Here is a 57,671-nt window from a genome sequence, read left to right on the forward strand (position 1 = left end):
ATACCCCCATATAGGACTTTTATATTTCATTGTCCTATATGAGGGTAGCATATCATATTCAATCCCCTTTTTATTATATAAATTGCAGTATTTACAATGCGTTTAAAGTCTACTTTTCATCGACGATCTGGAACACATAGAATTTTAAATAATACGATTCTTCTGCAGACCACAAAATCGGATGATCCGGTGCCTGTGTCCGGTATTCTACCTGTCTGACTCTCTTATGCACATTCTGCGCTGCCTGGTGGATCGTCTTCGTAAAAAGCTCATAATCCATAAAATGCGAGCAGGAACAGGTTGCCAGATATCCGCCTGGTTTTACCAGCTTCATTCCGCGCATATTGATCTCGCGATATCCCTTTGTCGCATTCTTGATCGTCTTACGGGATTTGGTAAATGCAGGTGGATCCAGGATTACCACATCATACTGCTTTCCTTCTTCTTCCAGCTTTGGAAGCAAGTCAAATACGTCTGCACAGACAAATTCAACTCTGTCTTCTAATCCATTGAGTCTTGCGTTCTCTCTTGCCTGTTCTACGCCAAGTTCTGAAGCATCTACACCTGTTACATGCTTTGCCCCTGCAATCCCTGCATTCAGCGCAAAAGAGCCAGTGTGCGTGAAGCAGTCCAGAACCTCTGCATCCTTGCAAAGTCTCTGGATTGCCAGACGATTGTATTTCTGATCCAGGAAAAATCCTGTCTTCTGTCCGTCTTTGACATCAACCATGTATCTGACACCATTTTCCACAATCTCAACTTTGGTATCAAATTCTTCACCGATAAAGCCTTTGACTCTCTCCATGCCTTCATTCTGACGAACCTTTGCATCGCTCCGTTCATACACGCCACGGATCGTAATTCCATCTTCTGAAAGAACCGCTTTCAAAATGTCCACGATCTCTTCTTTCATCCGGTCGATTCCGAGTGCAAGAGACTCTACAACCAGCACATCCGAGAATTTATCGATCACCAGCCCTGGAAGAAAATCCGCTTCCCCGAAAATCACACGGCAGCTTGATGTATCTACTGTCTTTTTCCGGTATTCCCACGCATCTCTCACTCTCATTTCCAGAAATGCATGATCGATCTCCTGATCCTGCTTTCTTGTCATCATACGGATCCGGATCTTAGAATTCATATTGATAAATCCTCTTCCCATTCCGTACCCGTCAAAATCATGGACGATCACAATGTCACCATTCTCAAATTCTCCCATGATCGAATCAATTTCATTATCGAATATCCAGGCGCCGCCTGATTTCAGCAGACGTCCCTCGCCCTTTTTCAATGTCACTATAGCCTGATGCATTTTTTCTCCTTCCACATACTCTTACGTATTCTTCTGCAAATATTATCCACGGAGTCCTGCAATGATCCGGCCTGGATAGAGCAGAAGATCCAGTCCATCCTGCATAGATCTGACACAGAGATCCGCATTTTTCAATAATTTCCCATAGACACCTTCCCGATCCATAACAGCGATGGAAAGTGCCGCCTCTTTCAGCATCCACTCATCGTTTCTGCCATTGCCGATTGCCACACAGCGCTTTGCACCGGTTGCTTTTACCAATTCCCTTTTATACTCCTTTGCATTACCTGTCGGAAATGTCTCCAGGATCACCGGAAGCCCTTCGCACTGCGCTTTCGCATTTCCATGCGTATCTGCAGTCAGTACATAAATTCGGAACTGCTCTGAAAGTGCGATAAGACGTTCCTTCACACTCGGCGGGATCACACCGTCCACAGCGATCGTCCCGTTCATATCTAAAAATATCGTATCAAGTTCTAATGTTTTATACTCCGGAATAACCAGTTTCATAGGAACTCCTTTCCTGCCATCTGGCACGTTGCTTTTTCTATTATAATACATATTTCATACAGACTCCACATATTTTGTAACAACTGTTTTATCTGATAAAGAGGAGGATTGTAAATATGAAACCAGTTGTTGGAATCTTATGCTGTGGCTTCGACGGCAAAAACCAGTTTGTAACCGATACCTATGTGCGGGCAGTCCGCATTTCCGGAGGAATCCCCCTTCTGATACCGATTCTTCCTCAGGACTTCCCGATCGATTCTTATCTTGACATATGCGATGGATTTCTACTCCCCGGAGGAGGTGATTTTACACCGTTTCTCTTCAATGAAGATCCACTTCCCGGTGTAGGACAGACCAATCTTTCTGTGGATCTTTTCCAGATTCATTTTGCAGAGGAAATCTTAAAACGGCATCTGCCGGTAATCGGCATCTGCCGGGGTATGCAGGTACTCAACGCTGCCTGTGGCGGAACGGTCTATCAGGATCTTTCCTGCCAGCCCGGAGATCCTTTTCTGCATATGCAGACCTCACAGAACCGCAGCGATATGTGGCATCAGATCTTCATCACCAAAGGCAGCCATCTTCATGAACTGACCGGAGACACTCTGTACACCAATAGTTTCCACCATCAGTCCGTTCATCTGCTCGGAAAAAATGTCCATGCCTGTGCACACACTTCTGATGGCACAGTCGAAGCAATCGAAATCGAAGGACAGCCTTTTGCACTTGGCGTACAGTGGCATCCGGAATCCATGTTTTTTACTTCTCCATGCATGCGGGAATTGTTTTCGCTTTTCGTCCGGTCGATGCTTCCCGGAACAGATTAAATTCCTTTTGCCGGGCTACAGACTCTGCTTTCTGCGGTTCCTTCAGAATATATGTATAACATGTTCACAAACGTTCATAATTCTTTCAAATTATAAACACACTTTTTTCACAAGATATGAGTATACTAATAATTGTCAAAAGGAAATAAACCTTTTCACATAATAAAATTTTTCTTTTTCATAAACGCCGATATTCGGGAAACCGGATATCGGCTCTCCTCATTTTCAGGGGTTATTTCAGATATTCCAGAAGTCCTCGCAGATCTGGGACAACATGATCTGCCATCTTTTTGACCTCTTCGTCCGCAGGTGTCAGATCCGGAACCATCGTCACATGGCAGCCCGCCTGATAAGCCGCATTTACCCCGTTCGGTGAATCTTCAACCGCCATGCACTCTTCAGGCTTCCGCCCGATCTTCTCACAGGCATAGAGATACACATCCGGCCTCGGTTTTCCCAATTTCACCATAGATGCACTGATGATCTCATCAAACAGCTCTTTAAATCCGACCATTTCCAGATAACGCACAGCCCTGTCTTCCGCTGTAGCCGTCACAACCGCTCTCTGATAACCACGTCTTTTCAGCTCCTTGATCGTCTCTTCCACATACGGCTTCTTCTCGATTCCGAAACGCGCAATGTGATCACTCATCAGTTCCTGTCTGCGCCGTCTGAGCTCATTGTATGGGAAATCCTCTCCAAAAATTTCCTTCATCTGCTCTCTTGCAAATACGGATGCACAGCTGCGGAATTTGTAGGCCGTTTCCAGGTCCAGCCGGTATCCCGCCTCCCGCATTGCCTTTTGTTTGTATACTGTCAGATATTTCTCTGTATCGATCAGGATGCCATCCATATCAAAAAGTACTGCTTTCATCTTGTCCTCCTGTAGCATATTTCATTTTGTAAAAACAATTACTTTCTATATCATACCATTCCCTTCAGGAAGAAAAAAGACGAAGATTTTACTCTCCGCCTTTTGACTGTTTGCTTATATCTATTTTGTACTTTCTGTGCTGCCGGTACTTCCTGTATTGCTTGAACCGCTTTTGCTGCTGTCAGATGAAGTACTTTTCACCTGCTTGCAGTTGTCTGCTACCCAGTCTTCTACGATATCCAGTCTTGCTGTCTTTTCCAGATTCTCCAGGTTCCCGGCATCTTCCAGTGCTTTTTTGAGTGCATCTACATCTTCGTATCCGTAAGCCTTTGCATACTCCTTATACTTCTTCTCAAGTGTCTTATCTGACACATCGATCTTTGCCTTCTCAATGATCAGATCTGCCACAAGGTTGGCCTTTACCTGATCCTTTGCAGCCTGGGTTGCCTTTGAATTAAAAGTTTCCTCATCCATATTCATATACTGTTTAAGGAAATCTGCAAAATCAAGGTTATAATAAGATGCCATATTCTTATACTGTGTCTTGATCGAACTGATCATATTCTTCAGATCCTTCTTCGGATACTTGTTCACAGTTGTGTTCTCAAGTACTGCTTTCCATGCATTTTCCTTGATTGTATTCTGCTGGTTTTCTTTGCTGTTTTTTTTCAGAGATTTTTTGATTTCCTTTTTGTACTCTTCCACCGTCTTGGAAGTCTCAGAAACACTCTGTACAAATTCATCGGTAAGCTCCGGTACATCGGTCTGGCTAATTCCCTTCAGTGTAACGGTAAACACAACTGCCTGACCTGCAAGCTCTTCATTTCCATAGTTTTCCGGGAAAGTCAGATCCAGATCAAAGGTATCACCGATATTATGTCCGACAACACCGTCCTCAAATCCGTCAATAAACTGACCGCTTCCTAATGTAAGCTGTGCATCTGTCGCTGTTCCACCATCAAATGCCACACCATCTTTTTTTCCTTCATAGTCGATCGTTACTGTATCTCCGGTTTGTGCTGCACGGTCTGTAACTTCTGTTGTAGTTGATTTAGACTGAAGCACACTGTTGATCTGTGTTTCTACATCATTATCCGATATCGCATCCGCATCTACTTTATCAATCTCCACACCTTTATATTTTGTAATCGTAACATAATCATTGGAAATCTCACCGGAGCATCCGGTAAGAAGTAATGACAATGCACAGATACCTGCTGCCAGTACTGTTAATTTCTTTTTCATTTTATTTTACACCTCTTATATCTTCATTCTCTCTGACTGTCCAAATCACCCACATCAGAGCGCTACATATGATTATAACACATAATCCGTCATTGAAAAGGGATTTCCCAAAATTCACATTTATTTCAGATTTTCCATTACTTTCAAAAAGCCGCCAAAAACTTCAAATTACTTGCACTTGTCTACAAACAATGCTACAATAAGCTATGTGTAAATATGATTTGAGGAGGAAAACCCGTGAGTAAGATAACGATCGTATTACTGGTAATTCTTGCCGTACTGCTTATCGCCCTGGTTGTTCTGTATTTCCTCGGTAAGAAAGCGCAGAAAAAGCAGGCAGAACAGGAAGAGATGATTGCAGCTGCTGCACAGCAGGTCAACATCCTGGTTATCGACAAAGGTAAGATGAAGCTTAAAGATGCCGGTTTCCCGTCAGTTGTTCTTGAGAATACACCTAAGTATCTTCGTCGTTCAAAGGTACCGGTAGTCAAGGCAAAAGTCGGACCAAAGATCATGACTCTGATGTGTGATGCAAGCATCTATGATCTTATTCCAGTCAAAAAAGAAGTAAAAGCAACCGTAAGCGGTATTTACATCACTGCAGTAAAAGGAGTCAGAGGTTCTCTTGAGACTCCACCTAAGAAAAAAGGATTCTGGGCAAGACTGCGGAACAAGTAAGATTAAAAAAGAATGTGCCATAAGGTACGTTCTTTTTTATTCCCCATAATGAAAAACAGGGTAAATGATTCTGAGCCGATCGAATCATTTACCCTTTTTGTTTTATTTTCCTGAAATTGCTTCCTCTGCCTGTGCTTTCGGTCTTATGCTCATTGCGATCCGGCAGTCTGCCGTCGCTTCATGATTCACATCAAGCCCATACTCCACAGCAATATCAATTCGCTCATCATCCACATTCACATCCAGCTTCCGTGTATGAATTCCAACATGAAGCTGCCCATACGGTGTATCATAATAAGTAACATTCATCTGATTCTTCTCAAATACCATATGTGCATTCGTAATTCCGCTCTTCATGATCTCCATCGAATCTTCACCGGTGATCTTGATCTTATTCTTAACCACCCCCGGAATCCCTTCCATTACTTCATCATAAAGAATATAATGCTTTCCGTTCTTCCAGTAATAGCTCGCCGGAGTGATCACTTCGATCGGCTCATTCTCTTCATTTTCTTCCGGATCTGCAAATGCCATATCATGCAGTCCGGAAATCGTCAATAATACATCCTGTGTCATACACGTCATCCAATCTGTCTGTTATTAGATGGCAAGCTGTTTTGCGATATCGTACTGGTACTCCGGAATTCCTTTCTGCATTGCCAGTGCTTCGTTGATATCGAAGTCAATATACTCGCCATGTTTGTATCCTACTACACGGTTTGTTTTTCCTTCAAGAAGAAGATCTACGGCAAGAGATCCCATGATAGATGCATAAACTCTGTCTTTTGCTGTCGGGCTTCCACCACGCTGCATGTGACCAAGAATCGTAGCACGGGTCTCCATACCTGTCTCTTTTTCGATTCTCTTTGCCATATTCATAGAATCACCGATACCTTCGGCATTGATGATAATGTAATGCTTTTTACCGCGTTTTCTGCTTTCTTTGATGTCTGCAATGATCTTTGCTTCATCGTAGTCATGTTCCTCAGGAAGAAGAATCTTCTCTGCTCCATTGGCAATACCGCACCACAGTGCAAGGTATCCTGCATCACGTCCCATAACTTCGATAACACTGCATCTTTCATGTGATGTAGATGTATCACGTACTTTGTCGATTGCTTCCATCGCTGTATTAACCGCTGTATCGAATCCGATTGTGTATTCTGTACATGCGATATCAAGATCGATCGTTCCCGGAAGTCCGATTGTATTTACTCCAAAATCAGATAATTTCTGTGCTCCCTTGAAGGAACCGTCTCCTCCGATAACTACCAGACCGTCAATTCCGTATTTCTTACAGATTGCTGCTGCTTTCTGCTGTCCTTCTGGTGTACGCATTTCCTCGCAACGGGCTGTCAGAAGAATCGTTCCACCTCTCTGGATCGTGTCTGATACATCTCTGGCACTTAAATCAATAATTTCCTCGTTAAGAAGTCCTGAATAACCTCTTCTGATTCCTCTTACTTTCAGTCCTTTGCCCAATGCGGTTCTTACAACTGCACGGATTGCAGCGTTCATTCCCGGTGCGTCTCCACCACTGGTCAATACGCCGATAGTTCTGATTACTTTTTCTGCCATGATATGTCTCCTCCGTCTCTTCTACTTTGTAACTTTACTATCCTTTTGCTTAATTTATCTCAATTCACACGTTATTGTATAATATTCACCCCTTCATTTCAATGGGTTTTTCTATTACTTTTACACAATCTTCTCCGAAATAATTCGTCAATCTGCTCAAAATCCCAGGTTCTACCTGGATATTTGCGTTTTTAGGCAATCTTTTTACCGCTCTCTCCGCTTTGCAGAAGATTACAACCTGATCCTCGCCCTCACTTTCCGCGAGCATCCGGAACAGATTCTGCTCATCCTGAAGGTAACTCTGTTTGTCTGCATACTGGATCCACAGTTCTTTTTTCGTCATCTCAAACGGAATTACTTCCTCACAGATCAGCTTACTTGCATTATCGTCCTCTTCCGATACGCGTCCGCGCACAAATACCTTGCTGTCCTCCTGCAGATACTGCTGGCTCTTCTCATAGCTCTGCGGGAAAATGACAACCTCTACCGTTCCAAGAAGATCCTCTACGGTAATAAATGCCATCGTCTGATTCTTCTTTGTGTATTTGATCGTCTTTGATGTGATCATACCACCGATGATCTCCCTTGACCCGTCACGCACTTTTGTCCGTCCGGTCTCTTCATCAAGCTGAAAATCCAATGTTGTTGCAGAAATACTCTTCCTCCATTTCTCTTCATATTCTTCCAATGGATGTCCGCTGATATACACGCCGAGTACTTCTTTTTCAAATGCAAGCATCGTCTCCTTCTGGTATTCCCCCACATCCGGAAGCGTGACCTCAAATTCTTTTTTCTGTTCGTCATCCACAATATCAAAGAGCGATATCTGTCCGGCAAGCGAATTTTTCTTGTTCTGCGCTACCTGATCCATGATCTGCACATAAATGATCATAAACTGCTTTCTGGTCCCTTTCAGGCTGTCAAATGCGCCGGATTTGATAAAGTTTTCTACCGCACGTTTATTGACTTCCTTACCGGAAAGCCGTTCCAGAAAATCCTTCAGATCACGAAACGTGCCATGCTCTTCTCTGTCCCGGATGATCTGCTCGATCACCGGTCTTCCGACCCCCTTGATCGCCGCAAGTCCGTAACGGATATTACCATTATCCACAGAAAAATCACCAACCCCACGATTGATATCCGGCGGCAGGATAGAAATTCCTATCTGTCGGCAAGTGTAAATGTATTCGGCAACCTTTCCCGGATTGTCGATGACAGAAGTCATAAGCGCTGCCATATATTCTACCGGATAATAATATTTCAGATACGCTGTCTGGTATGAGACAACCGCATAAGCTGCCGCATGTGATTTGTTAAACGCATACTTTGCAAAATCGATCATTTCATCATAGATCTTATTCGCAACCTTTTCATCGATTCCATTTTTGACACAGCCCGGAATGCCTTCTTCCTCATTACCATATACAAAATTCTGACGCTCTCTCTGCATCACGTCGCCCTTTTTCTTACTCATGGCACGACGTACAAGGTCGCTTCGCCCAAGTGAATATCCGGCAAGGTCACGCACGATCTGCATAACCTGTTCCTGGTATACGATGCAGCCGTAGGTCGGTGCCAGGATCGGCTCTAACTGTGGGCATTCGTAAGTAATAAGCTCCGGATGGTTCTTTCCTTTGATATACTGCGGAATGAAATCCATCGGCCCCGGACGGTAAAGGGAAATTCCGGCGATGATGTCTTCCAGGCTCTGTGGGCGAAGCTCCTTCATGAAGCTCTTCATCCCTGCACTTTCTATCTGGAAAATACCGTCTGTCTTGCCGGTTCCGATATAGTCAAGTACTGCTTTATCATTATAATTTAATTCTTCTGTTACCAGCTTCACACCGGTACTTTTTTCAACCAGTCTGATCGCATCCTGGATGACGGTCAGGGTACGAAGCCCTAGGAAATCCATTTTCAGAAGTCCCAGTTCTTCCAGCGTAGTCATGGTAAACTGTGTGACCACATTATTGTCCGCTCCAAGTGCCAGCGGAACATATTCATCCACATCCTTCTGACTGATCACGACTCCCGCGGCATGCATGGATGTATGCCGTGGCAGACCTTCCAGTCTCTTTGACATATCGATCAGCTCTTTTACCTGCGGGTCTTCATCATAGAGCTTCTTCAGCTCATGGTTCATCTTCAAGGATTTATCCAGTGTAATATTCAGTTCTTTCGGAATCATCTTTGCAATTGAATCCACAAAGGCATAGGAAAGATCCATAACCCTTCCCACATCCCGCAGCACCCCGCGCGCCTGCAGTGTACCAAAGGTTACGATCTGCACCACCCGGTCTTTGCCGTATTTACGCACAACATAGTCAATGACCTCCTGCCTTCTTTCAAAGCAGAAGTCCACGTCGATATCGGGCATGGACACACGTTCCGGATTCAGGAAACGCTCGAACAGCAGCTGATACCGGATCGGATCGATATTGGTGATCGCAAGTGTGTACGCCACAATGCTTCCCGCCGCAGATCCACGCCCAGGTCCAACCATGATTCCATTGCTTTTTGCAAAATGAATGAAATCCCATACAATAAGGAAGTAATCCACGTAACCCATGCTTTTGATAACGCCCAATTCATAATTCAGACGCTCCACAAGAGCTGGATCCGGGTCTTCTCCATATCGTCTTTTCAGTCCGTCAAAACAGAGCTTATTCAAATATTCCCATGAGGTAAATCCTTCCGGCACATCGAATTTCGGAAGCTTTGTCACACCAAATTCAATCTCTACATGGCATCTGTCTGCAATCTTCTGTGTATTTTCCAGCGCCTCCGGTGCATATGGGAAAAGTTCTGCCATCTCTTCTTTGGACTTCACGTAGTACTGTCCGCCTTCATAGCGCATCCGATCCTCGTCTGCGAGCTTTTTCCCTGTCTGAAGACAAAGCAGGATATCATGTGGCTTTTCATCTTCTGCGTAGGTATAATGCACGTCATTGGTCGCCACAAGATCGATTCCGATCTCCTGCGACAGACGCATCAGCTGCTGGTTGACGGTGCGCTGCTCCGGAATCCCATGATCCTGCAGTTCCAGAAAAAAGTTGCCTTTCCCAAAAATCTGTTCATAATGAAGCGCAGCCTTTTTTCCTTCTTCATACATCCCTCTCGCCAGATTCCTCTGTACCTCTCCGGCAAGACATGCACTGAGGGCAATGATTCCTTCGTGATAGGTCTCCAGAAGCTCATAATCTACTCTTGGCTTATAATAGTAACCTTCCGTAAATGCACGTGACACGATCTTCATCAGATTGGCGTAGCCCGTATTATTCTCGGCAAGAAGTACCAGGTGATAATATCGGTCCTCATCGCGTCCTACGGCCGTTTTATCGAATCTGGATCCCGGTGCCACGTAGACTTCGCATCCCAGCACAGGATTGATTCCTGCCGCCCTTGCCGCCCTGTAGAAGTCAATGACGCCATACATAACACCATGATCTGTGATCGCCGCGGCTGTCATCCCCAGTTCTTTGACTCTGGCAACATATTCTTTAATTTTATTTGAACCGTCCAGAAGGCTGTATTCCGTATGGACGTGCAAATGCGCAAAATTCATATTGTGTTCGCTCCTTTTCTCTGTGTTCCATTCTAGCAGAAATGCGGGGGATTTCCAACTGGTGGAGGAAAATTTTGTTGGTTGGTGGCGGCGGATTTCCAAATATATGTACTCCGGTTCCCCTCGGCAAAACATTCCGATGAACCCCCGAAAACGGGAATCGTGTTCAGCAATGGCTTCCACGATTCCTGGGTTTCATCTCCATTGCCTCGAAGGGAACCGGAGTACATATATTTGGAAATCCGCCTGTTCAACGGTATCGAATGATTTTCTGGGGGTGTTGGAATCTTCTGAAAGAGAATTGATGGAAACACAGATTATACTTAATTGTGCTGTCACAACCTTATTTATCCTCTAACGCAAAAATACCGCCGCATCAGACATATTTCCAATGCGACGATATTCATCTTTTATTATAGCCAGTAACCAGTACGCCCTTCTCTTATCTGGATGACTCTTCTAACTGCTCCATCAGTTCCTGAATCTTTTCTTCTCTTTTTTTAAGAAGTTGATTCATTTCTTCTATACGCTTTGCATCTTCATGGATGATCCTGCCTTGATCTTCAAGCTTTTTTTGCTGTCCTTTGATCTCTCTATTTTTGGCATCGATTTCTTTCTTTTGCCCTTCAAGCTCTTCCTGCATCTCATCGATCATATACCGTACTGTATTTTTATCCAATATCTCCAGCTCTTTCGAGAACATTTCCATCATCCTTTCCACATTCTGGCACATGGTATATACTTCTTCATAAAGAGCCTTAAACTCCGGTATTTTTTCGACTAGCTGCATGATTCTCTCCGGATTATCTTCACTTAGAAATAATAACCATTTTTCCAGATTATTCTCAATCTCTCCATCTTTATTTTGAATGACATCCCGGAAGATGTCAAGGCATATAAACGTGTATTTCTGAAGCAGATCTGCCTGGATTCCGGTATCGCTTTTCTGCTCCATATGATGGATATAAATCTGCTCTGAAAATTCATGATATTTCTTCTCACTTTTTTCAAATAACACGATTGTATATACGTTCTTGACATCTTTATATGTAAAACTCTTTCCTTTTTCTTCCCGTAGTCGCTTATACTGCCGTAAAAGCAAATCAGCTGAATAACACGCACTTCTCTGTCCTGAAAAGCGGTATCCCAGCTTCTGGATTTCCACATTTGCCAGACTTCCGTCCGTCAACTGTACCACCATGTCCATAATTAAAAGTGAATCCTCTGCTGCAATTCTCGCAGATTCATTTGGCAGCACATGCAGGATTTTCACTTTCTCCCCTATTGCTGCTGAAATAAACTCTTCCAGCCGCCTCGGTGCCGTCTCCGGATTCATAATCTGCTTAAAAAATGAATCATACAGTAATTTTACCCCTTTTACACCTGTACAAAAATCTAAAAATTCTTCCTTCTGTTTCTTTTCCCAGCTGTAAAAAACACTATGCATTTTTGTATTCCCATCAATCTCGTCCAGAATCGCCTGCCTGGTCTTTATCATTGGGAAATACTTCTGTAATTTCGTTCTCATATATTTCCTCCCGCTACAATTTTTATCAGGAGCATTTTCAGATATGAGTTTCCATAAGCTGCTGGTTATATGACTATAATTTGATTTTTAGATTTTCTATCGTTCTTTTTCTCCACATCTTGTTGCCTGATTATAACATGGTCCCAGTCCGTCTTCAATTAGCAAATGTTCTGAAAATAAAGAGGTCTGTTGATATCACAACCTCAAATAACAAAGGACTCAGAAATTTGAATCGCTCTCCCAAATACACACAATAAAAATATCCTGATAGCAGAACACTTCTACCATCAGGATATTTCCTATGATTCTGTCGCTTTCACGCCAACAGAAACTTTTTTTATATTTGGTTTTGAAAAATACAGTTTTGTTTCCCCAATGATCACTTTTCTAAGTGCAATAATTGCGATCAGATTTGGAATGATCATCAGCGCATTCGTGATATCTGCCAGGAGCCAGATTGGTTCCAGCGATAAAAACGGCGCCAGTGCAATCGCTGCAATGTAGATGATCTTATATGGTTTGATCCATTTTGTTGTGCCGGTCAGATAAACCAGGCAGCGTTCTCCGTAATAATTCCATCCCAAAATGGTGGTAAATGCAAAGAACATAATTCCTACTGCGATCAGATACTTTCCTATATTGTGCGGCAGACACATGTTATATGCCGCCGTAACAAGCGTACTTCCGTTCATATCCGAACTGTTCATCAGCCCACTACTGATGATAACCAGTCCTGTCATAGAACAGGTCAGAATCGTAGTAACAAACACACTTGTCATGGAAAGAAGCCCCTGTCTCACACCGGAGTTCGTCTTCGCTGCTGCTGCAACGATCGGTGAACTTCCAAGTCCTGCCTCATTTGTATAGACCCCTCTGGCAATCCCGGTTCTCATAACCGTCATAAACGTAATGACACCTGTTCCTGCAGTTCCTCCGATTACCGATTCTTTTGCAAATGCACAGGTAAAAATGGTCTTAAAAGCATCCGGTACCGCCGCCCGGTTGATCACCAGCGCCACTACCGAGCCTCCAAGAAAAGTAAGCGCCATGATCGGCACCACAATTTCAGCAACCTTTGAAATACTTTTAATTCCTCCGATCGTTACAACCGCAGTAAGTATCGTCACAATCACACCTGCTACAATGATCGGTATATGGAATGTCACATTGACAGATTCTGTGATCGCATTTACCTGCGGAAACGTTCCGCAGCCAAATAATGCTGTACATATGCCAAACACAGAAAAGATTTTTGCAAGCCAAATAAACCTCTCTCCCATACCATTTTGGATATAAAACATCGGTCCGCCAGCCATCTGGTTATTCTCGTCCGTCACTCGATATTTTACCGCTAAAAGACTTTCCGAATATTTCGTCACCATACCAAGTATGGCTGAAATCCACATCCAGAATAACGATCCCGGTCCACCAATTCGAAGCGCCGTTGCAACTCCAACAATACTTCCTGTTCCTATATCTGCTGCCATCGTTGTACATAGCGTCGCAAATGCCGATACATCTCCTTCTCCGCTCCCGGTTCCACTTTCTTTTTCGAAGATGATCCTTACCGCACGTGGAAATTTTGTGATCTGCAGCCCTCTCAATTTGATAGTAAAGTAAAGCCCTGTACCGATCAGCAGCAACAATGTCGGAGGTCCCCATACATAACTTTGGATAGTCGTCAGCATCCCCATTAAATTACTCATTTCACTTCTCCTTCGCCTCTGTTATTGTTTTCCATCCATATTTTTTTTACGATAATCTTTTCCCCACTAGATTGTTTTCTTCACCTTCTTAATCAACTTGATTTTTTAAAAAAAGCTCTCTTCGTTCGTAAAATTGTTCATTTTTCTTATTTCCGCTTCGCTTTCTTTATGCATATTATACATAACATTCTTTTCCATGACAAATCAATTCTTTTTCTTTATAATAGAATTTTTTAATATTTAATGAACATTCATTCTCTTTAAGTGATATGATACTGTATTTTTGATAGAATTTCTCAAAAAAATACCGCCGCATCAGATCTCATTTCCAATGCGACGGTATTTCCTATTTACATATTAATGGGTAGTTCCCATAGCCTCTTTTACATCTTCTGTATTATTCACTACAGCTTCAATACAGTATTCCAGAGACTTTGCGATGGTCTCAAGCGGCATGCTTGCCATTCCGTTCGCTTTATCTACAACCTGTTCGCATGCGAATGGAACATGGATAAATCCGGCACGGATGTTGGTGTATTTGGTTGCACACATATGCAGTACATTGTACATTACACAGTTGCATACGTAGGTTCCTGCTGTAAAAGATACATGGCATGGAAGTCCGTGAGCACGTACATTCTGAACCATTGCATTTACCGGAATTGTTGCAAAGTATCCGGTTGGACCGTCTGCCTGAAGTGGCTCATCAAGTGGCTGGTCACCTGCATTGTCCGGAATCCGGGCATCTGCAAGGTTGATTCCTACTTTTTCTACCGTTACGCAGGAACGTCCGCCTGCCTGACCTACGTTGATCACTATATCCGGGTTATGTTCCTTGATCGCTGCTTCAACTGCCGGTGCACTTTTCTTGAATTCTGTAGGGATCTCTACATATACGATCTCTGCTCCCGCAATTGTTGACGGAAGAAGCTTGATTGCCTCGAATGCCGGATTTACACTTTCTCCCCCAAATGGATCAAATCCTGTTAATAAAACCTTCATGTTAATTTCCTCCTTTATATCTCTTAGTATAACACAGGCTCCGGGATAATAACCTTCCCCTGCTGCATGATCTGTCTGTTGTCCGTGTAAATATCCGGTTCCATACATACCAGATCAAAATGCCCTTTGGCGTTCTGAATACCTCCAAGAGCAATATTACGCCCAAGTCCTACATGGAATGTCCCATAAGCGGATTCATCCTCAATATAACAGTTTCCAAGGCACTGCGAGCATGAATTTAATCCGATCCCGAGCTCCCCTGCAATATAGATCCGGGGATCCTGATAATCTTCCATATATTTTTTCAACCGAATTCCGGTCGGTGTCTCTTCAATCTCCGTAATCCGTCCGCCTTTAAATAAAATCCTTGTCGGTTCCTCTGCGCGACCAATATATCCGAGAGAACCGTCAAGCACCATCACCCCTTCTGTCTTTGTCTCCTCGATCGGAACATAGACCTCAATACTGGAAGAAGAATATCCCTTTCCATCCTTCAGAACTCCGTTAAAAAATCCCGGATCTCTGCCCACTTTGCAGAACATCATATCCGTTCCTGCCGGAGTTGTCACACGGACTTTTTCTGAATACTTGAGATATTTGATAAATGCCTTTGCCATCAGCCGGCTCTTCTTCGTATCCATCGTCAGAAAATCGTATTCCAGAAAAGATCTTCCGTCATTGGTTGCCAGTGGCAGGGACAGGAATTTCTTGTGTTTCTGTATCGCACGCTTTGCGGCTTTCGTTGTCACCAGCGAATACTCTGTCGCCGCGATAATTGCCGTATAAGGATCGAAAACTGCTTCATTATCATCAAAAAAGATTCCCACATGACGCCCCTTGTTCTCGACAAGCAGCGTATTCACTGACCGTGCTTTTCCGGAAGCCTCTTTTTCCATTGCTTTTGCTTCTGCAAGATATTCCTTCGATGTCACGATCAGTACTTTGTCCCACGCCCTTACTTTTACCCATTCGTGAATAATGATCCGGGCCCCCCGTTCCATATTCGGTGTCATATGTTCCTCTTCTTTCTATCGCTTAAGGATTCTAAGGCCACCATTTCTCTGAAAAGTCAGAAAACGATGACCTTAGTTTCTCATATCTTATTTACTTTAATACTATCATATAACAGATCTGGAATACAAGCATAATAAGTGCAACCAGAACCTGATTCTTGATTACGCCCCAACGGTCCTTCATATTCAGGATCGCTACCGGCAGGATATTGAAGTTTGCTGCCATTGGTGTAAGCAGAGTTCCACAGTATCCACATGTAAGTGCGATCATACCGATCACTACCGGATTGGCACCGTAAGCAAGTACGAATGGTGCTCCGATACCAACGGTCATAACTGTGATCGCAGCAAATGCATTTCCCATGATCATAGTAAAGAGTACCATACCGATCGCATATATGATGATACCAACGTTTACATTTCCCTTCGGAACGACCTTTTCAACAAGCTGTGCGATAACATCGCCGACTCCTGCTGCCGTAAATACACCACCAAGGCATCCCAGTAACTGAGGAAGCATACTGAGTGGTCCTGTGATTCCGAGGAATCTTTCCGAATCATTTAAGAATACTACCGGTTTATTCTGTTTTGAATCGTAAGCAATCAGTAAGATCATTGCAACAATAACACCAATTGTGATTGCGATCATTGAACTCATGTTACTGAATAATGCAAAGAACAGGGAGCATACAGCTACTGAGAATGCCGGGATGAAAATTTTCATACCGATCTTCTTAAACTGCTGTTCTGTATGTTCTTTTGTCGGATTATCGACTTTGCCGATTTTAACCTTCTTAAAGATCGGCGGCAGGCACATGATCAGAACAAGGGCACCGGAAACTTTTGCCGGCAACCATGTACCGAATCCACATACGACACCGAAAGAACACCAGAAAACAGCGGTTCCGACTCTTGACGGATTCTCTTTGTCCAGAAGGTTCTTGATTCCTGCATAAATTGTGATCAGTCCAATAATGATCCATACCACATTCAGTCCGATGGTATTAAATGAATCACCGATCTGTATAAATTTTAAATTACTCATCTGTCTTCCTCCCTCTATTTCTTAGTATCTGCTGATTTCCCGTAATATTTCTTCATCAGTCGGTTGTCTTTCGCGATAACAAAAATGCAAGAAACAACCAGTGCGAATAATGCTACCGGGATTTCAACTGCAGCAAGGTCGATCAGTTCTACTTCATATCCAAGACCTGCAAGTGTTGTCTGTACAAGGATTCCACCTGCTCCACCTACGAACAGTACCTGGAAGAAGAACCATGTGAAGTTCTGCATTGCAACGGAAAGTCCTTTTGCATTATCCACGTGATCTTCATTTGCTTTGCCAAATTTGTTGGTGATCGCACCTTCTGCCATCGGAAGAAGCACCGGACGGATAAATCCGGCTACACCACCGAAACTGACATTGAATGCTCCAAACAGCGCATTCAGAATACCATATGCAGCAACCAGCTTACCTGCTGTCGCACTCTTAACCTTTCTGATCAGGTTGGCCGCTGCTTCACGCAGACCGTTTCTTTCAAGAGTACCTGTAACAAGCAGGATCATGATAAAGATCGCCATACTTCTGTTCGCTACAAAGTTTGTACCGATTGTTTCCAGAAGTCCGCTCACTCCAAGTCCTCCAACAATCCCTGTCGTGATAAGGGCCAGGAAAATAATGAGGATTGAATCCAGTTTCAGCGCGAATCCGACGATTACGATTAACACGCCAAGTAATTTGATGAGTTCCATACCTAACTCCTCCTTTAGATAAATAATAAAAGTTATTTATTTTTTCCAGTCACTTTGACAATCATCGGCCGCTGTCTTATGTAACTGGTCAAAATCTGTCCATCCTGCTCCTCTAAAGAGCATTCCATCACATGTTCCGCTTCCATCAGCATCCGGATAGTCGCCTCGTCATGTGCCACATGAGCCCTTGCACACAAATTCAGGTATTCACCCTGTGCCGTCTCATCTGCAACTTCACTGGTATAAGCAACCGTTGTGATCCACGGAAAACGGATCGACGGATAACGATGGTTTGGATCTGCCGCGAACGGGATCCAGTAATTGATCATTTCTTTATAATAGTTTGCCGGGAACAATTTCGGCATCCATGCATGTGCATATTTTTCAAACTGAGCACTCCATTCACGGTTCAATTCTCTCATCTCCGGATACTCGGCAATCTTGTCTGCGATCACATCTTCCATTACCTTATTGACCGGGTAATTATCCTTGTACTCCGGATTGGTCACATACCAGAAATAACCATAAAGCAGAGATCTCGGAAGCCAGAAGCCTTTGTAAGACGGGGAGGTATAACCTGAAAACTGCTGCTCCCATTCATGACTCGGTACTCCGTGATTGTCCACGATCATATCCGGGACATACCGGTCAAAAATACGGGTTAATCCCATCGCCTCGCTGTGGATCGTATCCTGCTGGAAATGTTCATAGTAGAACTCTTTTCCAAGAGAATTAAATCTTGCCACATGGAATTTCCAGGTTGGATGCTCTTTCTGCAATTCATAATGGATTGCCGCACCATCCACATTTTCCATCGGAACGATCACCAGATTCAGTTTATCCGGTAAATCTTTGTAAACATCTTCGGTCAGCAGCTTCTTGATCAGGATAAATGCTGCATTTGTCGAAGATACTTCATTCGCATGATGTCTTGCATTGATCATCTCGCTCGGAATTCTTGATATACGCTTCGTCATGGACAGATAGCCTTCGTATTCCGGTTTGATCCATACTGCATAGAGTTCACGTCCTGTATAAGATACCGCAGTCCGGAACACTTCGATTCCAGGAACCTGCTTCAGGTCTTCGATGATCTCACGGTAAGTATCATATCCGATCAGTTCATGCTCATGCAGATCAATCTCTTCGATCCGTTTCGTCTTTGGTTTTTCTTCTCTTTCCGGCGTAAGTGCTGCATACTGTATCTCGCCCTGCTCACTTTCAAACAAAAGCTTCGTACCTGCCGCAACACTTTCGCACTCTGCCAGTACACCCTTTGACCACAATGATGCGTAAGAGTGTAATATATTAGATTGTACCCCATTTGTGCGGATATGGAAAGTAAAATTATCATTTTCCCATGAAATGGCACGGATCCATGCATCTGCTTCTTCCCGTTTTCTCTGCAAAAGAACTGTTTTTCCATCTTTTACAATGCATGCTTCTTCTTTTAACGGCTCGGTCAGTGTCACCTTAAATACCGGTCTGCCTTCTTTTTCATGGATCACCGGAAGGATCAGTCCCGGCGCATCCAGCATGACATCTGCTTTCTTCACACCATAATTTTTAAAATAGTCGCTTCCGACAAAATACATATCTTCATGCAAAGCATCCAGCGAAGAGATCAGATCCTCTCTTGATCCGGTCGCATAGTCCGGTTCACTTGCGGTCACATCCAGACGCAGTTCATGGAAGAACGGCTGCAGGTCTGCGGAGATCTTTCCGCCTGTCTTTTCCTCAATATAGCGTTTGCAGTCCGGAAGAACTTCTTTCTGGTAAACATCCCAGATCTCTTCCATATCGGTACGGACTGTCTGATAAAATACTTCCTGTCCGTCAATCTCTGCTTTTACATAACCGGTTGCCGGATGAACCTTTCCCATCTGCGGATATTCATCCATATACGGTCTTTCCGACCAGACTGCTTTGTAAGTATCCTCACAGCAGACCTTTTCGTCCTTGATCCCCTTGCAGAGATAAGTGATATCTTCTTCGCCTTCATAAGCTTTGAAAATGACTTTATCTCTTTCAATTCCAAGCTCTTTTACCAGAATATCTTCTACCGGATACAGTTCCTGCAAATAGCGGATCGGAAGATCATACCACTTGTCCGGAGTGTCTGCATTCAGATTGTGATAGGACGGGGTTGCACCGTTCTCATCCAGCCAGTCTGTCTGACCTTCCGGCAGGAACGGTTTGAAATAAATCTCAACCTGATCTGCCTGCGCTTCCTTCATCACCGAAAGCATCTCTTCAACGATCCAGGAATATCCCTGCTTGTATGCACAGATAACGGAGGTATCCTCCGGCTTGGCACCTAACATCTGGATTCTGTCTTCGATTTTTTCTTTTATCTTCTGGCGTACTTTTATATTTTCACTTACCGCACCGGTAATCTTTACCTTGCTTCCTTTCCGGATCTGCGGATAAACCTTTTCTTCCAGAAGTTTTTCAAACACTTCCACTTCCCACGGAAGCTCATACACCTTCTCGTACATCTTCTGTCCGGATTTGTAATTATATACCTTTGCATCCCCGGCTTCTTTTTTCTGTGTATCATTCCAGAGCGGAGATCCGTATACTTCATATTCTCCTGTCTGCTCTTTCTGCATCGCTTTCAAAGCTGCGAGCTGTCCATCTGCGCCGCGCAGTACAAAGTCATCCACCATATCCATCAGCAGGTCTTTCCAGCTTCTCTGACCATTGATCTGCGGAAATTCCGTACAGAGGCGGGAGGTAAATGCGATTAGTTCCTCTCCGTCACCGCGAAGAGATACTTTTACACTTTCTCCTTCTTTTTCCTGTACAAGCTCTGTCTGCTCTGCTTTTTCCAGAACGAGCCGGTTGCCTGCATAAGCTGCATCTGCCGTAATATTTCCTTTATATCCGGTTGTCTCCATACCAAAACGCCATGCCAGGTTACATGCTGCAACGAGCATCGCATCATCTGCATCCTCCGGAAGTACAATCTTCACATCCAGCACATCCGGAAGAAGATCCTGATTCTCGTCTTTCAGGAAATCGCCTTTCTGAAGCATCATCTCCAGCCCTTTTTCCTTACGGAAATCCAGATCAAAGATCGGACCTGTATGCTTTGATGCTGATTCGTACTCTTCCGGTGTCTCCCCTGTACTCTTTTTCCACAGGGCTTTCAGCTCTTCCATATTCTCCGGCACCGGAATCTCACCGTCCGCTGTGATCACCGGAAATGTAGCTGTCTCTGTCTGAAATCCCAGAAGCAGTGCTGCTTCAACCGCATAACGCTTCTGTTCTCCTGTCATGCCGGCTGCAAGTTTTAATTTTTCCATCTTACACCTCCAAAGCACTGTAGTTCGTTTTCGTACCGCGGTCTAAAAAGATACTATATTCCGAACTGCGTTCTGCTTTTTTATACTCTTCATTCTACTAAAGTATTTAAATAAAGTCAACTATATTCTCCTTATATGGACATTTTCAACAAAATGTATGCAGAAACAAAACATTAAAATGTATGCAGAAACAAAACATTGCACTCTCCACATCCCTGTGTTACAATAGCTTCAATACTTTCAAGAAGGCAGGAGCGATCAATTATGACAACGCACGGCAAACGACATGCAAAACAGGACATCATGGATGCAGCATGGAAGCTTTTCACAGAACAGGGCTATGACGAAACTACGATTTCCCAGATCATTGAGCTTTCCGGCAAATCCCGCAGCACCTTCTATCATCATTTTCGTGGAAAAGACGAGCTTCTCTTCAGCCTCGCCTATTCCTACGACAGTGACTATGATAGCTGGCTTCAGACCTGCGACCGGACGCTTCCAGCCGCCGATCTGCTGCTCGCCTTCAACCATTTTGTGCTGAACAACCTGGAGCACTCCCCATATATGGATCTCTTCCCGTCCCTCTACGGCCTTCAGGTAACTACTACCGGAACCAGACATATTTTAAACCAGGATCGTAACTATTATAAGATCCTGCGCAAGATCCTTTTCGACGGGATCAAATGTGGAGAACTAAAGTCAGACTACTCCTACGTCGAACTCTCCCAGATGATCACCTCTGCCCAGATCGGCCTCACCTACTCCTGGTGCCTCACCCAGAAAAGTTTCTCCCTGTTACAGTACGGCGAGTCTCTCCTCACACCATTTATTGAATCATTACGCGCAAACTAACCTAACCCACCCTCAATATAAATACCCTCTCCCATATACCAGGAAACTATCTCTCTATAGTTTCCTGAATTTTTATGTTTAGCAGCCGCCAGGTCTGCGCCCAAAGTCTTGAGGGCAGATTTAGAAAAAGAATAGGTGTGAAGGCACTTATTGTGCAATGGACTTCACACCTATTCTTTTTCTAAATCCGCCACACAACCTCCCCCTCGCAGACCGTCTCTCTCCACAATCGAGCAGGCTGACTCCTACTCGATTTGTATACTTTGTACACCATCTCGCTTAACAGCTCGATGATGTACATTCGCCAAATGCAGATCCTTGTGCAAGCACAAATCTGCACTTGGCTCATCGTATACACAAAAAAACAGGAACCAAATCACTTTGATTCCTGCTTCTCACTATTCCTGGTATTTATATAAATTAGCCATTGATCATGAAGTTAACCAGTTTATCGATGTCTTCTTTTTCGTATGCAATGATTTCCAGTTCCGGAATCTCTCCGTTAGAGAAAATGTTTGCCATAGAAACATACTGAGAAAGTTTAGATTTCAGGTTCAGTCTGTCGCCTTCTCCTGTTACAAGTTCTACTTTTCCTGTGCAGCTGTCTACTACTTCAAAAAACTTATCAATGTTTGTAATATTCTGTACCTTCATGATGTACACTCCTTTTCTTTTATCTCTTCCTATCTTTTACACCCTCAATATATACAATCTTTTTTTGAAAATCAAGGTTTTTTTTACAAATCAGCGTTTTAGGCATTGTGAACAATTTCACAGTCTGTTTTTTGTGCACAATCACAATGTCTATTTCAAAACAATACTGTCCTTACGGATCTCGATCTTACGCTCTTTATACAGATGTCCGACTGCACGCTTGAATGCATTCTTGCTCAGATCAAACTCCGCACGGATCACCTCCGCATCTGCTTTATCGTTAAACGGAAGGACTCCGCCCTTTTCTTCCAGACGCGCCAGTACCAGAAGCGCATCCTTATCCATCTGGATAAATGCTTTCTCACGGACACTTAAATTCAGCTTTCCATCCGGTTTAACTTCTGTCACTCTCGCATGGATCTTCATTCCCGGTCTTAGACTTTTCGGTGCTTCTCTCTTTGGCACAAGCGCAGAATATTTTCCATCCACTGCAACGAAAGCCCCGAAATTGTCACTCACTTCGTAAACGATTCCCTCTACCTGATCATCCTTCTGATAAGGGGAATCACTGGTCAGATACTCATATACCTTCATGGTCGCACAGAGTCTCTGGCTCTTATCAATATAAAGTCCTACCAGACATTCATCCCCCGGTTTCACCTTATAAGTCTGCTCCTTAAATGGCAGGAACAGATCCTTTTCCAGTCCCCAGTCCAGGAAGGCACCGAATTTGCCAACCTGCGCTACCTTCAGGATTGCACTTTCTCCCAGTGTAAGTTTCGGTTCATTTACCGTTGCGATCAGACGGTCAGAAGAATCCTTATATAAAAATACCTCAATCGGATCGCCCGGCTCGATTCCTGCCGGAACCTGCTTCTTCGGAAGAAGAACCTTTTCTCTGTCATCTCCCAGATATACTCCGAAATCAACTACCTTTACTACCGTAAGCATCTGTTTTTTTCCTAATTCCATCTCTTATTTCTCCTTAAATTCTACTACCGCATACGGATTTCCCTCCGCATCACAAAGTTCCACTATTTTTCTCTGTTCCTCTACCGCCATCTTTGGATAAATAATATCACCCATAACTGCGGATTTTTTATATTCTACCCGGATCTGTCCGGCACGCTCACATTCCGGCACCACATCAATTGCCATCTGGATATACTGGCAATTATTGACATGCTCATTTGTATCGATCTGATGACGTCTTACCGGAAAACTTTCTCCATCTTCCAATTCTTTCGGAAGCACGATCTTACGCGGCGCAAACTCTACATCCAGTGGTGCTTCCGGCCGATAAGCCTCGACCTCTTCTTTCGTCGGTCTGCATGGTCTTCCTTTTTTCATATCCATATATACCCAGACCGAATTGGCCCAGGCTGTCATCTCGCCTGCTTCATCCTCCATCTTAAAATTACGGAGTCCGAAAAGCCCGGTAAAATCCGTCGCCCAGGTCGACACCCGGATATGTTCCCCAAGCTTCGGATAACGGTTTACTACAATCTGCCATGCAGAAAGAATCCATGCCTGCCCGCTTTTTTTCAGTGATTCCACGCCATATCCGATATCCTCAGACTGAAAAGTACTACAGTCCTGAAAATAATTAACAAGCCCCGGTAATGTCAGAAGCTCAGTATGGTCTGCTTCACTGAATCGTACTCTGCTTTCAAATGTATACATCTCTTTTACCTCTGTTCTTCCACATAACTTCTGTCTAATGTAATAACACACTGATACTTCGGGTTATGATGCTGCAGTCGGTCCATCAAAGTCAGTGTCAGTTCATTCCCTTTTTCCTCAGAATACTCTCTCGGAATGACAAAATCAAAAATGAGATTGATCTGTTTTTCTCCATTCACCATGCGGAAATCATGGATACTGCATCTCGGATCCAGTGCTTCCACAGCTTTTTCTGTCTCACGTTTTGCCTGAAGTACTTCTTCATTACGAGTCTCCACCGGATCCATATGAATTGTCAGCGAGATCCCCAGTTGTTCCATTGCCTCTCTCTCAATCCGGTCAATGATCTCATGGGATACATCAATCGGGACATCATTCGGAACCTCTGCATGAATGATCGCCATACTTCTTCCCGGTCCGTAATTATGGATCACCAGATCATGGCTGCCCTCGATTCCATCGTATTTTTCCACAAAATGCTTGATCTTCTCATAATCTTCCCATGTCGCCGGAATTCCGATCAGCGGCTCAAGCGTATCCTTCGCAATCCCAAAGCCGGCCCACATAACGACCAGTGAAACACCAAGTCCGACAAAGCCATCGATATTGATCCCTGTGATCCGCCAGAATACAACTGACAGGATCGTCGCTGCCGTCGTAATCACATCTCCAAGCGCATCTGCTGCCGTCGCCATCATCACCTGGGAAGAAATCTTCTCACCAAGTTTCCGGTTAAACATCGCAAGCCACAGCTTCACACCTATGGACAACACCAGGATCAGGATCGATACCAGACTGAATTTTAACTGTTCCGGCTCCCGGATCTTCGCGATCGCATTTTTGAAAAAGGTAAATCCAACTTCGATCACCAGAAAGGATACGATCAGTGCCGCTATGTATTCCAGCCTGCCATGCCCAAAAGGATGCTCCTTGTCTGCCGGTTTTTCTGCCATCTTCACTCCGATCATTCCAATGATCGAAGAACCTGCATCCGATAAGTTGTTAAATGCATCTGCAGTAACAGACACACTGTGAAGAAGGATCCCTATCACCATCTTCGCAATCGTCAGCAGAACATTACAAAAGATGCCTACTCCGCTTGCCAGCACTCCATATGCTGTACGGACAGACACCTTTTCTACATCTTTATAATCTTTTACAAATAATTTTACAAGTATATCCGTCATTAAACTTTCCTTTGCCTTATGGCGAAACAAATTTTCCTGCCATCTTCGTTGAAGTATATTCTACACATTTACTCCGTCAATTGCAAGAAAAACCATTTGATTTTTACCGGTGTGCCTTTTACGATCATCGCATACTCTTCATCCGTCAGCACACTCCGCAGCTCTTCCTTCCCTTCCTTGGGAACAATTGCATGGACAGAATCCATAAAACAGAGATTCGGATAAAGAACACACCACCAGTTGTGCCCCTGTGCCTTGCCGATCCTGATGCGAAGTGCATCGTACCAGCCCGCCGGGAAAGTAATATCCCCGTATGTCTTATCCGGGAATTCACACCGCACAACCTCTGCCGTCACTTTGTCGTTGCAGCCTTCTGCCCGCAGGACTTCCTCCGAAACCCGGACCAGTTCCTCTTTGTGGCGGATTGCCCATGCCTTTGCCTCTGCCGCATTCTCTGCACCGGACAGATTCTCCCGCATATAATCTACAACAGCCTCTTTCACCTTCATCTTCAGTTTCTGGTCTTCTTTGCTGTCACTGTTGGCAAGCACATGAAAGCGGAACACCTCGCCGGATAACTTTTCCTGCACTGCATTCGCCTTCGCTTCCACCTGCATTACCCTTGTAAATGCCGCGCCACACAGAATCACGATCAGTACCAGCGCCACTGCTTTTATTTTTTTCATTTCCGTATGTACCTCCTGTCTTTGATAACAGGAGTATTGACAGCATACGGAAAACTATACATTTTTATCTGTGATATTCTGCCTGATCTCTCCGGATAACATCCGATACTGTAGATGCCTGATTGTCAATATGACGGCCCATGAGCTCACATGCCTCTTCAACCTCTCCGCCCGAAATCAGTGCGATCAGCTTATCATGTTCTTCCAGGAGCTGTGGATAACATTCCTTCTGCTTCAGGTATTCTACGCGGAACCGGTACATCTGTTCCCGCAGGTTGTTCAGCAGCGTGATCAGTCTCTGGTTATTGGTTGCAGCAAAAATAATATCATGGAATTTTACATCTGCTTCAGCGATCTTCGTCACATCACCACTCTTTAAGACTTTACGGAAATCTTCAGCTGCCATCTTCATTTCTTCAACCTGCTCCGGCGTGATCCGTTCACACGCAAGCTGTACGGAAAGCTCTTCCAGTGCCTTTCTGACTTCCAGCACATCCTGCATATTCTTCTCTGTGATCTGTGCTACTTCTGCTCCTTTTCGCGGAATCATCAGGACCAGACCTTCCAGCTCCAGTTTACGGATTGCTTCACGGATCGGGGTACGGCTCACTCCAAGCTTGTTGGCAAGCTGGATCTCCATCAGCCGTTCTCCCGGCTTCAGTTCTCCTCTTAAAATTGCCTTCCGGAGTGTATTGAATACAACATCTCTCAACGGCAGGTATTCATTCATATTTACTTCAAAATCCATATCCATTCTTATCTCCTCCTGACGTTATGCACATTTGCAAGATAAATCTGTTTTGCCAGATTCTGTGCTTTTACTTTGGTAAATGCTTCCTTCGCTGTCCTGCGATCCCTGAAAATCCCAAATACAGTCGGTCCGCTTCCGCTCATCATCGCCCCAAGAGCACCTGCTTCCATCATACATTCTTTGATCTGTGCAATGACCGGATATGCTTCAACCGTAACCTTCTCCAGCACATTGCCCATGGATGCTGCCACCTGCTCAAGATCCTGGTTCTTCAATCCGTCCAGGATACCATCTATATCCGGATGCTCCTTGATTTCACAGGAATCCAGCTTTTCATAAACCATCTTTGTCGATACACTGATCGGTGGCTTGGCGATCAGAATCTGACATTTCGGCATCGGAGGAAGAGGTGTCAGCTTTTCCCCGATTCCTTCTGCGAGTACCGTTCCGCGCATAATGCAGTAAGGGACATCCGCCCCAAGCTTCACGCCTCTTTCCATCAGCTCTTTTTGAGAAAGTCCCAGCCGGAACATCTGGTTCATTCCGTAAAGCACTGCCGCCGCATTGGAACTTCCGCCTGCCATTCCTGCAGCAACCGGTATATGCTTGTCCAGATGGATTCTGATCCCGTCTTTGATATCAAATTCATCAATCAGAAGCTTTGCCGCTTTCCATGCAATATTGTCCTCATCGTTCGGCAGATAAAAAAGATTTGAATCGATCTCGATACCTGGGGCCGACTTCTTTTGCAACGTCACATTATCGTACAGATACAGCGTCTGCATGACCATGCGCACATCGTGATAACCATTCTCCCGCCGCCCCAGCACATCAAGTCCAAGATTGATCTTCCCAAGTGCTTTTAACTCCAGTTTATCCATGCGTGTATCTCCTTATTGTATTTTTTCGACCTTTTTTTGTATCTTGTATACATCATTTCATTATTATAGTATACTCAAACTCTCCCGAAAAATCAATATTTTATCACCCGTTTTCAGTTCTTTTGATAATAATTCATTATTAAGCAGAATGCTTTCTTCCGTGGTCGAATATTTCTTTGCCAGACTCCACAGATCATCTCCGTCTTTTACAATATATCCCACAATTCCAGGCTGGTTCATCCGCTCTTCTTTTTCATAATCCACAAGTGCAGCCTCTGTCACCATCTGTATTTTTTCCGCTTTTCGCATGAAGCTTTTGAACGCCACGACCGCTTTGATCTCTACTTCATCATTTCCGGCAAGATCTACCGCAAGCTGCTCCACTGCATATGTGATGTCATATTTCATATCGCTGCTTCCTTCCCGGCATTCAAGCATTGCCGAGAACGGAACCATTCCCTTCCACACACCAAATGGTACTTCATCATTTGCCTTTACATACAGAAAGCTGACATGGAGAATCCCCTCTGCCAGAATTCCGCCATCCTGCACTTCCATTTTTTCCATCTGCAGGTCTGCGCTGCTGTGGCACACCTGAAGGATCTCCTCTTTCAGCTCTGGCAGACTTAATCGTTCTGCGATCTTACTTTTTGAATGATTCTGCATCAGAAGCTCCTCAACAACAGCTTCTTCTGTCTGCAAAACACATTTTTTATCAAGGGAATACGCATCCTCTAAAAGCTCCAGCTTTTCTTCCCCATAGACAAAAAGGCGTACCTGAAGTGCCGCTTCAATGCCAAGCGCACGCATCTCTCCGTCCTCATCCATCCGCACCTCTACACTGATATCATCCAGCTGATCATAGACATGATGATACATGCCCTCTTCTGCGCCGGCACACTCGATCCGCCCCTCATAAGGAACCGTCTGCTCCACCCAGTCTGTCTTGCCCTCCTGGGATTCATAGAGAACAAAGATCTGCAATTCTCCATTTATCAGCATAGCATCCTGCACAAGTCTGGTATCCACTTTCCGGGAGCTTACCTCTGTCCACAAGAGCGTTCCGATATTCTCTTTGGTCCCCGGTATCTTAATCTCCTCTTTTATCCTGTAAATGTCTCTCTTCGCGGTAAACAGCTGCAGCAGCTCCACCGGACATTTTTTCAGATAGATTCCTTCTTCCCCGTCTACATCAAGTGTCACCTGTTTTTCTGTGATCTGCTCTGTATGTACCGTCATTTCCGCAACTGCTTTTACCGCAAGCTTTCTCGAATGGATCAGTGATACCCCGCATTCCACCCGCTGAACCTGCACAATGTATTCGCCTTCTCCGTTTTCTTCCTCCATGTAGACCATTTCCTCAAACGGAAGCATTCCCTCCAAAGCTCCAAGACGCGGATCTCCCGAATCCGTCACATACAAAACTTTAAAATTCAGTTTTCCCGTCACACGAAGATAATTTTCCACTCTTCTTGTCTCTTCAACCCGCAGACTTCCCTCACCGGAAAGCACTCTTCCCACGTCGCTTTTCGCATCCGGTACATTATAATCTCCATCGATCATAAACTGATCCGTCACTGTTTTTCCCATCTGATTCATGCGTACCTGTTTTCTTATCAGTTCCATAGTCAGCCCTCCTATTCAAATATCACCGGTTTTTCGCTTTTTGCCATTTCCAGGACAACATATGGGTATTGGGAAAATCCACCCTCCCGCATACAGATATTTCCCATCTCCTCACCATCTTTTTCTGTCTCTTCACTTCCCGGTCCCAGAAGTGTTGTCTGTACACAGATCACATCTTTTTCTTCCGTACAGCCATCAACCCGGATCGCATATCCCTCCATTTCCTGCCTCCCATACCCCTGTCCGACATACAGCCGGTCTCCTTGCACATACATGATCTGAAATGGTGTTTCTTCCATCCCGGCAATGCGTTCGGTCATTTCCGCCGGAACTTTTTTCTCATCCACAATGGAATATTCCAGCATTTCTCCACCCGCTGCCTCTTTTTCCATAACCTGACAGCCACCAAGGAAAATCAGCATCCAGATCACCCCTGTCACACGGCATCTCATTCTCATAATTATTCACAAACTTTTCCATTTTTTTGTCTCTTTATTATCATATTATCTTCCTTGTATTTTCATGCCCCGAATAGTATAATCGAAGAAAAGTATGTTACTTTATACAATGAAAGCGAGGATTTTTTTGGAATGATACGATTTATCTGTATCGCAGTCTTTTTAATTCTTTACCTGATCCTGTCCATTCCGGTTTTTCTGGTGGAATGGATCATTGGTAAATTCAATCGCAGAGCCAAAGATATCAGTTCTCTGCGCATCGTTCAGTGGGGCTTTAAAGTGATTCTTAAGATGACCGGTGTCACGACAACTGTGATCGGCGAGGAAAATATTCCGGATGAACCGGTACTTTTTATCGGCAACCACCGCAGTTATTTTGATATTCTCCTTACTTACAGCCGGTGCCGGCGTCTGACCGGTTATGTTGCCAAAAAAGAAATGGAAAAGATTCCGCTTCTTTCCACATGGATGAAGAATCTGTACTGTCTCTTCCTTGACAGAGACAATATGAAAGAAGGTCTGAAGACGATCCTTCAGGCAATTGATTATGTAAAAAATGGCATTTCCATCTGCATTTTTCCGGAAGGAACCCGCAACAGTGGCGAAGAGCTTTCTATGCTTCCATTCCGTGACGGTGCACTTAAAATTGCTGAAAAGACCGGGTGTGCGATCATTCCGATCAGTATGAACAATACTGCTGACATTTTTGAAGCACATTTCCCGCGTGTAAAAAAAGTACATGTCGTCATCGAATACGGCAAACCAATCTATCCAAAAGAACTGGATAAAGAGACAAGAAAACATCTTGGAATCTATTGTCATGATCTTATCCAGGACACAATTAAGAAAAACGCCAGTCTGGTCTAAACCCAAAACAGAAAAGAGGTACGATTATGCATTCTAAAAATTTAACATTACTTACAGACTTATACGAACTGACTATGATGCAGGGTTATTACGATAAGCAGGACAATCCTACCGTAATTTTTGATGTATTTTACCGTTCCAACCCATTTTCTTCCGGTTATGCGATCGCAGCCGGACTTGAACAGGTTATTGAGTACGTGAAAAATCTGAACTTCAGCTATGATGATGTGGATTACCTTCGCAGTCTCCACATTTTTTCTGAAGATTTTCTTCAGTATCTGAGCGGCTATCACTTTACCGGAAGCATTTACGCAATTCCGGAAGGAAGCCTGATCTTCCCGAAGGAGCCGATCCTCAAAGTTGTTGCCCCGATCATGGAAGCTCAGCTTGTGGAAACCGCAATCCTGAATATTCTGAACCACCAGTGTCTGATCGCGACCAAGTCTTCCCGTATCGTATACGCTGCCGGTGATACCGGTGTTATGGAATTCGGGCTTCGCCGTGCCCAGGGACCGGATGCCGGATTATACGGCGCACGTGCTGCCGTGATCGCCGGCTGCGTGGGAACCTCCTGCGTACTTACCGGCAAGCTTTTTGACGTTCCGGTTATGGGAACCCATGCACACAGCTGGATCATGAGTTTCCCGGATGAATATACCGCATTTAAAGCCTATGCAGATCTTTATCCTGAAGGCTGTACCCTTCTTGTCGATACTTACGACACCTTAAAATCCGGTGTGCCGAATGCGATCCGTGTCTTCCAGGAGATGAAAGATGCCGGTGTCAGCCCGAGAAAGCTTGGTATCCGTCTTGACAGCGGCGACCTTGCTTACCTGTCCAAAAAAGCACGTAAAATGCTGGATGATGCCGGCTTTGAAGAAGCAACGATCTGCGCATCCAACGACCTTGATGAATATCTGATCCACGACCTCAAGATGCAGGGCGCAGCGATCGATTCATGGGGTGTCGGAACCAATCTGATCACCTCCAAAGACTGTCCTTCATTCGGTGGTGTATATAAGCTCGCTGCCATCCAGAATAAGAATGGTGAGTTCGAACCTAAAATCAAACTTTCTGAGAACACAGAAAAGATCACCAATCCGGGCAACAAGACAGTTTACCGTATTTACGAAAAAGAAACCGGCAAGATGAAGGCTGATTATATCTGCTTTGTAGACGAAGAGATCAATCCGGAGGAAGATCTTCTCCTCTTTGATCCAAGCGAGACATGGAAGAAGACAAAGATGAAAGCCGGAACCTATACCGTCCGCGAAATGATGCAGCCAATCTTCATCAACGGTGAATGTGTCTACACTTCCCCGTCTGTCAAAGAGATTGCCGCTTACTGCCGTCAGGAAAAAGATACCCTGTGGGATGAATCCAAACGACTCTTCAATCCTCACCAGATGTATATCGATCTGTCTCCAAGACTTTATGAAGTAAAGAAACAGCTTCTTGACCGCATGAGCGCTGACGACTAGGTCACAATTTGAAAAGAGGTATTACCGATGAAAAATATGACATTAAAAAATATAACCGCTGCCTGCCATGGAACCTTCCATGGCGACAGCAGTTTTCTTGAAAAAGAGATTACCGGCGTTGCAATCGACAGCCGGAAAGCAGCACCGGGATTTCTTTTTGTTCCACTCAAAGGAGCCCGCGTAGACGGCCACACCTTTATCCCGCAGGTTATGGAACAGGGCGCACTTGCTACTCTTACAGAAGAAGATCCTTCTTCCCTTACCTGTCCCTGCATTCATGTAGAATCCTGCGAAAAAGCACTTCGTGATATCGCAGCGTTTTACCGCATGCAGCTTGACATCAAGGTTGTCGGCATCACCGGAAGTGTCGGAAAAACCAGCACCAAAGAGACAATTGCCTCTGTCCTTTCCCAGAAATACAATGTTCTTAAGACAGAGGGAAACTTTAACAACGGAATCGGACTTCCGCTTACCATCTTCAATCTTACCGAAGAACATGAAGTTGCTGTCCTGGAGATGGGAATTGACCATTTCGGAGAGATGCATGAACTTGCATCCATCAGCCAGCCGGATATCTGTGTAATCACCAACATCGGTCTTGCACACATGGAAAATCTCGGAAGCCGCGACGGAATCTTAAAAGCCAAAACCGAAGTTTTTGATCATCTGCGTCCAAATGCTTCTGTCATCTTAAACGGAGATGACGACAAACTTTCTACGGTCACAGAGGTACAGGGGAAAAAACCTGTTTTCTTCGGCCTTTCAGACAGTCTGGATGCCTATGCAGATGAGATTGTAAGCCAGGGGCTTCGCGGAACTGACGCTGTGCTTCACCTTCCACTCGGAGAAATCAACGTACATATTCCGGTGCCGGGAAACCACATGGTCTACAATGCTCTCGCCGGAGCATGTGTTGGCATGAAACTCGGCCTTACTCTGGATGAAATCCGGTCAGGAATCACTTCCCTGAAGACGATTGCCGGACGTACCAATCTCATTGACACAGGATCGCTTCTGATCATCGACGATTGTTATAATGCCAATCCGGTTTCCATGAAATCTTCTCTGGATGTACTTTCCACCGCAACAGGAAGAACCGTAGCTGTAATGGGCGATATGTTTGAGCTTGGTGATAAGGAAAATGAACTTCACTATAATACCGGCGCACATGCTGCCGAGATCGGCATTGATGTGATCTGCTGTATCGGAGAACTTTCCCACCACGCATACGAGGGTGCAAAAGCCTGTGCAAAGAACAGCTCCATACTTTATTTTAAAACCAAACAGGATTTCCTGGATAAGATCCGGAACGTTGTCAAAAAAGATGACACCATTTTGGTCAAAGCTTCCCACGGTATGGAATTTCCTGAGATCATCGAAGTACTCAGACAAATGCAGTTTTAAGAGAGGTTTACCATGAAATATCAGTTACTCGTTCTTGATCTGGACGGAACACTTACCAACTCCAGGAAAGAAATCACTCCACCAACGTTAAAGGCTCTGATCGAGATCCAGGAAGCCGGGAAAAAAGTTGTTCTTGCAAGCGGTCGCCCTACATACGGCGTACTTCCTCTTGCAGAGCAGCTCCATCTGGAGCGTTACGGAAGCTATATCCTATCCTTCAACGGAGCACGGATCACTGACTGCCGCACCGGCCAGGTCATTTACAACAAAACACTTCCGCAGGACGTGATCCCGGATATCTACCGGATTGCTTCCAACTACCCGGTTGATATTCTGGCTTATGAGGATGGACGGCTTCTGTCCGGATTTACCCCGACAAAATATTCCGAATTAGAATCCCGGATCAACCATTTACCAATTGTACAAATTGATAATTTCTGTGAGAAAGTATCCACATTTCCAAACAATAAATTTCTCCTGACCGGAGAACCAGCTATGATCGCTGCTGCTAAAGAGGAAATGTCCGCTCATTTCCATGGTTATATCGATGTTTACTGTTCGGATCCATTTTTCCTCGAAATCGTTCCAAAGAATGTAGACAAAGCCGCTTCTCTTCTGAAGCTTCTTACCAGCATCGGTCTGACTGCTGATGAAATGATCTGCTGCGGTGACGGATACAACGACCTGACTATGATCGAAACCGCAGGTCTTGGAGTGGCAATGGAAAATGCACAGCCACTGGTCCGTGAAAAAGCAGATTTTATCACAAAATCAAATGATGATGACGGAATTCTCTATGTGATCGATCAGTTTATGCGCGATTGACCGTCGTAGAAATATCATTTCTCAAAATATAAAAATCCCGGAGAACTGGTTTTACTTCCAGTCTCCGGGATTTTTGTTTTCAGTATTTTTCTGTACTTAGATTTCTGCAGTTTCCGCGTCGTCAGTCTCTTCCAGTACTTCCGCATACTTGTCCAGAATGATCTTCTGGATTCTGTCTCTTGTACCGGAATTGATTGGATGCGCAATATCACGATATTCCCCATCCAGTGCTCTCTTACTCGGCATTGCAATGAAAAGTCCTTTTTCCCCTTCAATGACTTTAATATCGTGAACAACAAATTCTTCGTCCATTGTAATTGATACTACTGCCTTTAATTTTCCTTCTTTTGCTACTTTGCGCACGCGTACATCTGTAATCTGCATAACTTTCTAGCCCCTTTCTCCAGTAACGCACATACCGGTCCGCTCCTTTTCCTTTATTTGACCGGCATGCCTTCTGATCCGGACTCTTATAAGTCCCCCTCAGTTTTTATAATGCGTACCTTTCGTTCTTTTCTATTACTACTTTCACGCCATCTTCACCAACATGCCGTGTATTGGCACGGATCGTATCCCTGCTCTCTACAATACAGTTCTCAATGTAAGTATTGTCCCCAAGATACACATCATTTAAAATAATTGAGTTTTTGATCACACAATTATTTCCAACAAACACTTTTTTGAACAGAACTGAGTTCTCAACAGTTCCGTTGATAATGCTTCCGCTTGCCACAAGGCTGTTCTTAACGACCGCACCCGGATTATATTTTGCCGGAGGCAGATCTGTCACCTTGGAATAAATACTTGGAAGCTGCTTAAAGAAATAGTTCCGGACTTCCGGTTTGAGGAAATCCATGTTTGTCTTATAATAGGCATCGACTGTGGAAATATTGCTCCAGTAGTCTTTTATCTTATAACCGTATATCTTTTTCAGATTCTTGTATCTGATCAGGATATCCGTTACAAAATCATATCTGTCTTCCTCAGCTGAATGCTCGATCAGATCGATCAGCTGACGTCTGCGGATGATATAGATTCCTGTGGAAATCGTGTTGGAATTTGCCACCATCGGTTTTTCCTCAAATTCTTCGATCCGCATATTCTCATTCATCTTCAGGATGCCAAAACGGGTTGCATCCTCGCCCGGATCCAGATCCCGGCATACCACGGTGATATCTGCTTTCTTTGCAATGTGGTATTCCAGTACTTTGTTATAATCCATCTTATAAACCGCATCTCCGGATGTGATGATCACATAAGGTTCATGGCACCTCTTCAGGAAATCCAGGTTCTGATAGATCGCATCTGCCGTTCCACGATACCAGTAGCCATTGTCTGCGGTGATCGTCGGTGTAAATACATAAAGACCACCCTGCTTACGTCCGAAATCCCACCACTTGGAAGAATTCAGATGTTCATTCAGTGAACGTGCATTATACTGGGTAAGCACTGCCACTTTCTGAATGTGCGAATTGGACATATTGCTGAGTGCAAAATCAATTGCCCGGTAGCTTCCTGCGATCGGCATCGCTGCCACTGCACGCCTCTGTGTAAGCTCCCGCATCTTGTTGTTGTTACCGCCTGCTAAAATGATTCCAACTGCTCTCATGATCTGTCACCCGCCTTTATCAATACTCCGCCGCTTTCAAGAGCACCCTGTATATAATCCTCCTTCACGGTAATACCGCTGATCGCAGTATTCTTTCCAATCTGTACTCCTGCAGGAATCACAGAATTCTCACCGATCGTGACCAGTCCGGAATTGTAGATATCAGACCTGAGCTTGTTCGGTGCTTCATTGCCGATTCCAAGGGTTACATTATCTCCAACCTTAACATTCTCCGCAATGATCGCCTTATCAATTACGCAGTCATTTCCAATCGCAACATCCTGCATGATGATCGAATCCCGGATCACGCAGCCTTGTCCAACAACAACACCTGCGCCGATCACACAGTTATGTATCTCGCCGTATATCTCAGCTCCGTCGCCAATAATGCTTCTGTCGATCACAGCTTCTTTTGAAATATACTGTGGCGGTATGATTGAATTATTCGTATAAATTTTCCAGAATTCCTCATAAAGATTAAATTCAGGAATAATGTCGATCAGCTCCATATTGGCTTCCCAGTAAGAACTTAATGTACCGACATCCTTCCAGTAGCCGTTATATTCATATGCAAAAAGTCTCTGCTTCTTTTCATGACAGTACGGAATGATATGTTTACCGAAATCACATCCCGGCTGATCTTTCATCTTGATCAGTGCCTCTTTGAGCACCGGCCAGCTGAAAATATAAATTCCCATGGAAGCGAGATTGCTCCGCGGATTCGCCGGCTTCTCTTCAAACTCGGTGATCCTCTTGTCTTCGTCGGTAATTACGATTCCGAAACGACTTGCTTCTTCGATCGGAACCGGCATTGCCGCGATCGTCACATCTGCATGGTTCTCCTTGTGGAAATCCAGCATAACTTCGTAATCCATCTTGTAAATATGATCTCCTGACAAGATCAGTACATAATCCGGATTAAACGTCTCCATATACTCCAGATTCTGATAAATTGCATTCGCCGTTCCTGTATACCATTCGCTGCTTGTACTCTTCTCATACGGCGGAAGAATTGACACCCCTCCGATATTCCGGTCCAGATCCCACGGAATACCAATTCCAATATGTGTATTAAGCCTGAGTGGTTGATACTGGGTCAGGACACCGACTGTATCGATCCCTGAATTGATACAGTTACTCAGCGGGAAATCAATGATCCTGTATTTACCGCCGAATGCAACAGCCGGTTTAGCAACTTTTGCAGTCAGGACGCCAAGTCTGCTGCCCTGTCCTCCTGCCAATAGCATTGCTATCATTTCCTTTTTTATCATGTCTTCACCCCTTCTCAGTAATTCTGGTTTTTTCATTATAACATATTACATGCATATAGTGAACATATTTTACAAAAATATTTCCGTTCACCCATCTTTTTTATAGAAATATCACAAAAAGAAAAGGTTTGGTTTTTGACCTATCTATGTTATAATTATGCACGTAAGTCAAATACTATGAAACAAATTCACAGAACAGGAAGTGTCATTATGTATAAAATTGATTTTAATCAGCCTTGCCATATCCACTTCATCGGAATTGGCGGCATCAGTATGAGCGGACTCGCTGAGATCCTTCTTGAAGAAGGCTTCACAGTATCCGGATCCGATAACAAAGAATCGGCACTTACGGATCATCTGTCTCAGAATGGTGCAACCGTATTTTACGGTCAGAAAGCTTCCAATATTATAGACGGTATCGACCTTGTAGTTTATACCGCAGCAATCCACGAAGACAACGAAGAATTTGCAGAAGCAAAGCGTCAGAATCTTCCGATGTTATCCAGAGCAGAATTACTCGGTCAGCTTATGACTAACTATAAGACACCGGTTGCTATATCCGGTACACACGGTAAGACAACCACAACCTCTATGCTTTCTCATATCGCTCTTGCAGCAGACCTGGATCCGACAATCTCTGTCGGCGGTATCCTGAAAGCGATCGAAGGCAATATCCGTGTCGGCGGACCTGACCTTTTTATTACGGAAGCATGCGAATATACCAACAGTTTCCTGCACTTTTTCCCGAAAATCGGTATTATTCTGAATGTGGATGCGGATCACCTGGACTTTTTTAAAGACCTGGACGATATCCGTAATTCTTTCCACCTTTTTGCTAAGCTTCTTCCGGAAAACGGAACGCTCGTCATCAACGGAGATATTGATAAGATTGAAGAGATCACCTCCGATCTTTCCTGTCGTGTTATCACTTTTGGCAAAGAAGCTTCCCTGGATTACAGTGCAGCCAATATTACTTATAACGAACAGGGCAATGCCTCTTTCGATGTCGTAAAAGACGGACAGAATGTTGCACATCTCGCTCTTGCAGTCGGCGGTGAGCACAACGTATATAACGCACTTGCGGCAATCGCAGTTGCCGATATTCTCGGTGTTCCTGCGGAGACGATCCAGACAGGTCTTGCTTCCTTCCACGGAACAGACCGCCGTTTTGAATACAAAGGTGAAGTCGGCGGAGTGACCATCATTGATGATTACGCACACCATCCGACAGAGATCGCAGCAACTCTGAAAAGTGCTGCACATTATCCACATAAAAAACTGTGGTGTATTTTCCAGCCACATACTTATACCCGTACAAAAGCATTATTCTCAGAATTTGCTGAAGCACTCGCACATGCAGACCATGTAATCCTTGCTGACATCTATGCAGCGCGTGAGACAGATACTTTAGGCATCTCTTCTGCACAGCTTGCAGATGCAGTCAAAGAACATGGATGTGACGCAACTTATCTGCCAAGCTTTGCAGCCATCGAAGAGTTCGTCACCACCCACTGTCAGCCTGGTGATCTTCTGATCACAATGGGGGCCGGAGATGTTGTAAATATCGGAGAAGACCTGTTAAAAGCTTGATTTTCTCCAATATCTGCGAAATTTTATCTGTAATAGCAAAAATTTCCGTCAGAAAATTCTTTTTTACGATCTGGGATGATGTTATAATGAACAAAGTCAGAAAAGAAAGGAAGCGGAAATTATGAGTGCACTTATTTTGCGCAATCATTCCCATAACAATATAACGATCGTGGAGAATGATTTTATCGATCATTATATGGTATCTGCGAACGGAGAATATGTAAAAGTCTATCTTCTTCTTCTCCGCTATCAGAATATCCCGGATCAGCTTCCGGCTATCCCGCAGATGGCAGACCTTCTGGAGAATACCGAAGGCGATATCCTGCGCGCACTCAAATACTGGGAAAAAGAAGGGATTCTTTCTCTCGAATATAACGAAGCAAACGAACTTACCGGAATCTGTCTCGGCGGATCTGCTGCAAGGAAAACTCCTGCAAAAGCAGCTTTTCATACGCCTTCTGCACAGTCGGTTTCTGTTCACGAAAAATCTTCGGTCAGGCAAAATAACGGAAATGCCCCTGTTTCAGATCAGACTGCGGATCAGAATCTTCCTGCATCAAGACGTTCTCTTGCTGCAAGAAGAGAATTGAAACAGATTCTTTTTATTGCTGAACAGTATCTCGGCAAAACCTTAACCCGTACCGATGTTGATGCGATTACCTACTTTTATGATTCCCTTGGTTTTTCCGCAGACCTGATCGAGTATCTGATCGAATACTGTGTGGAGAACGGACATAAGAGCATGCATTACATTCAGAAAGTAGCACTTTCATGGGCAGATGAACATATTACAACCGTCGATCAGGCACGTAATTCCTCTGCATTTTACAACAAAACCTGCTATTCTATCCTGAATGCATTTGGCATCAAAGGGCGGGGACCTGCATCTGCCGAACTGGATTATATCCGCAAATGGCTGGAGGATGGGAATTTCGAGCTGGATCTCATTCTGGAAGCATGCAACCGCACCATCAGTGCGATCCACCAGCCAAGTTTTGAATATACTGACAAGATTCTCGAAAACTGGAAGACGGGCAACGTTCGTACACTGGCAGATGTTGAGCGTCTTGATTCTGCCTTTGAGCAGGAAAAAGACCGGAGGAAAACTCCTTCGGGGCAAAACCGTACACCTTCTGCCCAGCAGCCTTCCAAATTCCGTAATTTTGAAGAACGTTCTTACAATATGGACGAGCTTACCAAAGAATTATTACGCAGTAACTAAGAAAGGGGAACACTGTGCCGTTAACCAATTCACAATACAATGCGCTGATGCGCGTATATGAAGAAAAAAGAGCGAAGAGCCGCGACCTCGCGAATTTTCACTACGAGCGTGCCTGCCAGAAGGTTCCGGAGCTTGCATCGATTGATGCCTCTATTTCTTCTGCCAGCCTTGACCAGGCGAAAAAGCTGCTCGCAGGCGATGACACTGCCCTCGCTTCTTTGAAGGAAGAGATCCGGTCTCTTTCGGACAGACGCCGCCGACTCCTTTCCGACGCCGGATTCCCGGAAGACTATCTGGAACAGCATTTTGAATGTCCGGACTGTCAGGATACCGGCTATGTCGGCACGAAAAAGTGCCATTGCTTTTTAAAAGCGATCATTGATCTGTTCTACACCCAGTCCAACTTAAAAGGGCTTCTCGAACAGGAAAATTTTGAACATTTTAATTTTGATTATTATTCATCCAATTATAGAGACCGGCTTTCCGGTCAGAATTCCCGCGAGCTTGCAACGCGGGCTTATCAGGAATGTATGAATTTCATCCACAATTTTGATACCGAACATGGTAATCTGCTTCTTTTTGGGAATACTGGTATCGGGAAGACATTTCTCAGCCACTGTATCGCAAAAGAAGTGATGGATTCTCTGCATTCCGTCCTTTACCTGACTGCCTCTGAATTTTTCGATGCGCTCCTTGAAAAAGCGCTGAACCGGAACGATGAGAGCTGTCTTTTATATGAGCAGATCCACCTCTGTGACCTGCTGATCATTGATGACCTGGGAACCGAACGCAATACAGACTTTGTCGTTTCTCAGCTTTTTGTGTGTTTAAATGATCGGATCCTGAACAGGAAATCCACAATCATTTCTACTAATCTTACTCTGGAGGAAATCAAGACGAACTATACGGAACGTACATTTTCCCGGATAAGCAACCATTATAAGATACTTCGCCTTGCCGGTGATGATATCCGCATCCAAAAGAAACTTATGTACAGGGAGGAACACTGATGTTACATCGAAGTGAACGAATTCTGGATAATATTCCAGTTGGCTCTCTCGGCATTATTGCCGTAGACGGCTGTGAAGAGATGGGAAATAAAGTCAATGACTATCTCGTAAAATGGAGAAAGGAAGAGACTCGTTTCCAGAAAGACAATCTTGTTTTCAACGGCTACGAAAAGCCAAACTATCTGATTGACGCAAAAGTACCGCGTTTCGGATCAGGTGAAGCAAAAGGTATTATCAATGAGTCTGTACGTGGAAAAGACCTCTATCTGATGGTTGATGTCTGCAATTACAGCCTGACTTATTCACTCAGCGGCAATACCAACCATATGTCACCGGACGACCATTTCCAGAACCTGAAGCGTGTCATCGCTGCTGTAGGTGGAAAAGCACGTCGTCTCAACATCATCATGCCATTCCTTTATGAAAGCCGCCAGCACAAGAGAAGCGGTCGTGAATCACTGGACTGCGCACTGGCTCTGCAGGAACTGGTACGCATGGGTGTAGATAACATCATCACTTTTGATGCCCATGACCCACGTGTACAGAATGCTATCCCGTTAAGCGGATTTGAAACCATCCGTCCTACCTACCAGTTCGTAAAAGGACTGTTAAAGCATGTACCGGATCTTCAGATCGACGCCGACCATATGATGGCGATCAGCCCGGATGAAGGTGCAACCGGACGTGCAATCTACTTTGCCAACGTACTCGGTCTTGATATGGGTATGTTCTACAAACGTCGTGACTATACAACCATCGTAGACGGACGTAACCCGATCGTAGCCCACGAATTCCTTGGATCTTCTGTAGAAGGCAAAGACGTGATCATCCTTGATGATATGATTTCTTCAGGTGACAGTATCCTTGACGTTGCCCGCCAGCTCAAGATGCGTAAAGCAAAACGCATCTACGCTGCTGCAACCTTCGGACTTTTCACAAATGGTATGGAAAAATTTGACCAGGCTTACGAAGAAGGACTGATCAACGGAATCCTCACAACAAACCTGATCTATCAGACACCGGAGCTGCTCAGCCGCCCTTACTACATCAACTGCGACATGAGCAAATACATCGCACTGGTGATCGATACACTGAATCATGATGCTTCTATCAGCAGTATCCTTGATCCAAGTGAACGTATCCAGAATGTAGTTGAGAAATATAAAAAAGGGGAAGCGATCGACTAACTATAATACAAAAAATACTGCCTGAATATCATTTTCTGATATTCAGGCAGTATTTTTTACTTTTAAACATTAATTTGTGAATACTCGGTAATTTTCTTTCTTATCGTAATCTTTGCGGATTCCATCATCCTCATACATGGTATAACTGCTGTTCTCATATCCAATAAGCTGCAGATGTTCGGTATCAATATCTTTCACACACTCTGCCGCTTCTGCAACCGGGATACATTTACCATTTCGAATGAAGAGCGGTACTTCATTTAGTGCCACATCTACATAATGAATACCTTTTTCAAGAATCTCTTCGGAAATGCTTCCATCCGGCAGGAACTTGATAAATTTCATTTCTTCCGGCAGATAAACATAACGTCCCCTTGCGTTCTGCTCGTAAACCGGAGCGATCATGATCTCGTTTCCGAGCATCAGCTGATCCTCTACTCGGATTGCTCTCTTGTCATCCGGATAAACGAACCCTAATGGCTTAAAATACATATCATCACTCAGCGCAGCTTTCATGTACTCGCTGTACAGATACGGCACAAGACGGTATCTGGTGTTAATGACAGCACGGAAATCCTCAATTCTTTCAAATTGATAGCATTCCTGCTCTCTGGTTCCCGTCGCCGAATGATTACGCATCAGTGGTGTAAATACACCAAGCGCAAGAAAACGAAGCAGCAATTCTCTTGTTGTATCGGCGCCAAAACCTCCAAGGTCAGCGCCTGTATACAAGAAACCACACATATTCAGAGACGGCAGCATCTTCAGGTTAAGAAGGATATGCGACCACCAGGATTTATTATCTCCGGTCCAGATTCCTCCATAACGATGCATTCCGATGTAAGAGGATCTGGAAAACATCAGAAAACGTTTTTCCGGGTCAATGCGTTCAAACGCTTCTCCTGCTGCTCTTGTCATATTGTAGCCAAAAAGATTATGTACTTTGTCATGACGGATCTTTTTGCCTTCCACATTGTGATAAAATCTTTTATAGTCTTCCGGATCATTCGCAATACTGAGCATCTTGTCCTGCATTTCCCAAGGATGGATCTTGCCTTCGGTATCCTTTGCAAACTCTCCGGCAAGTTCTTTTGCCTCTGCAAGGCCTTCGGAAGAATAAAAGATCGCAGGCTCATTCATATCATTCCAGAAACCTTCTATTCCCTGTTCGATCAGAAAACGATATTTGTCTCCGAACCATTTTCTGGCTTCCGGATTCAGCATATCCGGAAAATGGGTGTCTCCCGGCCATACAGCTGCAACAAAATCACTTCCGTCTTCTCTCTTGCAGAAATAGTTGTTTTTGACACCTTCCTCGTAAATCTCATATCCCGGCTCAACCTTGACACCGGCATCAATGATCGGAATCAGACGAATACTCTGGTCATTCATTTCCTTTACAAATTCCGGAAAATCCGGGAAATTTTCTTCACTCACTGTGAAATCTTTGAATGACTGCATATAGTCAATATCCATGTAAATCATATCGATCGGGATATGATTTTCTCGATATCCCTTTGCAACAGTACGGAAATCTTCTTTCGTCGTGTAGCCCCAGCGGCTCTGTCCGAAACCAAAGGCAAACTTCGGCGGGATATAGCTGCGCCCGATCACATGGCGGAACTGTTTTACGATATCGTAAGCATTCTCTCCTTCGATCACATAAATATCCAGATCAGCATTTTCGCAAGATACCTTGAGGGTATCCTCTCTGTCATATCCAATATCAAAGGTCAGTTTTGACGGATAATCAAAAAACAATCCAAACGTCCTCTTTCCGCTCACAACAATGAAGTTGTGGGCTCCGTACAGAGAACGCTTGTCCTCTGTGTGTACCGGATCATCTGTACAATTACTGATATAACAATATCCTCTCTTGTTGATTCCACGATTGGCTTCACCCAGACCATAGACAATATCATCTTCATCCATGATATAAGTAAAAACAAATCCTTCCTCCTGACTGACCTCTCCATATGGAAGAGGACCCTCTGTCGTTTCAATTTTTTCAGTCAGTGCTTCCGTATCAAATGGATTTCCATATCTATATTTTCTAATCATTTCTTTATCACCTAGTGTTTATAATATAATACAAATGCTTCATATGGATTCAAAATAATTTTTCCTTCAAATGCTTTTCTTCCAAGGTTTGTGATCAGACACTCTGCGCCTTTAAATTCTTCCGGCACTTCTACTTCTGCATTCTTATCACTGAAGTTGCAGACGGTCAGAAGTTTTTCCTGATCCTGTTTTCTTGTGTAAGCAAAAATCTGTTCATCCTCACGGTAAAGAGGCTCAAATTCACCATAAACAATAATGTCTTTCTCTTTGCGCAAGCGGATCAGTTTCTGATAGTAATGGAAAACAGAATCCGGATCTTCAAGCTGCTGCGCTGCATTGATCTTTTTGTAGTTCGGGTTTACTTTGATCCAAGGCTCGCCCTCTGTGAATCCGGCCTGTTCGCTGTCGTCCCACTGCATCGGAGTTCTCGCATTGTCACGGCTTCTCAGCATCAGACATTTCATCATGTGTTCCGGAGTCATAAGACCTGATTCCGTAAACTCTTCAAAGTAATTAATACTTTCAATATCACGGTAATCTTCCAGTTTGTCAAAGTAGACATTTGTCATGCCAAGCTCTTCACCCTGATATACATATGGCGTTCCCTGCATCATGTGAATACAGGTCGCCAGCATTTTTGCAGAAGTTTCTCTGTATACCGGATTGTCATTTCCAAAACGGCTGACGCTTCTCGGTTGATCATGATTACCTAAAAACAAACTGTTCCATGCCTTCCCCTGAAGTTCTTCCTGCCATTTGATCATGATATTTTTGAACTCTTTGAAGTCATATTTTGCAGTCGTCCACTTTCCATAATCTCCGCATCCACTCTCCACATGCTCGAATTGGAATACCATGTTCAATTCATTTCGGTCGTCACCCGCATATTTCTGTGCTTCTTCAATTGTAACTCCTGAGGTTTCACCAACTGTCATGATATCATATTTTGAAAGAACTTCACGATTCATTTCCTGAAGAAATTCATGGATTCTCGGTCCATGTACACAATATGGTCCAAAGTCTCCATAAAGACCGTTATTCATTTCTCCGTCCGGAAATCTCTGATCTTTGGAAATCATACTGATAACATCCATGCGGAAACCGTCAATTCCTTTTTCACACCAGAATTTCATCATGTCATAAACTTCCTGACGCACTTTTTCATTTTCCCAATTGAGATCCGGCTGTTTTTTTGAAAACAGATGCAGATAATACATCTGAGTCTGCGGATCGTATTCCCATGCAGAACCTCCGAATACTCCGCCCCAGTTATTAGGTTCTTTTCCGTTTACCGGGTCTTTCCAGATATAATAATCACGATATGGATTATCTTTTGATTTGCGGCTTTCAATAAACCAGTTATGTTCATCTGAAGTATGGTTGACTACGAGATCCATCAGAATCCTGATGGATCTTTTGTGTGCTTCACACAACAATTCTTCGTAATCCTCCATAGTTCCATATTCTTCATAAATTCTGCGGTAATCAGAAATATCGTAACCATTATCGTCCTGAGGTGATTCCAGCATCGGAGAAATCCACAACACATTTACCCCAAGTTCTTTAAGGTAATCGAGTTTCTGTATGATTCCTCTGATATCTCCCACGCCATCACCGTTACTGTCTTTAAAACTCTTGGGATATATCTGATATACTACACTTTCTTTCCACCATTTTTTCTCCATGCCAAGTCTCCTCATTTATAATTGTTTAGTATTATTTAACCGCTCCGGCAACAACACCGTTCATGATCCATTTCTGACAGAACAGATATACAACCAATACCGGAATAAGAACCAACAGATAAGAAGCAAACGCCAGGTTGTAGTCTACAGAGAATTGTTTTTTAAACACATACTGTGCAAGCTGCAAGGTCTGCTGACTCTCGTCACTTAACAGCACAAGTGGCATTGTAAAGTCATTCCATGTCCACATAAAGGAAAGAATTGCAACTGTTGCTGTAGTTGGTTTTAATATTGGAAAAATAACTTTTGTAAATATCTGAATCGGATTTGCTCCGTCAATCATTGCAGCCTCATCCAATGCTTCCGGAATAGCCTTAATAGCACCTGTGTAAAGGAATGTATTCATCGGAAGACCAAAAATAATATACAAGAATGTAATTCCGTAAATATTGTCCAGGTGGAATGTATTAGCCTGTACAACCAAAGGAAGCATAATTACCTGGAAAGGTATAAACATTGCACTGATGAAATAATAGTACATAATGGAAAAGAATTTGCTTTTTTTCCTGTTTCTTGTAATTGCATATGCTGCAAATGAGTTTGTGATCAGAGTAAAGACCAGGTTAACCACTGTAATAAATGCAGTATTAAAAAACTTTCTCGGGAAATTTGTCATTTTCCAGGCATCAACAAAATTCTGAAGTCTGAGTTTCGTCGGGAGTGCCAGAATATTATTCATGTCCGAAGGGTCTTTGATCGCAATCATCAACGCCATATACAGAGGCAGGAGAATAACCAGTACGATTCCTACGATCAGAAGAATGGTCACTGGCCAATTATAATGTTCTTTTGCTTTTACTATCTGCCTTCTCATCCTAATTTCTCCTCTCTCTTCTCAAGTATACGTAACTGGAATATAGAAATTAATACTACTACAATAAAAAGCGTAACTGCATTTGCTGACTGATAGGCGAACTGACCGCCTCCAAATCCTTTTTTATAAATCAGGACGGCAATCGATGTTGTACTGGTTCCCGGTCCTCCCTCTGTCATCGCCATGATCTGATCGTAAACCATCAGATATCCTTTGGCTGAAAGCACCATATTAATGGTAAAGGACGGTGCCAGAAGAGGAAATGTAATTTTGGTAAATCTTCGGATTCCGGTTGCGCCATCAAGGGCTGCTGCCTCATATACGTCTGTATCAATAGACTGAAGCCCTGAAATGTAGATCAATGTATTGAATGCACATCCTGTCCATACCGCAACGGCGATAATTCCCCATATTGCATGATTTGTACCAAGAATATTAGAACTTAACACCGAAATTCCAAGACTCTTTCCAAGATCCGGAATCAGATTGGCAAAAATGTAATTGAAGATAAATCCAACGATCAGGCTGCCCAGCATATAAGGCAGAAAGTAAAACGCCTTGATCGTGTTTTTGAATTTAATCTTTGCATTCAGTGCACAGGCAAGTACCAGACTGATTACGTTTACAAGGATTGTTGCAATGATCGCAAATTTGAATGTAAACAAATATGCATTCCCTGTATCGGCATCTGAAAACATATGCAGATAATTACGCAGTCCGACAAAATTCCAGTTCCCATATCCTTTCCAGTCTGTAAAACTGTACAGAACACCTCGCAGAAATGGGATCGTATGGAATACAAAAAATAATACTGCGAGGATTCCTACATAAATATAATATATTTTATTAACAGCAGGTTTTTTATGAGCTGTTTTATTTTTCATGAGATCAACTCCTCGCTTAATCTACGTTGGCAATATCATATTTTTCATCGCACTGTTTCAGGAACTGTGTTATGTTCTTCTGATTGTCCATTCCGTTAGAATAATTCAGGCACAGTTCAGAAGTAAGTGCTGAAAGATCAAATCCTGAAGGATAGTAATGATCCGGGAAGTTTGCTACTTTACCATTGGCAATATCTTCTTTGACACCTGCAACTGTTTCATTATTCTGCTCTACACCTTTGATTGCTGAAAAAGCAAACTGATCGTCAATATAAGTCTGTGCATTTTCAGGCTCCATCATAAAGGAAACAAATTCTTTTGCCATCTCTTCGTTTTCACTGCCTTCGCATACACCTAAAAGTACGTCAACACCTGATGTTACATAATTCTTCGACTCATCGTCAGATGCCGGAAGTGCGAACATATTAACATTAACGTCCGGATTAGAGTTCTTGTACTGATTGATTGCCCAGTTTCCATTGATGATCATAACTGCTTCACCATTTGCGAATTTTTTATTTCCATCATCATAAGTCAGGCCCATGAAATCGTCCTGTGCATAATCAAGAAGTGTCAGATATTTTTCTGCGATCTCTTCGTGCGTTTTTGCAAATGTTGTTTTTCCTGCTTTGCGGTCGTCTGTAAAGTTATCCGGCTGAAGATCCGGTGCTATACTGTTCCACGGGCAAAGGCTGGTCCATGCATCTTTATATGTCATAAGAAGTGGCTGCTCTCCTGCGGCTTTGATCTTGTCAAGTACAGCAATAAACTCATCCCATGTTTTCGGAACTTCAAGACCAAGTTCTTCAAACTTATCCACATTGTAGATGACACCAGATGCATTGGTTGCATATGGAATACCGTATGCTTTTTCTTCTTTGTCTTTATTTACATCGTAAACCATCTGCATGTAAGAATCCTGAATGTCTGAAACATAATCCTGGTCACTTAAATCAACCAGCATTCCTGCGCTTTCTACTTCTGTGTAGTTATTGTCACCGCCCATCATTACGATATCAGGCATATCATTCTTTGCCATTCTGGTCTTTAACACAGTGCCTGCATCTGCCGGTGCTGTAATCTTGATCGTCACATCTTCATGAGATTCATTGAATTTATCTACAAGCTGCTGAACGACTTCTTTGTTCTCTGCTTTCGTAGAAAACAATTCCAGCTCTGTTTTCCCATTTTTTGAAGAAGATTTTCCATCGGATGATCCGCATCCGGTTACGGTAGCCATACCTGCCACTAAAGTACCAACCAGTAATAAACTGACAAATTTTCTTTTTTTCATCTTTTTCCCTCCACACTGTTTTTAGTATGTCGGTTGCGCAACTCGATTAATTTTGTTAACATTTCCCCGGACACGTCTGCCCGGTTCCTTTTAGTAAGTTCATGATACCCTATTCAGCTTCGCAAAATCAATAGGTTTCTTGCGAAACTGCAAAAGGCAACAAAGTTTACTTCTTGTTTTTATACACTCTGCACAAAGACAACCAGGCCATTCCACCGGCTTGCCTGTATACATGCAAAGTCGAAAAAAAGATCCTGTCATTCCCTGACAGAATCCCTCTTCACCAGATAAACTGGATTTTTTATATTTAATTCGTCCAGTGTCTCTCCCTGGATCAATTTCATCAGACGCGTCAGCGCTACATGTGCTTTTTGCGGAACATCCTGGTGGACTGTTGTCAGCCTTGGCCGAACCATACTTGCATAGACACTGTCATCATATCCTGTAACAGAAATCTGCTCCGGAACCATGATTCCTTCGTCAAGAAAGAAATTTATCGCTTCCATCGCATTATAATCCGAGGAAAATGCAAGTGCTTTTGCTTCCAGAAAATGTGGGAGAAGTTCTCTGTATTTTCTGAGACGTAATCTTTTTTCACCCGGAATAATTATATATCGGGAACGACTGCAGAATCCACCTGGTTTTTCCATCGCCTGTTTGAATCCCATCCACCGATAGTAATCACTGTCTCTCTCCGTTTCCGCAACAAACAATGCTTTCTTATATCCACAGGAATACAGGTATTCTCCAATCTGATACCCTCCCGAATAATCATCTATACCGACATTCTGGAAGGTATAAGCGCCTTCCGGATAAGCATCGATCAGAATCATTTTTTTGTTTAATCTGCGCGAAAGATTACGATACTGCTCTTCATTGTATCCCAGGATGATCAATCCCTCTACATTCCATTTTGAGGCAATATCCACTACATTCTGAATGCTTTCACCGCCAATAAGCATAACATAATATCCATTTTCTTCCGTTTCCATCTGTATGGTTCCGATCAGTTCTCCTATAAATGGATCCTGAAGTGACTGCATACCATGTGCATAAGAAAATCCGAGTACTACACCTATAATTCTGGAACCATGACCGGAAAGCATCATGGAGCCCATATGCGGAACATAGTTCTGTTCTTTAAGAATGGCCGTGATTTTATCGATTGTTTTCTGGGAAACCCTTTTGGTTTTGCCATTTATAACATTAGATACAGTGGTACGGCTGACACCTGCCATTTCTGCAATATCCTGAAGCCGAATCATAAAATCTTCCTCCTCTTCTTTACAACATCACCTTATGATATGCGCATCCCATCTTTTCCAGCATTTCCATCTCCCGTTTCTGACAGCTGAATATAATTACCTGCCGCTTACTGCCTTTCAGCCAGCGAAGGGTCTGGATAAGTCTCCTGTCATCATAATAGCCAAATGCATCATCCAGGATCACCGGACATTCTTCCTCGTGGAGAATTTTCGTAGCCGCCATACGGATTGCAAAATAAATCTGTTCCAGGGTTCCCCGGCTTACCTGATCCATTGAGATCCTTCTTCCTTCGCTCATCAGCTGCACCTGTAGATTTTCATCCACCCACAGACGGTTATATTTTCCACCCGTGATCACCTCCATGACCTTTGATACTTCCGCGTTCATCCGGTCGCCAGTCCGGCTCTGCATTCCCGAAGCAAGCTCTGTCAGCCGCTCCATGGCGAGCTCCAGTCCCTGCCTGCGCTTCATGCGTTCCAGATCTTCACTGTTCATCTCGTCAAATTCATCGACGCGCTCCTTCAGGTTCTCATAGAGGACTTCCTTCTCATGATAAGACTCCTGTACTTTTGCAAGTCTGCCCTTCTGCATCTCATACGCCGCCTTCAGCGTATTTCCCTGCTCTTTCTCCTCACGCATTTTTGCCTTTTTTTTCTGCTTTCCATCCTTCAGATGATTCCACACATACATTCCTTCGGCAAGTGCTACCACGATCGCCACAAGACAGTTCCATGGTCTCGGGAACAGAACAAATATCACAATAAATGCTGCCAGCATGGAAAATGTTTCCAGCGGATGAATCCTCCACCCGTCAAAATATCCCGCAGCTTCTTCCTGTTTTCTTCTCTTTCTATCCTCTTTTTCCCACGCTTCCCATGCCCTGCGCTTTTCCTCACAGTCTGCCTTAAGCTGCTGTTTCTCCTGTTCCAGCTGATGCAGATCCCGCCAGACATAGGACGCTTCCAGCTCCGCCTTTTCTCTCTTTTCATCAATCTTCCGGCTCTGCTCTCGCTCTTCCTTTTCCAGTTCTTTTTTCCGCTCTTTTAAAATGGCAAGCGCACCTTCCAGATCGATCTCACTGTTCCCCGTCGCATAATAATTTGCCGCATAATTTTTCAGTTCTGCAGCCAGCGTATTGCCGGTCTGTACCCGTAACTGTCCGATAGAAACTGTATTTTCATAATCACTTTCCGTCATCCCGCCAAGCAGGATTTCCAGATCTCCATGCTCCAGAGACAGCTCTTCTCCATCATCCTCACAAAGCAGTATTCCGCCTTTGGAATACCGGTCAAAATTCCGCTCCAGCCGAAAATGCCGTCCCCCACATTCAAAACGGAGGATCCCTGCGTAATAATTCGGATTCTCCCATGGTTCATATGTGCTGAAGGTGTCGGTCGCCGCCGCACGCCCACGCTTTCTCTCCATCCCGAAAAGCATCCCTTTCAAAAAGGTATGCAGGGTTGACTTTCCCGATTCATTTTCACCATAAATGATATTGATCCCATCGGTAAGTCCGATCCGTTTATCCGTGAACCTTCCAAAATTTTTCAGGACCAGTTCTGTTATTCTCATATCTTACTCCCCTTCGCCTCCAGCATTGCCTGTACCCCTTCAGCCAGCGCAATTGCCTCTATGCTTCCCTCTTTGGCATCTGCAAGGCTTTCTATATACTGCCCCAGTAAATTGTCTGTATTCAGCGTTTTCAGCTTCTCATAGTCATATGCAGGCTTTGTCTCATCCAGGATCTCAACAATATTTCCATAAGTGTCCAGCCGTCCCGGATCGTATATGGTGTCAGGATCCCGGAAGCCCATCAGGATCATTTTATAAATATTCTGCACACCCCGCTCCTGAATGCTGCGGGCGATCTTTTCTTTCAATTCCCGCCCGGTCATATCTTTTTCCGTCTTTACTTCCATGTGCACATATTCCCTGCATGCAAACGGGACAAACTGGACCCGGGTTCTTCCTCCTTTAATCTCCCCTTTGATATAGCCGTGCTTTCCTGTGTCATTTTTGTCTGTCGGTTCCAGCGATCCGGCATAGTACATCTGGTCCTTTACCAGCTCTGCCGGGAGATGGATGTGACCAAGCGCAATATAATCATACCCCTGCTTTACCAGCTCATTTTTCCGGAACGGAATATGCTTTTCATCGCCGCCATGCACCAGAAGGATCTCGACCGGCTGTCTCTTCTGCGGTCTGACCGCATCGTACAGTGACTGCGTGATCTCCCGCTGCTCATAACTCAGTCCGTACACACAGGTTCCAATCTCTGCAAATTCCATGCATGCCGGTCTCTGCGATAAGAACATATGCACCGGACCCTGCCACGGATAATTCCGGTAATAAGATGTACTTTTCAGATAATCATGGTTGCCTGCCATCAGCACAACCTGGGTATGTGTCAGCCTGGAAAATAAATAATCCAGCTCCTTTAATTCTTTCCGGAGCGGCTGCCTGTGGAACAGGTCTCCCGCGATCAGAAGCAGATCCGTCTGCTCCTCTTCGCAGACATCTAACAGCCGTTCAAAGCTATTCCACAGTTCTTCCGGACGCTCTGTGCTGTAAGAACTTCCTGCGTCCGGCTCTGCCCCCAGATGAATGTCCGCTGTGTGTATGAATTTCATGATTTTCTACTCCTCCTTTAATTGGGAGTGTCACGATAAACCGTGTCTTTCCCTCACTGCTCTCAGCTCTGATCTGCCCCTTGTGCAGCTCAACAATTGCTTTGGCGATCGCAAGCCCAAGCCCGGCTCCCCCGGTACTGCTGGACCTTGCCGCATCCGCACGGTAAAATTTATCAAAGATCCGTTTCAGATTCTCTTCCGGGATCGTATCTCCCTCATTTTCAAAACAAATCCTGACCTGTTCTTTCTCCTTCGCCGCGCGGATCACAAGAGTACTTTTTCCCCTGCAATATGCGATGGCATTTCGAAGAATATTATCAAATACTCTGGCAAGTTTATCCGGATCTCCCTCGATCAGGATTTCCTCATCTGCCTCTACCTGACAGGTCAGTTTCTTCTCCTGCAGCACCGCATACAGTTCATCCGCAATCTGCTCCAACATCATCGTCAGATCGATTTCAACCTTTTCCAGATCGATATCCTGCAGATTGAATCTTGTGATATCAAAAAATTCCTGTAAAAGTTCTCCAAGACGGATCGCTTTTTCCAGTGAAATATGGGTATACTTCGCGCGCTCCTCCACCGACATTTCCGGGTTGGAATCCAGCATACTCAGATAAGCCACCACTGAAGTCAGCGGCGTTTTCAGATCATGTGCCAGGAAAAGCAGCATATCATTCTTCTTCTGCTCGATCTGTGCCGCCTCATCCTCCTGGCGCTTTAATGTTTCTTTGATCTCATTCAGACGATCCTCGATCGGCCGCAGCTCCGTAATCAACCGGATCGGCTGATCCGATGCGGAAATAATATTTTCAATTCCGTCCTCTACCTGTCTCAGATAGCTTGTCATCTTTGACAATGCCACATAGAAGAACAGGGAAAACAAAAGCAAAAAGCCAAGGATCATAAAGAACACCTTGTTATCCCCGATCAGCTGCCAGTACAGGCGCTTTGCTGTCTCTTCATTCATATGAAAGCTTTCCATAATACGCAAAAATCCGTTGGCAAAGCTGTCATTATATACGCCATCAATAAAATACTCCAGAATAAATCCACCTACAAGTACGGTGAGTGCCGTGACAAACACGGTCTGAAGCAGAATGCTCAGTTTTAATTTCCTGTAATTATTCTTCAATCTTATATCCCTCTCCCCATACGGTCTTTATCAGATCCGATTTACCGGTCGGTTTACTGAGTTTTTCCCGCAGATGCCTGATATGTACCATCACTGTATTGTTGCTGTTCTTCAGATACTCTTCATGCCAGACCTCTTCAAATAACTTCTGGGAACTGATCACCTTTCCGCGGTTCTCACACAGGATCCACAGGATCTCAAATTCCGTCGGTGTCAGCGGAAGAGACTGCTCATTATAAATACATTCATGGGATTCTTTATTTAACAAGAGTCCTGCAAAATCAATGATATTCTCAGAATCACTTTTCTTACCATCATTGTACTGCGTGTATCTGCGCATCTGTGCTTTCACTCTCGCTACCAGCTCCAGCGGGTTGAATGGTTTCGGAATATAGTCGTCAGCCCCCATCGTAAGCCCGGTGATCTTGTCCCGGTACTCCGTCTTCGCGGTCAGCATGATCACCGGAAATGTGTATTTCTCACGGATCTTTCTCAGAATCGTGAAACCGTCAATATCCGGCAGCATTACATCCAGGATTGCCAGATCCACATTTGTCTTCTCAATACATTCCAATGCTTCCTGCCCTGTGTAAAATTTCAAAACATGGTATTCATTTTGCAGATATAATTCTACGACATCCGCAATTTCTTTTTCATCATCTACAACTAAAATGTTCATCTATTTTCCTTTCTGTATACAGAAAACGCCCTCGCTTCATTTTCCGGATTCTCTGTCCAATACTGCCTCCCAGAGTCTCCGTCAGAAAACAGCAGACCGGAAAACGCACCTTTTTGTGGCGCGTTCTCCGGTCCCCTTGATTTCTCATTCTTCTTTTTACAGTTCGCAGTTATTCACAGTTCTTGGGAACGGAATTACGTCACGAATGTTGGACATTCCTGTAAGATACATGATGCATCTCTCAAATCCAAGTCCGAATCCTGCATGTCTTGTAGATCCGTACTTTCTCAGATCCAGATAGAATCCGTAATCTTCTTCCTTAAGTCCAAGCTCTTTCATTCTTGCAACAAGCTTATCGTAATCGTCCTCTCTCTGGCTTCCTCCGATGATCTCACCGATTCCAGGAACCAGACAGTCAACTGCTGCTACAGTCTTGTTGTCATCATTCATCTTCATGTAGAAAGCTTTGATCTCCTTCGGGTAATCGGTAACGAATACCGGACGTTTGTAGATCTCTTCTGTCAGATAACGTTCATGCTCTGTCTGAAGATCTGCTCCCCATGATACTTTGTATTCAAATTTGTCATTGTGCTTTTCCAGAATTTCGATTGCTTCTGTGTAAGTAACTCTTGCGAAATCGGAATTTACAACGTTGTTCAGACGGTCGATCAGACCTTTGTCTACGAAAGAGTTGAAGAAGTTCATCTCTTCCGGTGCGTTCTCCATCACGTAGCGGATCACATATTTCAGCATGCTCTCTGCAAGGATCATGTCGTCTTCCAGATCTGCGAATGCGATCTCCGGCTCGATCATCCAGAACTCTGCTGCATGACGTGTAGTGTTGGAATTCTCCGCACGGAATGTCGGTCCGAATGTGTAAATGTCGCGGAATGCCTGTGCATAAGTTTCACCGTTCAGCTGTCCGCTTACGGTAAGGTTTGTCTCTTTTCCGAAGAAATCTTTGGAGTAATCCACGCTTCCGTCTGCGTTCTTCGGTACATTGTTCAGATCCATAGTTGTTACCTGGAACATCTCTCCTGCACCCTCACAGTCACTTCCTGTGATCAGCGGTGTGTGTACATATACAAATCCTCTCTCCTGGAAGAATTTGTGGATCGCATAAGCGGTCAGAGAACGAACTCTGAATACTGCCTGGAAGGTATTGGTTCTCGGACGGAGATGTGCGATACTTCTTAAATATTCAAAGCTGTGACGCTTTTTCTGAAGCGGGTAATCCGGTGCAGATGCGCCTTCTACTGTAACCTCTGTTGCCTGGATCTCAAATGGCTGCTTTGCCTGTGGTGTTGCAACAAGTGTTCCTTTTACAATAATTGCTGCTCCTACGTTTAATTTTGAAATTTCCCCGAAGTTCTCCATGTTGTCATGATATACCACCTGAAGCGGTTCGAAAAATGATCCGTCATTTACAACGATAAATCCGAATGCCTTGGAATCACGGATACTGCGCACCCATCCTCCTATAGTCACTTCTTTATCCAGATATTCCTCTCTGTTTCTGTATAACTCTCTTACTGTTACCAAATCCATCTGTCTTGTTCCTCCGTATTATTCTCTTATATACTTTCACATGTTCCCCAATGTGTTTTCTGTCAACGCAAATGTGGATATTGCCAGTCACTTGCGCCCCTTATTGCCGGCAACCCCTGCTGCCATTTTATACTACTGCAATATGTCCAGTATACCATTAAAATACTACAGTTGCAACGCCGTAACGTGCATCTGAGTTGTTAAGAACATATTTCGTTACTGTTCACCTCATTATACACCTGTACCAATTCCTTAATCTATAGTTCATTTTTCCTTAAGAAATTTTCTTTTTCTTTTATGATATGGACATATTTTGAACACAATTTATCTGTATACTAAGAGTCAGATAGTTGATAAACAACTATCTCCCCCCTCATAAAGTAAGCGCAATCGGGTAACACCGATTGCCGCACTTTACTCTCATTCCTTTAGAAATTAAATAAAAAGCACAGGAAAACCCGCTGGTCGAAAGATCAGCGGGTTTTCTCGTTATATTCTATTCTTCTACATCCTGCACATCATAATACTTGATCAGTGCCTGTGTTCCAAGATCTCCAAGCCCTTCCTGTGCCAGTTCTTCATAATTTGACAATACCAGGCTAAGCACCTCAAGGCTCAGTCCACTCATATTCGCCTCAGTCAGCGCAAGCTTCATATCCTTGATGAAATGCTTCATAAAGAATCCCGGCGCATAATCTCCGGCAATGATCTTCGGTCCGAATGCGTCCAGCTGTTTGCTTCCTGCTGCCCCGGTAGAAACAGAATTAAAAAGCACATTTAAGTCCAGCCCCTTCGCCTGTGCATAAGAAAATGCCTCGCATACTCCGCTTAAAGCTCCGGCGATCATGATCTGGTTTGCAAGCTTTGCATGCTGTCCGCATCCGGCTTTTCCCTGATAATTGATATTCGTTCCCATCGCCTTAAAAAGCTCCATACAAGTCTCATAATCTTCCTTCTCTCCACCGACAAGAATAGAAAGCGTACCTGCCTTCGCTCCGGTATCTCCGCCCGTTACAGGCGCATCCAGTACATGAAATCCTTTTTCTGTACCTTCTTTGGAAATCTTCTCCGCAAGCATAGGACTCGTAGTCGTCATATCGATCAGATAGGTTCCCGGATCTGCATTTTCCAGAATACCGCCTTCATCAAAATAGACCTCTTCCACATCTCTCGGAAAACCAACAATAGTGATCACAGCATCGCATCCCGGTACACATTCCCTGATGGACTCATGGAATATTGCGCCCTCACTGATCACATCTTCAACTTTTGATCTGGTTCTTGCATAGATATGCAGCTCATACCCTGCTTTCATAAGGTTGCGCACCATAGATTTCCCCATGATGCCAACGCCGATAAATCCTATTTTCTTCATACCGTACTCCATTCTGCCGTACCCACTCACGGCACAATTTTCTTTCCAGTGATATATTCCAGATAATCTGTCTCACGCCGCACAGATCTTTTCTCCGT

General features: G+C 44.0%; 49 protein-coding genes. 11 read left to right on the forward strand and 38 right to left on the reverse strand.

All coding sequences use genetic code 11. The annotated features are described in order from the left end of the window. Window positions 1–109: 109 nt before the first annotated feature. Together G4407_RS11400 and G4407_RS11405 are read right to left on the reverse strand one after the other, a co-directional pair. Window positions 110–1,312, reverse strand: a complete 1,203-nt coding sequence (locus G4407_RS11400) for a class I SAM-dependent rRNA methyltransferase (protein WP_173688984.1) — start codon at window positions 1,310–1,312, stop codon at window positions 110–112. A 42-nt stretch (window positions 1,313–1,354) separates the two neighbouring features. Beyond that, window positions 1,355–1,822 (reverse strand): HAD family hydrolase, encoded by a 468-nt coding sequence (locus G4407_RS11405; RefSeq protein WP_022221108.1) that lies wholly within the window; start codon window positions 1,820–1,822, stop codon window positions 1,355–1,357. A gap of 116 nt (window positions 1,823–1,938) precedes the next feature. On the opposite strand from G4407_RS11405, the gene G4407_RS11410 reads away from it, so the two are divergent. Then, a complete protein-coding gene (locus G4407_RS11410; protein WP_173688985.1) occupies window positions 1,939–2,649 on the forward strand; it encodes a gamma-glutamyl-gamma-aminobutyrate hydrolase family protein in 711 nt (236 codons plus the stop codon). A 232-nt stretch (window positions 2,650–2,881) separates the two neighbouring features. Here the strand turns inward: G4407_RS11410 and G4407_RS11415 are convergent, their stop codons facing one another. Beyond that, entirely contained in the window at window positions 2,882–3,523 is a 642-nt protein-coding gene (locus G4407_RS11415) for an HAD family hydrolase (RefSeq protein WP_173688986.1), read from the reverse strand. Between the two features lie 120 nt (window positions 3,524–3,643). After that, window positions 3,644–4,768, reverse strand: coding sequence for a trigger factor (gene tig, locus G4407_RS11420; RefSeq protein ID WP_173688987.1), 1,125 nt, complete (start codon window positions 4,766–4,768; stop codon window positions 3,644–3,646). Window positions 4,769–5,005: 237 nt separating this feature from the next. Between tig and G4407_RS11425 the strand changes: the two genes are divergently transcribed. After that, window positions 5,006–5,446 (forward strand): hypothetical protein, encoded by a 441-nt coding sequence (locus G4407_RS11425; RefSeq protein WP_022221110.1) that lies wholly within the window; start codon window positions 5,006–5,008, stop codon window positions 5,444–5,446. A gap of 102 nt (window positions 5,447–5,548) precedes the next feature. On the opposite strand, the gene G4407_RS11430 is transcribed toward G4407_RS11425, so the two are convergent. From G4407_RS11430 to G4407_RS11475, 10 genes are all read right to left on the reverse strand, one after another. Then, a complete protein-coding gene (locus G4407_RS11430) occupies window positions 5,549–6,022 on the reverse strand; it encodes a YwiB family protein (protein ID WP_055247913.1) in 474 nt (157 codons plus the stop codon). Window positions 6,023–6,046: 24 nt separating this feature from the next. Beyond that, window positions 6,047–7,024 (reverse strand): 6-phosphofructokinase, encoded by a 978-nt coding sequence (pfkA, locus tag G4407_RS11435; RefSeq protein ID WP_055247911.1) that lies wholly within the window; start codon window positions 7,022–7,024, stop codon window positions 6,047–6,049. A gap of 85 nt (window positions 7,025–7,109) precedes the next feature. Continuing rightward, a complete protein-coding gene (locus G4407_RS11440; protein ID WP_173688988.1) occupies window positions 7,110–10,589 on the reverse strand; it encodes a DNA polymerase III subunit alpha in 3,480 nt (1,159 codons plus the stop codon). A gap of 442 nt (window positions 10,590–11,031) precedes the next feature. Then, window positions 11,032–12,117, reverse strand: coding sequence for a PD-(D/E)XK nuclease family transposase (locus G4407_RS11445; RefSeq protein WP_173688989.1), 1,086 nt, complete (start codon window positions 12,115–12,117; stop codon window positions 11,032–11,034). Between the two features lie 299 nt (window positions 12,118–12,416). Beyond that, window positions 12,417–13,823, reverse strand: a complete 1,407-nt coding sequence (locus tag G4407_RS11450) for an alanine/glycine:cation symporter family protein (RefSeq protein WP_173688990.1) — start codon at window positions 13,821–13,823, stop codon at window positions 12,417–12,419. 357 nt (window positions 13,824–14,180) lie between these two features. Beyond that, entirely contained in the window at window positions 14,181–14,825 is a 645-nt protein-coding gene (pcp, locus tag G4407_RS11455) for a pyroglutamyl-peptidase I (RefSeq protein ID WP_173688991.1), read from the reverse strand. 23 nt (window positions 14,826–14,848) lie between these two features. Then, window positions 14,849–15,838, reverse strand: coding sequence for a M29 family metallopeptidase (locus G4407_RS11460; RefSeq protein WP_243259199.1), 990 nt, complete (start codon window positions 15,836–15,838; stop codon window positions 14,849–14,851). A 91-nt stretch (window positions 15,839–15,929) separates the two neighbouring features. Then, window positions 15,930–16,883: a DUF979 domain-containing protein gene (locus G4407_RS11465; RefSeq protein WP_173688992.1), complete on the reverse strand. Its 954-nt coding sequence runs from the start codon at window positions 16,881–16,883 to the stop codon at window positions 15,930–15,932. Between the two features lie 14 nt (window positions 16,884–16,897). Then, window positions 16,898–17,590 (reverse strand): DUF969 domain-containing protein, encoded by a 693-nt coding sequence (locus tag G4407_RS11470; protein WP_173688993.1) that lies wholly within the window; start codon window positions 17,588–17,590, stop codon window positions 16,898–16,900. 32 nt (window positions 17,591–17,622) lie between these two features. Next, window positions 17,623–20,898, reverse strand: a complete 3,276-nt coding sequence (locus G4407_RS11475; RefSeq protein WP_243259198.1) for a M14 family metallopeptidase — start codon at window positions 20,896–20,898, stop codon at window positions 17,623–17,625. Between the two features lie 264 nt (window positions 20,899–21,162). On the opposite strand from G4407_RS11475, the gene G4407_RS11480 reads away from it, so the two are divergent. Continuing rightward, window positions 21,163–21,750 carry a TetR/AcrR family transcriptional regulator gene (locus G4407_RS11480; RefSeq protein ID WP_173688994.1) on the forward strand — a complete coding sequence of 196 codons (588 nt, stop codon included), beginning with the start codon at window positions 21,163–21,165 and terminating at the stop codon, window positions 21,748–21,750. A gap of 420 nt (window positions 21,751–22,170) precedes the next feature. Here G4407_RS11480 and G4407_RS11485 read toward each other — a convergent pair whose 3' ends face one another. The 9 genes from G4407_RS11485 to G4407_RS11525 form a co-directional block, all read right to left on the reverse strand. Beyond that, window positions 22,171–22,404 carry a polya polymerase gene (locus G4407_RS11485; protein WP_173688995.1) on the reverse strand — a complete coding sequence of 78 codons (234 nt, stop codon included), beginning with the start codon at window positions 22,402–22,404 and terminating at the stop codon, window positions 22,171–22,173. A gap of 150 nt (window positions 22,405–22,554) precedes the next feature. Next, complete coding sequence (locus G4407_RS11490; protein ID WP_008368973.1) at window positions 22,555–23,376, reverse strand: CvfB family protein; 822 nt, start codon at window positions 23,374–23,376, stop codon at window positions 22,555–22,557. A 3-nt stretch (window positions 23,377–23,379) separates the two neighbouring features. Further along, complete coding sequence (locus G4407_RS11495; RefSeq protein WP_173688996.1) at window positions 23,380–24,087, reverse strand: acyl-[acyl-carrier-protein] thioesterase; 708 nt, start codon at window positions 24,085–24,087, stop codon at window positions 23,380–23,382. A 5-nt stretch (window positions 24,088–24,092) separates the two neighbouring features. Beyond that, window positions 24,093–25,274, reverse strand: a complete 1,182-nt coding sequence (locus G4407_RS11500; protein ID WP_173688997.1) for a cation diffusion facilitator family transporter — start codon at window positions 25,272–25,274, stop codon at window positions 24,093–24,095. A 68-nt stretch (window positions 25,275–25,342) separates the two neighbouring features. Next, complete coding sequence (gene spoIIR, locus G4407_RS11505) at window positions 25,343–25,960, reverse strand: stage II sporulation protein R (RefSeq protein ID WP_179963146.1); 618 nt, start codon at window positions 25,958–25,960, stop codon at window positions 25,343–25,345. Window positions 25,961–26,024: 64 nt separating this feature from the next. Next, entirely contained in the window at window positions 26,025–26,714 is a 690-nt protein-coding gene (locus G4407_RS11510; RefSeq protein ID WP_173688998.1) for a GntR family transcriptional regulator, read from the reverse strand. 2 nt (window positions 26,715–26,716) lie between these two features. Then, a complete protein-coding gene (ispE, locus tag G4407_RS11515) occupies window positions 26,717–27,592 on the reverse strand; it encodes a 4-(cytidine 5'-diphospho)-2-C-methyl-D-erythritol kinase (protein WP_008368982.1) in 876 nt (291 codons plus the stop codon). A 63-nt stretch (window positions 27,593–27,655) separates the two neighbouring features. After that, complete coding sequence (locus G4407_RS11520; RefSeq protein ID WP_173688999.1) at window positions 27,656–29,218, reverse strand: DUF3794 and LysM peptidoglycan-binding domain-containing protein; 1,563 nt, start codon at window positions 29,216–29,218, stop codon at window positions 27,656–27,658. Window positions 29,219–29,229: 11 nt separating this feature from the next. Then, window positions 29,230–29,676 carry a protease complex subunit PrcB family protein gene (locus tag G4407_RS11525; RefSeq protein ID WP_173689000.1) on the reverse strand — a complete coding sequence of 149 codons (447 nt, stop codon included), beginning with the start codon at window positions 29,674–29,676 and terminating at the stop codon, window positions 29,230–29,232. Window positions 29,677–29,808: 132 nt separating this feature from the next. Here G4407_RS11525 and G4407_RS11530 point away from each other — a divergent pair, with 132 nt between their 5' ends. The 4 genes from G4407_RS11530 to G4407_RS11545 are packed head-to-tail and all read left to right on the forward strand — an operon-like array spanning window position 29,809 to window position 34,253. Further along, complete coding sequence (locus G4407_RS11530) at window positions 29,809–30,543, forward strand: lysophospholipid acyltransferase family protein (RefSeq protein ID WP_173689001.1); 735 nt, start codon at window positions 29,809–29,811, stop codon at window positions 30,541–30,543. Window positions 30,544–30,569: 26 nt separating this feature from the next. Beyond that, window positions 30,570–32,024 (forward strand): nicotinate phosphoribosyltransferase, encoded by a 1,455-nt coding sequence (locus G4407_RS11535; protein ID WP_173689002.1) that lies wholly within the window; start codon window positions 30,570–30,572, stop codon window positions 32,022–32,024. A gap of 27 nt (window positions 32,025–32,051) precedes the next feature. Next, the gene (locus G4407_RS11540) at window positions 32,052–33,428 is read left to right on the forward strand and encodes a UDP-N-acetylmuramoyl-tripeptide--D-alanyl-D-alanine ligase (protein WP_173689003.1); all 1,377 of its coding nucleotides are present in this window, start codon (window positions 32,052–32,054) and stop codon (window positions 33,426–33,428) included. Window positions 33,429–33,440: 12 nt separating this feature from the next. After that, window positions 33,441–34,253: a Cof-type HAD-IIB family hydrolase gene (locus tag G4407_RS11545; protein ID WP_173689004.1), complete on the forward strand. Its 813-nt coding sequence runs from the start codon at window positions 33,441–33,443 to the stop codon at window positions 34,251–34,253. Window positions 34,254–34,349: 96 nt separating this feature from the next. On the opposite strand, the gene spoVG is transcribed toward G4407_RS11545, so the two are convergent. The 3 genes from spoVG to G4407_RS11560 all read right to left on the reverse strand — a co-directional run bounded on the left by spoVG (window position 34,350) and on the right by G4407_RS11560 (window position 37,133). Beyond that, window positions 34,350–34,637 carry a septation regulator SpoVG gene (gene spoVG, locus G4407_RS11550; RefSeq protein WP_008368997.1) on the reverse strand — a complete coding sequence of 96 codons (288 nt, stop codon included), beginning with the start codon at window positions 34,635–34,637 and terminating at the stop codon, window positions 34,350–34,352. Window positions 34,638–34,743: 106 nt separating this feature from the next. Next, window positions 34,744–35,862 (reverse strand): glucose-1-phosphate adenylyltransferase subunit GlgD, encoded by a 1,119-nt coding sequence (glgD, locus tag G4407_RS11555; protein ID WP_173689005.1) that lies wholly within the window; start codon window positions 35,860–35,862, stop codon window positions 34,744–34,746. Continuing rightward, a complete protein-coding gene (locus G4407_RS11560) occupies window positions 35,859–37,133 on the reverse strand; it encodes a glucose-1-phosphate adenylyltransferase (RefSeq protein ID WP_173689006.1) in 1,275 nt (424 codons plus the stop codon). Before G4407_RS11560 ends, glgD begins: the two co-directional genes overlap by 4 nt. Window positions 37,134–37,343: 210 nt before the next feature. On the opposite strand from G4407_RS11560, the gene murC reads away from it, so the two are divergent. The 4 genes from murC to G4407_RS11580 all read left to right on the forward strand — a co-directional run bounded on the left by murC (window position 37,344) and on the right by G4407_RS11580 (window position 42,142). Further along, window positions 37,344–38,723: a UDP-N-acetylmuramate--L-alanine ligase gene (gene murC / locus G4407_RS11565; RefSeq protein WP_173689007.1), complete on the forward strand. Its 1,380-nt coding sequence runs from the start codon at window positions 37,344–37,346 to the stop codon at window positions 38,721–38,723. A gap of 121 nt (window positions 38,724–38,844) precedes the next feature. Further along, window positions 38,845–39,945, forward strand: a complete 1,101-nt coding sequence (locus G4407_RS11570; RefSeq protein WP_173689008.1) for a DnaD domain protein — start codon at window positions 38,845–38,847, stop codon at window positions 39,943–39,945. Between the two features lie 14 nt (window positions 39,946–39,959). Beyond that, window positions 39,960–40,955, forward strand: coding sequence for an ATP-binding protein (locus tag G4407_RS11575; RefSeq protein WP_173689009.1), 996 nt, complete (start codon window positions 39,960–39,962; stop codon window positions 40,953–40,955). Further along, window positions 40,955–42,142, forward strand: coding sequence for a ribose-phosphate pyrophosphokinase (locus G4407_RS11580; RefSeq protein WP_173689010.1), 1,188 nt, complete (start codon window positions 40,955–40,957; stop codon window positions 42,140–42,142). Before G4407_RS11575 ends, G4407_RS11580 begins: the two co-directional genes overlap by 1 nt. A gap of 69 nt (window positions 42,143–42,211) precedes the next feature. On the opposite strand, the gene G4407_RS11585 is transcribed toward G4407_RS11580, so the two are convergent. The 12 genes from G4407_RS11585 to G4407_RS11640 all read right to left on the reverse strand — a co-directional run bounded on the left by G4407_RS11585 (window position 42,212) and on the right by G4407_RS11640 (window position 57,573). Continuing rightward, window positions 42,212–44,203: a glycoside hydrolase family 31 protein gene (locus G4407_RS11585; RefSeq protein ID WP_173689011.1), complete on the reverse strand. Its 1,992-nt coding sequence runs from the start codon at window positions 44,201–44,203 to the stop codon at window positions 42,212–42,214. 11 nt (window positions 44,204–44,214) lie between these two features. Beyond that, on the reverse strand, window positions 44,215–45,888 hold the full coding sequence (locus G4407_RS11590; RefSeq protein ID WP_173689012.1) for a glycoside hydrolase family 13 protein: 1,674 nt from the start codon (window positions 45,886–45,888) through the stop codon (window positions 44,215–44,217). Between the two features lie 31 nt (window positions 45,889–45,919). Continuing rightward, on the reverse strand, window positions 45,920–46,762 hold the full coding sequence (locus G4407_RS11595; protein ID WP_173689013.1) for a carbohydrate ABC transporter permease: 843 nt from the start codon (window positions 46,760–46,762) through the stop codon (window positions 45,920–45,922). Next, window positions 46,759–47,646 (reverse strand): carbohydrate ABC transporter permease, encoded by an 888-nt coding sequence (locus tag G4407_RS11600; RefSeq protein WP_173689014.1) that lies wholly within the window; start codon window positions 47,644–47,646, stop codon window positions 46,759–46,761. Before G4407_RS11600 ends, G4407_RS11595 begins: the two co-directional genes overlap by 4 nt. A 16-nt stretch (window positions 47,647–47,662) precedes the next feature. Continuing rightward, window positions 47,663–48,940 (reverse strand): ABC transporter substrate-binding protein, encoded by a 1,278-nt coding sequence (locus G4407_RS11605; RefSeq protein ID WP_173689015.1) that lies wholly within the window; start codon window positions 48,938–48,940, stop codon window positions 47,663–47,665. A 257-nt stretch (window positions 48,941–49,197) separates the two neighbouring features. After that, window positions 49,198–50,205: a LacI family DNA-binding transcriptional regulator gene (locus G4407_RS11610; RefSeq protein WP_173689016.1), complete on the reverse strand. Its 1,008-nt coding sequence runs from the start codon at window positions 50,203–50,205 to the stop codon at window positions 49,198–49,200. A gap of 19 nt (window positions 50,206–50,224) precedes the next feature. Continuing rightward, complete coding sequence (locus tag G4407_RS11615; RefSeq protein WP_173689017.1) at window positions 50,225–51,778, reverse strand: ATP-binding protein; 1,554 nt, start codon at window positions 51,776–51,778, stop codon at window positions 50,225–50,227. Then, window positions 51,775–52,836: a metallophosphoesterase family protein gene (locus G4407_RS11620; protein WP_173689018.1), complete on the reverse strand. Its 1,062-nt coding sequence runs from the start codon at window positions 52,834–52,836 to the stop codon at window positions 51,775–51,777. Before G4407_RS11620 ends, G4407_RS11615 begins: the two co-directional genes overlap by 4 nt. Next, a complete protein-coding gene (locus tag G4407_RS11625; protein WP_173689019.1) occupies window positions 52,742–53,971 on the reverse strand; it encodes a sensor histidine kinase in 1,230 nt (409 codons plus the stop codon). Before G4407_RS11625 ends, G4407_RS11620 begins: the two co-directional genes overlap by 95 nt. Further along, window positions 53,961–54,650, reverse strand: a complete 690-nt coding sequence (gene vanR, locus G4407_RS11630) for a VanR-ABDEGLN family response regulator transcription factor (RefSeq protein WP_173689020.1) — start codon at window positions 54,648–54,650, stop codon at window positions 53,961–53,963. The genes G4407_RS11625 and vanR overlap by 11 nt, the downstream gene beginning before the upstream one ends. 156 nt (window positions 54,651–54,806) lie before the next feature. Beyond that, the gene (asnS, locus tag G4407_RS11635; protein WP_173689021.1) at window positions 54,807–56,198 is read right to left on the reverse strand and encodes an asparagine--tRNA ligase; all 1,392 of its coding nucleotides are present in this window, start codon (window positions 56,196–56,198) and stop codon (window positions 54,807–54,809) included. Between the two features lie 496 nt (window positions 56,199–56,694). Beyond that, window positions 56,695–57,573: an NAD(P)-dependent oxidoreductase gene (locus G4407_RS11640; protein ID WP_173689022.1), complete on the reverse strand. Its 879-nt coding sequence runs from the start codon at window positions 57,571–57,573 to the stop codon at window positions 56,695–56,697. Window positions 57,574–57,671: the final 98 nt, after the last annotated feature.

The organism is Allocoprococcus comes (genome assembly GCF_013300725.1).
GTDB classification, from domain to species: Bacteria; Bacillota; Clostridia; order Lachnospirales; family Lachnospiraceae; genus Allocoprococcus; species Allocoprococcus comes_A.

What these genes read in the sequence shown, in the direction of transcription:
- G4407_RS11400 (WP_173688984.1), bottom strand. Translation starts at nt 1,312, where the DNA reads ATGCATCAGGCTATAGTGACATTGAAAAAGGGCGAGGGACGTCTGCTG.
- G4407_RS11405 (WP_022221108.1), bottom strand. Translation starts at nt 1,822, where the DNA reads ATGAAACTGGTTATTCCGGAGTATAAAACATTAGAACTTGATACGATA.
- G4407_RS11410 (WP_173688985.1), top strand. Translation starts at nt 1,939, where the DNA reads ATGAAACCAGTTGTTGGAATCTTATGCTGTGGCTTCGACGGCAAAAAC.
- G4407_RS11415 (WP_173688986.1), bottom strand. Translation starts at nt 3,523, where the DNA reads ATGAAAGCAGTACTTTTTGATATGGATGGCATCCTGATCGATACAGAG.
- tig (WP_173688987.1), bottom strand. Translation starts at nt 4,768, where the DNA reads ATGAAAAAGAAATTAACAGTACTGGCAGCAGGTATCTGTGCATTGTCA.
- G4407_RS11430 (WP_055247913.1), bottom strand. Translation starts at nt 6,022, where the DNA reads ATGACACAGGATGTATTATTGACGATTTCCGGACTGCATGATATGGCA.
- pfkA (WP_055247911.1), bottom strand. Translation starts at nt 7,024, where the DNA reads ATGGCAGAAAAAGTAATCAGAACTATCGGCGTATTGACCAGTGGTGGA.
- G4407_RS11440 (WP_173688988.1), bottom strand. Translation starts at nt 10,589, where the DNA reads ATGAATTTTGCGCATTTGCACGTCCATACGGAATACAGCCTTCTGGAC.
- G4407_RS11445 (WP_173688989.1), bottom strand. Translation starts at nt 12,117, where the DNA reads ATGAGAACGAAATTACAGAAGTATTTCCCAATGATAAAGACCAGGCAG.
- G4407_RS11450 (WP_173688990.1), bottom strand. Translation starts at nt 13,823, where the DNA reads ATGAGTAATTTAATGGGGATGCTGACGACTATCCAAAGTTATGTATGG.
- pcp (WP_173688991.1), bottom strand. Translation starts at nt 14,825, where the DNA reads ATGAAGGTTTTATTAACAGGATTTGATCCATTTGGGGGAGAAAGTGTA.
- G4407_RS11460 (WP_243259199.1), bottom strand. Translation starts at nt 15,838, where the DNA reads ATGACACCGAATATGGAACGGGGGGCCCGGATCATTATTCACGAATGG.
- G4407_RS11465 (WP_173688992.1), bottom strand. Translation starts at nt 16,883, where the DNA reads ATGAGTAATTTAAAATTTATACAGATCGGTGATTCATTTAATACCATC.
- G4407_RS11470 (WP_173688993.1), bottom strand. Translation starts at nt 17,590, where the DNA reads ATGGAACTCATCAAATTACTTGGCGTGTTAATCGTAATCGTCGGATTC.
- G4407_RS11475 (WP_243259198.1), bottom strand. Translation starts at nt 20,898, where the DNA reads ATGGAAAAATTAAAACTTGCAGCCGGCATGACAGGAGAACAGAAGCGT.
- G4407_RS11480 (WP_173688994.1), top strand. Translation starts at nt 21,163, where the DNA reads ATGACAACGCACGGCAAACGACATGCAAAACAGGACATCATGGATGCA.
- G4407_RS11485 (WP_173688995.1), bottom strand. Translation starts at nt 22,404, where the DNA reads ATGAAGGTACAGAATATTACAAACATTGATAAGTTTTTTGAAGTAGTA.
- G4407_RS11490 (WP_008368973.1), bottom strand. Translation starts at nt 23,376, where the DNA reads ATGGAATTAGGAAAAAAACAGATGCTTACGGTAGTAAAGGTAGTTGAT.
- G4407_RS11495 (WP_173688996.1), bottom strand. Translation starts at nt 24,087, where the DNA reads ATGTATACATTTGAAAGCAGAGTACGATTCAGTGAAGCAGACCATACT.
- G4407_RS11500 (WP_173688997.1), bottom strand. Translation starts at nt 25,274, where the DNA reads ATGACGGATATACTTGTAAAATTATTTGTAAAAGATTATAAAGATGTA.
- spoIIR (WP_179963146.1), bottom strand. Translation starts at nt 25,960, where the DNA reads ATGAAAAAAATAAAAGCAGTGGCGCTGGTACTGATCGTGATTCTGTGT.
- G4407_RS11510 (WP_173688998.1), bottom strand. Translation starts at nt 26,714, where the DNA reads ATGGATATGGATTTTGAAGTAAATATGAATGAATACCTGCCGTTGAGA.
- ispE (WP_008368982.1), bottom strand. Translation starts at nt 27,592, where the DNA reads ATGGATAAACTGGAGTTAAAAGCACTTGGGAAGATCAATCTTGGACTT.
- G4407_RS11520 (WP_173688999.1), bottom strand. Translation starts at nt 29,218, where the DNA reads ATGGAACTGATAAGAAAACAGGTACGCATGAATCAGATGGGAAAAACA.
- G4407_RS11525 (WP_173689000.1), bottom strand. Translation starts at nt 29,676, where the DNA reads ATGAGAATGAGATGCCGTGTGACAGGGGTGATCTGGATGCTGATTTTC.
- G4407_RS11530 (WP_173689001.1), top strand. Translation starts at nt 29,809, where the DNA reads ATGATACGATTTATCTGTATCGCAGTCTTTTTAATTCTTTACCTGATC.
- G4407_RS11535 (WP_173689002.1), top strand. Translation starts at nt 30,570, where the DNA reads ATGCATTCTAAAAATTTAACATTACTTACAGACTTATACGAACTGACT.
- G4407_RS11540 (WP_173689003.1), top strand. Translation starts at nt 32,052, where the DNA reads ATGAAAAATATGACATTAAAAAATATAACCGCTGCCTGCCATGGAACC.
- G4407_RS11545 (WP_173689004.1), top strand. Translation starts at nt 33,441, where the DNA reads ATGAAATATCAGTTACTCGTTCTTGATCTGGACGGAACACTTACCAAC.
- spoVG (WP_008368997.1), bottom strand. Translation starts at nt 34,637, where the DNA reads ATGCAGATTACAGATGTACGCGTGCGCAAAGTAGCAAAAGAAGGAAAA.
- glgD (WP_173689005.1), bottom strand. Translation starts at nt 35,862, where the DNA reads ATGAGAGCAGTTGGAATCATTTTAGCAGGCGGTAACAACAACAAGATG.
- G4407_RS11560 (WP_173689006.1), bottom strand. Translation starts at nt 37,133, where the DNA reads ATGATAAAAAAGGAAATGATAGCAATGCTATTGGCAGGAGGACAGGGC.
- murC (WP_173689007.1), top strand. Translation starts at nt 37,344, where the DNA reads ATGTATAAAATTGATTTTAATCAGCCTTGCCATATCCACTTCATCGGA.
- G4407_RS11570 (WP_173689008.1), top strand. Translation starts at nt 38,845, where the DNA reads ATGAGTGCACTTATTTTGCGCAATCATTCCCATAACAATATAACGATC.
- G4407_RS11580 (WP_173689010.1), top strand. Translation starts at nt 40,955, where the DNA reads ATGTTACATCGAAGTGAACGAATTCTGGATAATATTCCAGTTGGCTCT.
- G4407_RS11585 (WP_173689011.1), bottom strand. Translation starts at nt 44,203, where the DNA reads ATGATTAGAAAATATAGATATGGAAATCCATTTGATACGGAAGCACTG.
- G4407_RS11590 (WP_173689012.1), bottom strand. Translation starts at nt 45,888, where the DNA reads ATGGAGAAAAAATGGTGGAAAGAAAGTGTAGTATATCAGATATATCCC.
- G4407_RS11595 (WP_173689013.1), bottom strand. Translation starts at nt 46,762, where the DNA reads ATGAGAAGGCAGATAGTAAAAGCAAAAGAACATTATAATTGGCCAGTG.
- G4407_RS11600 (WP_173689014.1), bottom strand. Translation starts at nt 47,646, where the DNA reads ATGAAAAATAAAACAGCTCATAAAAAACCTGCTGTTAATAAAATATAT.
- G4407_RS11605 (WP_173689015.1), bottom strand. Translation starts at nt 48,940, where the DNA reads ATGAAAAAAAGAAAATTTGTCAGTTTATTACTGGTTGGTACTTTAGTG.
- G4407_RS11610 (WP_173689016.1), bottom strand. Translation starts at nt 50,205, where the DNA reads ATGATTCGGCTTCAGGATATTGCAGAAATGGCAGGTGTCAGCCGTACC.
- G4407_RS11615 (WP_173689017.1), bottom strand. Translation starts at nt 51,778, where the DNA reads ATGAGAATAACAGAACTGGTCCTGAAAAATTTTGGAAGGTTCACGGAT.
- G4407_RS11620 (WP_173689018.1), bottom strand. Translation starts at nt 52,836, where the DNA reads ATGAAATTCATACACACAGCGGACATTCATCTGGGGGCAGAGCCGGAC.
- vanR (WP_173689020.1), bottom strand. Translation starts at nt 54,650, where the DNA reads ATGAACATTTTAGTTGTAGATGATGAAAAAGAAATTGCGGATGTCGTA.
- asnS (WP_173689021.1), bottom strand. Translation starts at nt 56,198, where the DNA reads ATGGATTTGGTAACAGTAAGAGAGTTATACAGAAACAGAGAGGAATAT.
- G4407_RS11640 (WP_173689022.1), bottom strand. Translation starts at nt 57,573, where the DNA reads ATGAAGAAAATAGGATTTATCGGCGTTGGCATCATGGGGAAATCTATG.